Origin of the sequence: Nonomuraea sp. NPDC059007, assembly GCF_042740555.1 — a bacterium.
In the GTDB taxonomy this organism is placed as follows: domain Bacteria; phylum Actinomycetota; class Actinomycetes; order Streptosporangiales; family Streptosporangiaceae; genus Nonomuraea.
Genome location: NZ_JBHYJD010000047.1, coordinates 1 through 55879, shown reverse-complemented (window position 1 = coordinate 55879; position 55879 = coordinate 1). Strand labels below are relative to the sequence as shown.

Sequence of the window (55879 nt, the reverse complement as noted above, 5' to 3'; positions counted from 1 at the left end):
GCGGGCCGGGCTGGACAGCGAGGTGCTCGTGCTGGCGCTGATCGTCATCGTGATCGGCGGTCTCGCCTCCGTCCGCGGGGCGGTGGTGGGGGCGCTGCTGGTCGGGCAGGTGCAGACCGTCGGGGTGGCGCTGGTGCCAGAACTGGCGGCGTACCTGCTGTTCGCGGTCATGGCGGCGGTGCTCCTGTGGAACCCGTCGGGGATGTTCGGGCGGGCCAGGTGAGGGCGATCCTGGCCATCGCCGTGCTGGCCGCCATGCCGTTCGTCCTGGGGGCCTACCAGCTCAGCCTGCTCACCGGCGGGCTGGCCTACGGGCTGATGGCCGCGAGCCTCGCCCTCCTCGTCGGGCACGCGGGGCTGCCGTCGCTGGGTCACGCGGCCTTCCTGGGGGTGGGCGCGTACGCCGCGGGGCTGACGGCCAAGCATCTCAGCGAGTCCGCCGTGGTGCAGTTGGGTGCGGCGGTCCTGGCGGGGGTGGTGTTCGCGCTGGTCACCGGATGGTTCGCGGTGCGTACCCGGGGGTTCTTCTTCCTGATGTTCACGCTGGCGATCGGGGAGATCGCGGTCCAGGCGGCCACGCGGGCCGGCCGGGTCACGGGCGGGGACAACGGTCTGGCCGGCATTCCGGTCAGCACGTTGTTCGGGCTGGAGACGGCCATGCCGTACGTCGTGGTCTTCTACTGGTGGGCGCTGGCGGTGGTCGCGGCCGGGTTCGTGGTGCTGGCGGTGGTGCGGCGCGGGCCGCTCGGCGCGGCCATCGCGGGCACGCGCGAGAACGAGGCGCGGATGGCCGCGTTCGGCTATTCGGTCCCTGGGGTACGGCTGGCCGCCGTCACCGTGGCCGGAGCGGTGTGCGCGGCGGGCGGCGCGCTGGTGGCGCAGAAGGACACCTTCGTGGCCCCGACCCACCTGGGCGTGGGCGTCTCCGTGCTGCTGCTGGTCATGGTGCTGCTCGGCGGGCGCGACTCGCTGGCCGGGCCCGCGCTGGCCGCGGCCGGCCTGATCGCGCTGCGCGAGGCCACGTCCGGCGCGCTGGGCGACAAGTGGCTGCTGGTCGAGGGGGCGTTGTTCGTGTTGTGTGTCTACCTGCTGCCCGAGGGGCTCGCCGGGCTGTGGAGGAAACGTGCTCGTGCTGCGTGAGCTGACCGTGCGTTTCGGCGCGCTGGCCGCCGTGGACCGGGTCTCCCTGTCCGTCGAGGAGGGTGAACGGCGGGCGCTCATCGGGCCCAACGGCGCGGGGAAGTCGACGGTGTTCGCGGCGGTCGCCGGGGCGCTGCGGCCGTCGGCGGGGCGGATCGAGTTCGCCGGGCGGGATGTGACCAAGCTCTCCGAGCCGCGCCGGGCCAGGCTCGGGATCGGGCGGACCTTCCAGCACAGCAGCCTGTTCACCGGGCTGACGTGCCTGGAGAACGTGACGCTCGCCGTACGGGCGAGGCAGGGGTTGAGACTGCGGGCGTGGCTGCCGCGCGGGCGGCGCGCGGAGATCGAGCGGGAGGCGGCCGGGCACCTGGCGGCGATGGGCGTCGAGCCGGGCGGGCCGGCCGGGGCGCTCTCGCACGGTCAGGGGCGGCGGCTGGAACTGGCGATGGCGCTGGCGGCGCGGCCCAGGCTCCTGCTGCTCGACGAGCCGGCGGCGGGCATGTCGGCCGCCGAGAGCGCCGAGCTGGCCTCGCTGGTGCGAACGTTGCCTCCGGAACTGACCGTGATGATCGTGGAGCACGACCTCGACCTGGTCTTCGCCGTCGCCTCACGGGTGACCGCGCTGGCGGCGGGCCAGGTGATCGCCGACGGCACGCCCGCGCAGGTGCGGGCCTCGCGCGAGGTCCAGAAGGCCTATCTGGGGACATGATGCTGACCGTCCAGGACCTCACCGCCGGTTACGGCACCGCCCAGGTGCTGCACGGCGCCGATCTCACCCTCGGCGAGGGCCGGGCCGTGGCCGTGCTCGGGCGCAACGGGGCCGGCAAGACCACGTTCATACACGCGCTGATGGGCCTGGTCAGGCCGTGGGCCGGGTCGATCAGCCTGGCCGGGCGCGAACTGTCCGGCCTGGACACGCGGCGCATCGCCCGCTCGGGCGTGCGGATCGTGCCGCAGGGGCGCCGGGTGTTCCGCTCGCTCACGGTGGAGGAGACGCTGGCGATCTCCCGCGCCCCCGGTGACTGGACGGTCGAGCGCGTTTACCAGATCTTCCCCGCCCTGGCCGCGCGCCGCCGCCACCGCGGCGACCAGCTCTCCGGGGGCGAGCAGGAGATGCTGGCCATCGGGCGCGCACTGCTCGGCAACCCGCGGCTGCTGCTGCTCGACGAGCCGTCGGAGGGCCTGGCGCCCCGGCTGGTCGAGGAGCTCGGCGTCGTGCTGGCGGGGCTGCGCGAGACGGGGATCTCGGTGGTGCTGGTCGAACAGAACCTCCGGCTGGCGCTGGAGGTCGCCGACGAGGTCAGATGCATGGTGAAGGGCCGGTTCGTGTACGCGGCGGCGGCCGGGGAGTTCGCCGGTGACGACGCGGCGATCGCCGAGTACCTGGGGGTGGGATCGTGAGGGCGCGGTTCCTCTTGCGGACGCGTCCGTCGGCGGCCGTTTTGGGGGCCGGGTCGTGAGGATCGATCGCGTCGCCTAAGATTAGGTCCGCCCACAAGGCATATTTGTGTTCACCCGCGTTCTCGTGCGGCCTGCGCACCAGCGGGTTGGCGGGAGCGCGCCCCCAGTGCTCCCGGGAGACCCCCGCCATGCTGCTGACCTTCTCGGTCACCGCCCTGATCATGATCATGATCCCCGGGCCCGACGCCGCGCTCATCATGCGCAACTCGCTCGCGCACGGCCGCACCGCCGGGCTCCTCACCATGACCGGTGGGCTGCTCGGACTCGGAGTGCACGCCGTCGCCGCCGCGATCGGGCTGTCGGCCCTGCTTGCCGCCTCGCCTGCCGCTTTCTCCGTGTTGCGGTGGCTGGGGGTGGCGTACCTGTTCTGGCTGGGCGTGCAGGGGCTCCGGGCCCGTGCCGTCGTCGCGCCGATCGCCGAGCCCGCCACTGGCACGGGGCTGCGGCATGTGCGCACCGGGTTTCTGTCGAACCTGCTCAACCCCAAGGTGCTGCTGTTCTTCGTGACGTTCCTGCCGCAGTTCATGGAGGGGGCGGCGCCAATGCTGCTGTCGGCGATCTTCGCGGCCCTCTATGCGTTGTGGTTCAGCTTCTACAACGTGGTCGTGGACAGGGTGGGTGCGTTGTTGCGGCGGCCGAAGGTGCGTGCGCGGGTGGAGCGGGTGACGGGAGTGCTGCTGGTCGGGTTCGCGCTCCGGCTGGCCGTTCAATAACCATTCGCGCTTCTACGGCTGGCAGTCCCATGGCGTTGCGTGCTGTTACGGCTGGCCGTCTGATTCGTGCTGTGACGGCTGGCTGTCCAAGAGCTTGATGGCCCGTTTCGGGGCGATCGCCCGGTAGCTCTCCTCGACCCAGTCGAGCAGGATCTCGGTTTCGGGCAGCTCGCTCATGAACGGGATCGTGACCCAGCCGGCCTTGCCCAGGCCGTAGCCGCTGGGCTCGGCGCCTTCGATGGTGAGCGCGTGACCGTGGGTCTCCGACAGCAGCTTCACACCGAAGGTCGGGTCCCACTTCTCGGTCGGCTCGTCCATGCCGAGGAAGAGGAAGACCTTCTTGTTGACCTTGATGACCGATTCGCCCCATGGATGGTCTTCATGAGTCTCCGGCAGCCCGAGGGCGAAATTTCGTAGCTCGTCTCTGATGTCGTGCCAGTCGCGCATATGGTAACGCTATCCCGGTGACGCTCGACGAACTCATGGACCTTCTCACCCGCTGCGAAGACGCCTGGGACAGCCCCGACCGTACCGGCGACCCGGTGGCGCTGCTCGACCACGGCCTGCAGGTCGCGGCCGTGGTGCGCGAATGGCATCCCGACGACCTCGAACTGCAGGTCGCCGGGCTCGTCCACGACATCGGCCACCTGCTGTACCCGGGCGACGAGGCGGGACACGCGAGCGCCGGCGCCGACGCGGTCCGGCCGCTGCTGGGCGACCGGGTGGCGGGCCTCGTGGAGCTGCACGTGCCTGCCAAGCGCTACCTGGCGACCGTGGAGCCGTCGCGCCGCCTGTCCCCGGAGTCCGCCCGTACCCTGGAACTGCAGGGCGGGCTGATGTCCGACGCGGAGGTGGCCGCCTTCGAGGCCCACCCGTACGGCATGGCCGCCGTCACCCTCCGCCGAGCCGACGACCTGGGCAAGGTGATCGGCCTGACCCGGCCGCCCCTGGAAGAACTCGGCACGTGGCGCCCCATCATCGAACACCTCACCCGCCCGCTTCCAGCCTGACCCCCGACCGGAGACCGCGCACCGTCGCGTTGCGCTCCCGGTTCGGAGAGCACCTGTTGGCCGTGGCTGTTCAGGTCTCGCGCGTAAGGGCGTACGTCGGGATGCGTAACCCAAGGCCGTTGTGCGGATCTGGGATTCGGGCCGCAGTGCTTGTGGACATGACCGGTGCCGGGCCTGGCGACGCCCCGATCAAGACGAGGTAATGGCGAGTGAATCGTGGGGATGTTTGCGATGATGAAGGGGCTCATTCAGGCGGATGGAGGTGAAGTGGGTGTCCTACAGTCCGAAGCTGGCGGCGGCGTTGTCGGGTGCCACGCTTCGCCAGCTCGCGCACTGGCGTAAGGCCGGCTCCGGCCGTGGGGCCGTGCTGGTGCCGGAGATCTCGCCGGTGCGCCCGGTGCTGTACTCGTTTCGAGACCTGGTCGCGTTGCGCACCTGTGTGAAGCTGCGCAACGACGCGTCCCTGCAGAAGATTCGCCGAGCCTTGGACACACTCCGCGACGACCTGCGACAGCGCGAGCATCTATCGGCTTATCAGCTGGTGACCGACGGTTCGACGATCTACTTGGTCGAGCAGGGTCAGGCCACTGATCTGGTGCACCGCAGGGCCAATGTCGTCATCCATGACATGGTCGAGGTGCTGCGGCCGTTCTACCGCGATGGACGGCATATCCCGGACCTGCTGCGTCCCAGGGAGCACGTCACCGTCGACCCGGCGGTCCGTGGTGGTATGCCGGTGATCGAAGGGACTCGCGTGCCGTACGACGAGATCGCGGCACTGTTGCGGGACGGTGTCCCGGCCGAGCGGATCGCGGACTACTACCCGAGCGTGTCCGCCACCGCGGCGATGGACGCCGCTGACTTCGCCGCCTACGTCGACAGCTACGACCCCCCTCAGGAGCGGCGTGAGGCTGCTGCTGGATGAGAACGTCCCCCGCCCCCTGCATCAGGTCCTGACCAGCTTCGTGCTGAACCACGACATCGTCCATCTACTGGATCTTCCTGGCTGGTCGGGTACGCGCGACGAGACCTTGTATCCGCGGGCCGCGGCCGAGGGGTTCCACGTTGTTCTCACCAACGACGGCCGTCAGATGCAGCGACCGCGGGAAGTGGTTGCGATCGCAGCCTCTGGCCTGCACCGGATCGAATACCCGCACAAGCATCCCGGGCTGGTAGGGATGGGCGTCGCCATCGCTACGGTAGCCGCGGGGTTGCCGAGTGCGCTGGCGTTGCTGGAAGAGGCAGACGGGCCACGCTTGATCACTTTGAAGGGCGTCGATCCCACGGCGGCCAGCCGCTTGCGGGTGACCGATCCTGCGGTGAATCTGCCCAAGTTCTGGCCTACGTCTCCCTAGCGCGGGCTGGATCGCCAGGATTCCGCGATCGCGGGCTGGGCTCTTACCTCGTGAGGCCTCTGAGCGAGTGCTCACGTCCGGACTTCGGCCGTGGAGGGCCTGTGGGCTGTCGCCGCGATCTGCTGGGCCGGGTGGTGGGCACGCGGTGTCGCGGGCTCGGCTTGGCCTGTGGTTCCCGGCTTCGGGTTTGCGGTGTGGTGTCACCTGCCTCGGTCTCGTCCTGTGGCCGCTAGCTCGGTTTGGCTGTGGGGTTCGGGCCTTGACTTGGTGGTGTCGATGCGGCCGGCCTCTGGCGGGGGCGTTTGGTCATGTGGTGGTTCCCGTACGCCGCTGGTCGTGCTTGGGCTTGCCCCCCTGGTGGGCGCGCGAGCGGAGCGAGCTCCTTTGTGCGGGGTGGGTGTCAGCTGGCCAACACTCCAGCTGGGTAACGGGTGGGCCGGAAGGGCGTCTGAGCGGAGCGAAGTCCTTCAGGGGTCGGGCCCCGGCCCGACTGGGGGCACGCGGGAGCGGAGCGACCACCTTGCTTTCAGGGGCGGTATTCGGCCAGTTTGGCGGTTATCTTGTCGCGGATGCGGTCGCGGGCTTCCTTGCGGGGGACGCCGGACATGAGCAGGTGGTCGTAGTCGGTGTCCAGGTGGCGGATTGAGGCGACCACCGCCAACGTGATCGCGGTTTCGTCCAGCGCTCTTGCGGCTGCTGTCCGGCCTACTCTGCCGCTGCCTCGTTGTCCGGCGTGTTCGGCGATTTCGCGGGTTCGTTCAGGTGGGCAGCCGGGGAAGAGGCGGGCTATCTCGGTGGCCATTCGGGTCTGGTAGTCGATGTCCTGCTCTGCTCGTCTTGTCCGGTCGCGGTCGCGGCGGCGTAGCCGTACCTCCTCGTCGGCCAGGCAGGACTCTTCGGCCAGCGCCAGTGCGGACTCCTCCACCAGTACGCCCACGCGCTGGTAGATCTTGCGTCTGCGGTTGTATTCGACCACTACGGCGGACAGGCCGCTCTCCTTCTTGGCTCGGCGGCTCAGTGTGGCGTTGCCGGCTGGTAGCAGGATCAGGTGGTCCAAATCCGTGCAGGTCAGGCAGTGTGGGCGGTCCTCTTCCATGATCAGGAAGTCGCCGGTGTCGCCGCATTCGGCGCAGGTCCAGGCTTCTACCGGCTTCACCGCCACCAGGTCGGGGGCTTTGGACTGGCGGTCGGTGATCTGTTTGACCCGGGCTTCGCTCAGGTCGGGTGAGAGCCAGTGGGTCCTGTAGGGCTCCTGGTCGCCGTCTCTGGTGAAGCGCAGGTCGCGGCGGTCGCGGCTGCTGGACACGTACGGCGCCGCCACCAGCCGCAGCCCCTTGCCCAGCGCCCATTCTCGCAGGTGGGCGGCGGCGTCCAGCAGCCGGTCGTCGTCCACGGCGGCCAGGTCGGCCAGCGTGGCGGCCCGGCCCTGGCGCCAGGTGTCGACGTGCCGCGTGTGCAGCCAGCGCAGGCCGGTGACGACGTCGACGAAGGTCACGTATTTGCGGTGGGTCAGCGCGATCTCGGCCGCTTCCGCCACCCGCCGCGCGAGGTTGGGCCTGCTCACCCACCCAGCATGCCGCATCCTGAGAGGGCATCGGCCGTGTGGTTTTGGGGGTAGATGCCAATCCCTTGGAGTGATCGCGGCAAAGAAGCGAAGTGTGCGACTGATCTGTTTTGCCGCAATCCTGCTCGCCGCCTCGTGCGGGCTCGCCACCTCCTGTGGGTTCGCCGCCTCGTGCGGGCTCGTGACCTCCTGCGGGCTCGCCACCGCCACGCCGAGGGTGTCCGGCGCCTTCGGCACCAAGCCGGTCATCAGCCTGCCCACCGGGCGCCCGGACCGGGAGCCGCGGGTCACCGTGCTCTGGGAGGGCGGCGGGCGGGTGACGCAGAAGGGGGACGTGGTGGTCACCGATGTCGAGGTACGCCGGTGGGAGGGCAACAAGCCGTACATGAACACCTATGACACCCGCCAGCCCGCCACCGTGGTGCTCGGCGGCGGGCAGGTGCCGGACGCCTGGCACGAGGCGCTGGCCGGGCACGCGGCGGGCAGCCGGGTGATGCTGGTCGGCCCGGCGGGCGACGGGGCTCCGGCGGGCGTCGGCCCAGGGGAGACGCTGGTGGCGGTGTTCGACATCCTCGGCGGCTACCCGGCCGACGCCCGCCTGCTCGGGGAGGGGCTGCCCGAGCTCCCCGCGGACCTCCGGGCGCCGGGACCCTCGCGCACGCTCATCGACGGCTCCGGCCCGGTGGTCGAGGCGGGAGCCAAGGTCGTGGTGCAGTACGTCGGCGCCAGGTGGCCCGCGCGCACGGTCTTCGACTCCTCCGTCCGGCGCGGCGGCCCGCGCGGCTTCACGCTCGTACCCGGGGCGGTGCCGCCCGGCTGGGTCGAGGCGCTGACCGGTAAGGCCGTCGGGAGCCGCGTGGCCGTCATCGTCCCGGCCGTCAAGGGCTTCACGACCACCGGCGGCATCGGCGTTCCGGGCGGTGGACCGCTCCTTTACGTCGTGGACATCATCGACACCTTCTGATGGGTCTGGACAACAGGTGGTGCGGGCTGCGCAATCTTGACCGGTGAGCCGCACTTTCAACCTGGCCGACCTGTTCGAGAGCGTGGCGCGGGCGGTGCCCGGCCGGACGGCGCTGGTCGCGGGCGAGCGCCGCCTCACCTACCGCGAGCTGGACGAACGCGCCACCAGGTTCGCCTGCCACCTCAGCGGGATGCGGGTCGGGCGGGGCGACAGGGTCGGCATCCTCGCCCGCAACAGAGCCGAGTGGAAGGAGAGCGAACTCGCCTGCTTCAAGCTGCGAGCGGTGCCGGTGAACCTCGACCACCGCTGCCGCGAGGACGACCTCACCCACGTGCTGCGCGACTCCGGATGCGCCGCTCTGGTGGGCGAGGCGGGTCTGCTGCGGCGGGTGCCGTGGTTCACGAACACGATCGCGTACGGCCCGCCGTACGAGCGAGCGGTGGCCCTTCCCCGGAGCATGCCGGAACCCCGGGAGCGCTCCGGCGACGATCACTACCTGATCTACACCGCCGGTACGACCGGTCGCCCGAAGGGTGTGCTCTGGCGGCACGAGGACGTGTTCTTCGCCGCGATGGGATCGTTCGTGAGCGAGCCGGTCGCCTCGCCGGAGCAGGTCGCCGAGAACGCCGCGGCCGGGGCGGGGCTGCGGATGCTGGTCTGCGCGCCGCTGGCCCAGGCCGCCGGGCAGTGGCTCGGCTGGACCTGTCACACCACGGGCGGCACGCTCATCCTGTGGACCGGGCACGGCTTCGACCCTCGCGCGGTCGTCCGGCTGGCCGACGCGGAGCGGGCCCAGGTCATGGTGCTGACCGGCGACGCGATGGCCAGGCCGCTGCTGGCGGCGGTGCGGCCGGGGGAGCTGGCCGGGCTCATGGCGGTGGTGACGGGCGCGGCGGCCATGTCGGGGCGGACCAAGGCGGGGTTGCGGGCGGCGGTTCCCGGTCTCGCGGCGATCGTGGACGCGCTGGGCGCCGCCGAGTCCGGTCTGGCCTGCCAGGCGATGGGCGCCGGGTTCGGGCTGGCGGACGGCGCGGCCGTACTGGCTGATGGTCTTGAGCCCGCCGCTCCCGGCGAGGAGGGTGTGCTGGGCAGGACCGGGCGGGTCGCGCGCGGCTACTGGAACGGCGCGGACTTCCCGTGCGACGCCCAGGGCCGCAGGTGGGCGGTGCCTGGCGACCTGGCCAGGGTCGAGGAGGACGGGAGCGTCACCTTGCTCGGGCGCGCGGCCAACGTGATCAGTACCGGCGGCGGGAGGGTGCGCGCCGAGGAGGTGGAGGCGGTGGTGCGGGCGCATCCGGCGGTGTACGACGCGGTGGTGGTCGGCGGTCCCGGGCAGCGGGTGACGGCGGTCGTGGCGCCCGTCGCGGCGCTGTCGCTGCAGGAGCTGGCCGCGCACTGCGCGGGGAGGCTGGCCGCGCACGCGGTGCCGGGGGCGTTGCGGCTGGTCAGCGAGATCCACCGGGGTCCGGCCGGACAGCCCGACTACGTGTGGGCCAGGTCAGTGGCCCACACGTAGGGTTTCTAGCCGCAGTGTTCGAACGGGCTCGTGTAGGTGGAGCTGCCTGCGGAACCTCCCCACTTGACGCACTTGTCCGGTGCGGCCGCTCTGACCGGTCCGGCGTAGTAGGAGAAGTTGCCGGAGTCGGTGGTCCTCGGGCTGCCCTGGACTTCAAGGAAGGCGCTGGTCGCGGTGGCCGTGCCCAGCGAGGTGTGCTTGATCGTGACCACGCAGTTGTTGCCGTTGGCCGGGTTGTAGAGCAGGTAGACTGTGCCCGCGCTGCCGAGCGCCTGCGAGTCGATGATCTTGTAGCCGGTGCCGCAGACCGACTCGGGCGTGTGCGGGTTGCCGCTGCCGCCGGTCACGTAGCTCATGAACTTGTTCCAGTCCCAGTTCGGGCCCGGGTCGGTGTGGTCGTTGCCGGGCACCTCGACGTGGCCCACGATGTTCGCGCGGGTCTTCGGGATGCCGTGGCGGTCGGCGATGTTGCGGGTCAGCGCCGCGGACGCGCGGTACATCTGGTCGGTGAACCACGAGGCGTCGCTGATGTAGCCCTCGTGCTCGATGCCGACGCTGTTGGTGTTGGCGCCCTTGACGTGCCAGGCGACGTCCTTCTCGCGCACCATCTGCGTGATCTGCCCGTCGGACGAGCGGACCACGTAGTGGGAGGAGACCTTGGCCGCCGGGTTCTTGAACCAGGAGATCGTCCCGGCGTAGGAGCCCTGCGCGACGTGGATGACGATCTTGTTGATCGCCGCGCTGGACGGGCGGTTGGCGACCGTGTAGTTGGAGGAACTGGCCGCCGACCACAGCGCGCCGGGGTAGTCGACCGCCGCGGCGGCGAACGGCGTGTAGTCCTCGCCGCGCTCCGGCTGCACGGCCTGCGGCTTGACGCGCACGCCCTTGGCCTCGAAGCCGCTGGACAGCGCCTCGTAGACGGCGTCGGCGTAGATGTTGGCGGTGCTCTTCGCGCCGCCGTAGGCGCCGATCGCCGCGTACCACCGCGCCGGGTCCTTGCGCGCGCTCGCGTCCATGCCGAGCGCGTCCGCCTTGGCCCGCAGTACGGCGGCGCCGCCGAGCACGTTCGCCGCGTCGTCGGTCCTGAGCCGGTCGGCCGGGGTGGAGGTGAGCTCGGCCGCCTCCTCAAGAGCCTTCGGAACCAGGTGCATCAGGCCGTATCCGCCGCTGGCGCTCGGCTCGCCCCGGTGGCCGTCGAGGTGGGTTTCTGCGTAGGCCAGCGCGGCAAGGAGGTCGCGCGGGACGTCGTAGCCGCTGGCCGCCTTGTCGAAGGCGTCGGCGAGCGGGCTGGATTCAGCGGAGGCCGTCGCGGCCTGCTGGCCGGACATCACGAGAAGTCCGGCCAGCAAGAGAATTCTCAGTTTCATGATCCACAGTGCTCGAAGGGAGAGTCGTACGTGGCTGTCCCGGCCTTGCCGCCCCACTTGACGCACTTGCCGGGGGCCGCTGCCCTGACCGGGCCCGCGTAGTAGCTGAAGTTGCCCGAATCGGTTATCCGGGCGCTTCCTTGGACTTCCAGGTACGCCGTCACCGGGGAGGCGGTGCCGAGCGAGGTCTTCTTCAGCGTAACCACGCAGTTGTAGCCGTTGGAGTTGTTGTAGAGCAGGTAGACGGTGCCGCTGGAGCCGAGGGCCGCCGAGTCGACGACGCCGTAGCCGGCCCCGCAGACCTGCTCGGGGGTGTACGGGTTGCTGGACCCGCCGCAGTTCCTGGAGGTCAGCGTCTGGACCGGGTAGCCGAAGGTGGTCCCGTTGAAGACGGCCTTGCGGATGTTGCCCGGGTAGCCTTCGCCCTGCCGTACCTCGTAGTGCAGGTGGGCGCTGATGTTGTTGCCCGGCTTGCTGGTCTTGCCCACGGTGCCGATCTGCTGTCCCTGGGAGACGGCCTGGCCCGCGCTGACCGAGCGGACGTTCAGGTGGGCGTAGTAGGTGGTCCAGCCGCTCCCATGGTCGATCTTGACCAGGTTGCCGTAACCGTTGGTGGAGCCCTGGTGCGCCGAGATCACCACGGTGCCCGACGCGGCGGCGACCACCGGGTCGCCGAGGTCGGCGTCGGCACTGCCGCCGCGGTTGAAATCGATCTCCCACGACTGGTGCGCGCTGCTCGCGCTGGAGTTGCCCGTCCAGCTCTGTCCACAGGGGAACGGCAACTGGAAGTTGGTGGCAAGGATCTCCGCTTCCGCGGAGAACGGCTCTGGGTCGGCCGACGCGGCTGACCCCGTGGTCAGCATCGCGCCGAGGCTGAGTAAGAGGGTGACGCCTGCGACCACTGCTCCTCTGAGCTTCATGGTGATCCTCTCGGGGGGTTCTGGGATCTCTGAGACCAGGGTGTGCATAAGCCGCACAAGAAACGTCCAGAACAGATACAAAGGGCTGTCAGGTCTCCATAAAGGAGCGGATGCGGTCATGTCGGTCACTTTTCATGTGCTCGGACCGTTGGAAGTCAGGTCCGCCGGCGACCCCGTGCGGGTCTCCGGCAAGAAACCCCGCATGCTGCTCGCCACCCTCCTGCTGAACGCGGGACACGTGGTGGGCGCCGACCAACTCGTCGAGATCCTCTGGCCGGAGCGGCCGCCGCGCTCGGCCCAGGCCAACATCCGTACCTACGTCAGCTCCTTACGCACCGACCTCGGCGGCGGCCACCTGCGCGGCGACGGCAGCGGCTACGCCATCGACGTGCCCGGCGGCGCGCTCGACCTGCTCGTGTTCGAGGACCTGGTGACCCGCGGCGACTACGCCGGCGCGCTCGCGCTCTGGCGCGGCGCGCCGCTGGCCGACCTGCCCGGCAGCCCGCTCTGGGACCGCCGGCTCGAACCCCTCCTGGAGGTACGGCTGCGCGCCGCCGAGAACCTGATCGCCCACCACCTGGAAGGCGGCGACCAGGCCGGCGCCATCGCCCTGCTGAGAAGCCTGATCGCCGAACACCCCTACCGCGAGGACCTGTGGCAGCAACTCCTACTGACCCTGCACCGCAGCGGCAGGAAGGCCGAGGCGCTCAAGGCCTACGGCCTCATCCGGGCCCAGCTCGTCGACGAACTCGGCGTCGAACCCGGGGCCGACCTGCGCCGGGCCTACGAGACGATCCTCGCCGACGAGGGCGCGCCGGTCGTGCCCAGGCAACTGCCGCCCGACCTGCCGGACTTCACCGGGCGGGCCGAGGCGCTCGCGACGCTGGCGGCGTCGTTCGGGGTGGCGATCGTCTCGGGGCCGCCGGGGGCGGGCAAGACGGCGCTGGCCGTACATGCCGGGCACGCGCTGCGGGAACGCTACCCCGCCGGGCAGCTCTACCTGGACCTGGCCGGAAGGGAACCCGGCGAACTGCTCGCCGAGGCGCTGCGGGCGCTGGGGGTGGACACGCCGCCGCCCACGGTGCACGAGCGGTCGGCGCTGCTGCGTACGGTGCTGGCCGAGCGGCCGATGCTCATCCTGCTCGACGACGCAGACGGCGCGGACCAGATCCGGCCGCTGCTGCCCGGCAACGGCTGCGCGGTGATCGTCACCAGCCGTAGGAAGATCACCGAGCTGCCCGGCGCACTCCAGCTCGACCTGGGCGAGCTGCCGCCCGCCGACGCGCTGCGCCTGCTCGGCCGGATCGCCGGCGGCGACCGGGTGGCCAGGGAACCGCAGTCCGCCCGGGCGATCGTGGCCGCCTGCGGCGGGCTGCCGCTGGCCGTGCGCAGCGCGGGGGCCCGGCTGGCCGCCCGGCCGGGGTGGTCGCTGGCCGTACTGAAGGAAAGGCTCGAAGAGGACCTGCTCGGCGAGCTCAAGGAGGTACGCGCCAGCCTCGACCGCAGCTACGCGGCGCTGCCCGACGAGGCGGCGCGCACGCTCGGCACGCTCGGCCTGCTCGGCGGCCAGGCGCAGCCCGGCTGGGTGGTCGGCGCCGTGCTCGACCGCCCGCGCGCCGACGACGTGACCGACCTGCTCGTCGACGCCAACCTGCTCAGGCTCGTCGGCACCGACCCCGTGGGCCAGCCGCGCTACGTGGTGCCCGGCCTCATCGGCGCCCACGCGCTCGAACGGCACGCCGACCCCGAAGCCCTCGGCCGCGTACTGGCGGCATGGACGGCCACCACCGAGCACGCCATGACCCGCCTGCCCACCGTCGTCTTCAGCCTCACCTCCGACCGGGCGCCGCGCTGGCAGCTGCCCGCCCGCACGCTCGACCGGCTGACCGCCGACCCCACCGGCTGGTTCGAGGCCGAGCACGACACCCTGGTCGGCGCCGTGCGCGTGGCCGCCGAGGCCGGACTCGCGGCGTCGGCGTGGGGGCTGGCCGCCGCGATGGTCCCCTACTTCGACCTGCACTGCCACTTCGACGCCTGGTCCCGCACGCACGCGCTCGCCCTCGCCGCCGCACGCTCCTCAGGCGACAGGTACGGCGAGGCCGCCATGCTCAGAGGCCTGGCCCAGGTCAGCCTCTACCAGGACAGATACGAGGAGTCGGCGGGCCAGTTCAGCCGTGCCCGCCGCATCTTCCGCGAACTCGGCGACACCAGGGCCGAGGCCACCACGCTGTGCGGCCTCGGCGCCGTCCGGCAGTTCCGGGGCGACGTGGCCAAGGCGCTCGGTCACTACCGGCGGGCGCTGGCCATGTTTCTCGCCGCGGGCGACCAGAACGGCGAGGCCTTCGTCCGCCAGGCCATCGGCCGCCTCTGCCTCAGGAACGGCGACCTGGCCCAGGCGGGCAAGTGGCTCAAACAGGCCATGCGGCTGGCCCAGGAACTCGGCGACTCCCACCGGGAAGGCTGCGTGAGCCTGCAGATCGGCCGGCTCCAGCAGGCCGTCTCCTTCCACCGGCACGCCCTCGACATCTTCGAATCGCTCGGCGACCGGCACTGCGGCGCCTACGCCATGCAGAGCCTCGCCGGGCTCCAGGTGGCACGCGGCGAGTGGGCGCCGGCCTCCGCCGGACTCGAACGTTCTCTGGAGGTCTTCCAGGAACTCGGCGACCGCAGCGGCGAGGCGCAGACCACCGAGATGCTCGGCGAACTGCACCGCTCGGCCGGACGCACCCTTCTCGCCAACGACTACCTGGAGCACGCGAGCACGCTGCGCCGCAGCCTCTAGTTGAGGTCGGCGCGCAGAATGCTGTACAGAACCCCGTCCTGCCAATGGCCGGCCCGGAAGCCGATACCCCGCAGGACACCCTCCTTCGTGAACCCGGCCTTCTCCAGCGCCCGCTGCTCGGCCAGGTTGGACAGCTCGGTGGCGGCCTGGATCCTGTTCACCGTCGAGTGGTCGAACAGGTATCTGACCAGCAGCCGCTGGGCGAGCGTCCCGTAACCCCGGCCGCGGAACTCGGGGGCGACGATGAGCCCCATCTCGTAGCAGAAGGAGACCCTGCTGGTCATCTGCTTGTGCCACGACAGGAAGCCGAGCCGGTCGTCGTCTCTCGTGATGATCAGATAACCGCCCTCGTCGGTGAGGAAGCCGTTCTCCTCCCAGCGCCGGCGGTGGTGGTGCGGGTCGTGCCAGCCGTACCACTGGTGGGCCCCCGAGCCCTCTTGGTCGTTGGTCAGGTGATTGAGGAAGGGTAGGTCGTCTTCGCGCACAGGACGCAGTGAAACATCCATGATCAAGACAGTACGCGGCGGAAGAGGCGCCTGAGACGGGATTCCTGACGAATGCCCTCCAGGGACGCCAGGCTGTCCGCGGCGGTGGGCCGCCTGGCAGGGGCGTCGTCGAGCATCCTGGTCACGACCTCGGGAAGGTCCTTGGCGTCCGTGCCCTCCGTGTTTTCCGGCAGGCCGCCGGTCAGGAGCTGGTAGGCGATCACGCCCGCGGCGTACACGTCCGAGGCCGGGGTCATGCGGTCCGGGCCCTCCTGGCACTCCGGGGCCACGTAGTGCATGTCGAGGACGTTGCCGAGTTCGTGGGCGACGGTGAAGTTGCGGGCGCCCGGCTTGGCGTAGTCGAAGCCCGTCAGCACCGCGTGGCCCTCGTCCGTCACCAGCACGCTGGCCGGGGTGAGGGCGCGGTGGATGACGCCGTTGGCATGGGCGTGGGCCAGGCCGCGCAGCATGTCCTGGACGACGGTCAGGCGGGCGCTCTGCCGTACGTGCAGGGCCTGGCCGTGCACGTCGTCCAGGACCAGCACGAAGCGGCTCTCGTCGTCGATGGCGAAGAAGTCGCGGGAACGCACCACGTTCGGGTGGGGCGGGATGCGGGTCAGGGACTGGTAGGCGTTGGCTATGCGCTGGCGTTCGGCGACCCGGCTGGGCTGGTCGGCCAGGGGGTCGGCCTGGTAGACGCGGAGCAGGACGGTCTCGCTGCCCGGCAGGGTGGCGTTGAAGGCCCGGTATTCGGTCACCTTGGCGTCGCCGCCCAGTTGTTCCTCCACCTCCCAGTTGCCGAACCTCGGCGGGGCGGTGCTGCGCCGTACGGACTGGTGGAGGGCGTCCAGGATCGCGGTCACATAGGGGCGTACGTCGGGACTGCCGCCGCGGCGCACCCGCGTCACGTCGGCCAGCGTGGGGATCAGGGCGTCGAGGTCGGCGACGTTCACGGCGTCGCGGCCGGACGGGTCGGACAGCTCGGCGTCGGGGGAGGTCAGGACCACGAGGCTGTCGACGTAGACGCGCTCAAGCCTGCGGTGGGCGTCGACCAGCAGGCCCTTCAGCGCCCTGGCCGTGCCCCTGAGCTTGGTGACCGGCGAGCCGACCGCGCCGCCGCGCTGCGGGAACCACCGTCCGCCCGAGACCTCGATACGGCCCCGCGTGCCCTTGACGTCCACCACCACGAGGGAGTGGGGCGTGAGGACGATCAGGTCCACCTCGAACAGGTCGTCGCCTCGGGGGACCTCGACGTTGTGCAGCAGGAGCCAATCTTGGGGAGCGTGGTCGCGCAGGTGGGCGATCACCCTTCGCTCGGCGTCGTTGACCGGAATGCCTCCGCCGACGATCTCTGCCATAGAGGCCATCCTCGCACGCCCCCCACCCACCCCCTGCCCGTCTCCGGATCCCGCTCTCGCCCCGAGGACCCCGTGCCGCCCGTGTCCGAGCTCCGCTCTCCTGGAGCCTGCGTGGCCCGAGGCGTTCCGTGTCTCCGCGGCGCTCTCCCCGGGGGTTGGAGCACCCTTCAGGTCCAGAGGGTTGTGGAGGTTGCGGGAGATGGAGAGTTGACAGCATGCTGTCGTCATGACAGAATACTGTCATGACGAAAACAGTTCACCACGCCGTGTACAACACCCTCGCCGACTGGGAGACCGGGCACGCCACCGCCCACCTCCGCAACGGTGCCTGGCACCGCGAGCCCGGCGGGTTCGAGATCGTCGTGGTCGGCGAGACCCTCGACCCGGTCGTCACCTCCGGCGGCATGCGGATCGTGCCCGACATCACGCTCGACCAGCTCTCTCCCCAGGACAGCGAGCTGCTGATCCTTCCCGGCGCCGACACCTGGGTGGGCGGGGAGCTCGACGCGTTCGGGCGTAAGGCCAGGGAGTTCGTGGAGGCGGGCGTCCCGGTCGCGGGGATCTGCGGTGCGACCGTGGGGCTGGCCAGGCAGGGGCTGCTCGACGGGCGCGCGCACACCAGCAACGTGCTGGAGTTCCTGACGATGACGGTGCCCGGGTACAAGGGCGCGGAGCTCTACGTCGAGGCGGACGCCGTAACCGCGGACAACGTCATCACGGCGGGTGCGACCGAGCCCGAGGCGTTCGCCCGCGAGATCTTCGCCCGGCTCGGTGTCTACGAGCCGGAGGTGCTGGACGCGTGGTTCCGGCTGTTCAAGAACAGTGACGCCTCGGCCTTCGCGGCGCTTGAGGCCGCCGGGCAGTCGTGAGCGAAGAGGCGGATCTGCTGTCCGGGAGCGCGATCACCTCGTTCCGGCTCAACGGCCAGTTCCTCGCGATCGCCGAGGAACTGGCCCGCCCGGCCGGGCTCACCGCCGCCTGGTGGCAGGTGCTGGGCGCGGTGCTGCGCGAGCCGTTGCCGGTGGCGGGCATCGCGCGCGTCATGGGGATCACCCGGCAGAGCGTGCAGCGGATCGCGGACCTGCTGGTGGAGAAGGGGCTGGCCGAGTACCTGCCGAACCCGGCGCACCGCCGGGCGAAGCTCCTCCGGCCCACCCCTGAGGGCTTCGCCGCCGTGGAGCGGATCGGCCCGGACCACCAGAAGATGGCCGAACGGATCGCCGACGCGGTGGGCGACGACTGGCCCGCCTGCCTGGCAGCCATGGAACGGCTCTCGCAAGCCCTCGACACCCTCACCGACCAGCAACGCTAACCACCCTCAACGCCCGCCATGGCTCCGGCCGAGGCGGGCTTTGCGTAACCACCCCAAGGCTCGACATGGCCGGTCCGAGGCGGGCTTGCGTGACGCCCGAACGCCCGCCATGGCTCCGGCCGAGGCGGGCTTGGGGGGTGTGGTGAGGCCGTCTCCATCAAGTGATTGACTGAGGGAAATGTCCGGAATATGGTGACGGGGTGCATCCCCAGGAGAACATCGTCAAGGTGGCCACGCAGCTGTTCGCGGCGCTCGGCTACGACGGCACCTCCACCCGCCAGATCGCCGACGCGGCCGGGCTCAACATCGCCACCGTCAACTACCACGTGGGCGGCAAGCGCGAGCTCTACCTCACCGTGATGGAACGCGCCCACACCGCCGAGCGCGCCACGCTGGAAGCGTCGCTGGCCCGGATGTCAGGGGCCGATCCGGTCGATGCCATCCACCGTCTCATCGACGACTATCTCGACTTCTGCCTTGAGCACCCCGAGGTGCCCGCGCTGTGGATGCACCGCTGGCTGTCCGACGCGAGTGACCTCACCGACCTGGAACGCCAGTACGTACGCCCGCTCGTCGACGCCGTCACCCGCGCCCTGGAACCCGCCGTCGCCGCCGGTGTGATCGACCCGGTCGTGGACGTCGAGATGGCCATGTGGTCGGTCATCTGGTGCGTGCACGGGTTCGCCAAGGGCGGGATCCTGGACGCCGACGGCAACCGCAGGGGCGCGGGCGACGTGGCCGCGTCCCGCCGCTTCCGCACCCATCTGCACCAGACCGTCCACCGCGCCCTCGCCCTCCCCGGCACCCTGCCGTGACCCCGCCGCCCAACAACGGCACCCAAGAGCCACCAACCGAAGGCCCACAAGAGCCACCAGCTGACAGCCCACAAGAGCCGCCCAACGACGGCACACAGCAGGTGCCCAACGACGGCACGCAGCGCAGACTCGGCCGGGGCAGGTTGTTCGGGTATGGGGTCGGGTCTGTCGGGACCGGGGTGTTCTCGGCGGTGCCCGGTCTCCTGTTGCTCTACTACCTCACCGACGTCCTCGCCGTCCCGGCCGCCATCGCGGGCGCCGTGCTGGTCGCGCCCAAGATCTGGGACGTCCTGCTCAACCCCTTGGTCGGCGCCGCGAGCGACCGCGAGGCCGTACGCACCGGCCGCAGGACCAGGCTGCTGCTGGCCGGCGCGGTGGCGCTGCCGGTGGCCTTCGCCCTGATGTTCGCGGTACCGGCAGGCGGCACGGGGTTCGCCGTGGCCTGGGCCGGAGGAGCGTTCCTGCTGGCCGCCACGGCGTTCGCGTGTTTCCAGGTGCCCTATGTCGCGCTGCCCGCCGAGATGGCCGGGGGCCGGCGCGGACGGACCAGGATCATGTCGTGGCGGGTGGTCTGCCTGACGGCGGGCATCCTGGTGGCTGGCGGGCTGGCCCCGGCGGTGGTGGATCTGGCGGGCGGCGGCAGGGCCGGGTACGCGGTCATGGGGGTCGCGGTCGGTGCGGTCATGGCGGCGGCCCTGGTCGGGGCCACTCTGGGCACCCGCTGGGTCACGTCGCGGCCCGGCCCGCACCAGCTCGGCCCGGTCGCCGCGTTCCGCATGGCTCGGGGGAACCGGCCGTTCTTCGCGCTGCTGGCCGCCTTCGTGACGCAGGCTCTCGGGGTCGCGGTGATGCTGGCCGGCGCCCCGTACGTGGCCGCGCACCGGCTGGGCGACTACAGCCTGACGTCGCTGATGTTCGTCTGCCTGGTCGGGCCGAGCCTGCTGGCGGTGCCCGCCTGGTCCCGGCTGGCCCGCGCGTACGGGCACGTGCGATGCTACCTCGCCGCCACGCTGGGTTTCGGGCTGGCCGCGCTCGGGCTGGTCCCGGCGATCGCCGCACGCTCGCTGGCCGCCACCCTGGCGCTGACCGCCGTGGCCGGGGTCTGCTACGCCGCGTTGCAACTGCTGCCGCTCTCGCTCCTGCCCGACACCGTCCACGCCGACACCGCCCGCACCGGCCAGGCGCAGGCGGGCGCGTTCACCGGCCTGTGGACGGCGGGGGAGACGGCGGGGCTGGCGCTCGGGCCGGGCCTGTTCGCCGCCGTGCTCGCCCTGTCGGGCTTCACGTCGGCCACTGCCACACAAGCCGGGCAGACAGCGCAGGCGCTCACCGGCATGCTGCTCGGCTTCACCGCGCTCCCGGCCGCGCTCATGCTGCTCAGCCTTCCCCTCATCACCTGGTACGGCCGGCTGGCCGTACCCCATGCAGAAGCCCAGAAGGAGACCGTGTGAGCACCGCCGAGGAGTTGCTGGCCGAGATCGCCGCGCTGAAGCGGCACGACCTGCCGGTACGCGGCGGCCAGGTGACCGCCTATGTGTACGACACGGGCCGGCCGGAGGTGCACGACGCCGCGGCCCGTGCCTACTTCGAGATGCTGGAGGTCAACACCCTCGACCCGACCGCCTTCCCCAGCGTGGTGGAGATGGAGAAGCAGGTCGTCGGCGAGGTGGCGGCGGTGCTCGGCGGCGGGCACGGGATCTTCACCAGCGGCGGCACCGAGTCGATCATGCTGGCGGTCAAGGCGGCGCGGGACGCGGCGGGACGGGCCGGGCCGAACATGGTGGTGCCGGTGACGGCGCATCCGGCCTTCCACAAGGCGGCGCACTACCTGGGCCTGGAGGTCAGGGCGGTGCCGGTGGACCTGGAGACGTTCAAGGTGGCGGCGGCGGCCGTACGGGAGAGGATCGACGGGGACACGGTGCTGGTGGTGGCGTCGGCGCCGTCGTATCCGCAGGGTGTGGTCGATCCGGTGGCGGAGGTCGCCGCGGTCGCGGCCGCGGCGGGGGTGCCGTGTCATGTGGACGCGTGCGTGGGCGGGTGGCTGCTGCCGTGGTTGCGGGAGGCGGGGGCGGAGGTGCCGCCGTTCGACCTGTCGGTGCCGGGGGTGACGTCGATCTCCTGCGACCTGCACAAGTTCGGCTACGCGCCCAAGGGCGCCTCGGTGGTGCTGTTCGCCGATCCGGCGATGCGCAGGAAGGCGTACTTCGCGTCGGCGGCCTGGCCGGGATACACGGTGATCAACGCGACCGTGCAGAGCTCGAAGTCGGCGGGGCCGCTGGGCGGCGCGTGGGCGACGTTGCGGATGCTGGGTCACGAGGGGTACCGGGAGCTGGGGCGGGACACGCTGGAGGCGGCGCGGCGGCTGCGTGAGGGGCTGGCGGCGATTCCGGGGCTGCGGGTGCTCGGGGACCCGGCCGGGTCGCTGATCGCGTTCACCTCATGCGAGATCGACGTCTTCGTGCTGGCCGACGAGGCGCGGGCGCGCGGGTGGTTCATCCAGCCGCAGCTGTCGTACGCCGGAATCCCCGCCAACCTGCACATCACGGTCACCGGCGCCACGCTCAAGGGCGTCGACGCGATGCTGCGGGTGATCGCCGATTCGGCGGAGGCGGCCAGGGAACGCGGACCGGCGCAGGTGCCGGACGGGCTGGTCGAGATGGTGGCGGAGCTGGATCTCGACGCGCTCGGCGACCGGGAGTTCGGCGACCTGGCGGCGGCGGTGGGGGTGGATCTCGGGGGCGGCGGCCAGCCGGGGATGGCCGTGGTCAACTCGATCCTGGACGCGCTGCCCGCGGCCAAGCGGGAGGAGATCCTGGTCAGGTTCCTGGCGGTCATCTACACCTGACACGATGGGCCCATGGCCAAGCGTCCCTGTCCCTGCGGGCTGCCCGCCCTCTACGCCGAGTGTTGCGGGAAGCTGCACCGCGGCCAGGCGCGGGCGGTGAGCGCCGAGCAGCTCATGCGCTCGCGCTACAGCGCCTTCGCCGTGGGCGACTCCGCGTACCTGCTGCGCACCTGGCACCCGCGCACCCGGCCCGGCCGGGTGGAGATCGAGCGCGGGCTGCGCTGGGACCGCCTGGAGATCGTCGCGGCCACGGCGGGCAGCGCGATCCACACCGAGGGGACCGTGGAGTTCCGCGCCCACTTCACCCAGGCGGGCACGGCGGGCTATACGCACGAGGTGAGCAGGTTCGTCAGAGAGGGCGGCGCCTGGGTCTACCTGGACGCCGCCCCCTCCTAGCCACCTAGGCGAACGCCCAGGTGAACAGGTGCATGGCGCCTTCGGGAACGGGCCCGAAGGTCAGGCTGCGCACCTGCTTCGACGGGTCCAGCGCGATCGGCTGGGCGGCGAACAGGTACGACGGGATCGGCTGGAACGCCCACGAACCGCCGAACAACCGGTTGGGGAGCTTGGCCACGATCTCGTTGCCGTGCTGCGGCTGGGCGCTGCTGAAGTTCAGGATCCAGTCGCTGAGGCCCAGCTTGCCGGTGCCGGTGGTGCCGTCGGTGTAGGTGATCGTGACGTCCACCTCGGGGTAGCCGAACGTGGCCGAGCCCAGGAACGCCACCTTCGAGGCCCCGGGCGGCGCCTTCACCTCGACCGGCCCGCTGCCCACCCGCAGGTGGTCCCACTCGCCGGGCTTGCGGTCGGGCCAGGTGAACTCGAACTCCTTCCACTTGTACGGCCTGCCGGGCACGAACCCGTTGGCCGCCAGCCCCTCGTTGGAGTAGCTGAAGTTGAAGCCGTCGAGGTTGGCGATGCCCGGATGGTCCGGGTCACCGACGCCGGCGCCGTTCTGCGCCCAGGCGACGGTGCCGCGCTGGGCGACGTTGAGCCGCACGCCCGTACTCACCTCCCCGGCCACGAAGTCGACCTCCTGGAACCCGGTGGCCATGCCGGGGCTCACCGAGACGACCACCTTCTGCGTGGCCTTGCCGCCCGCCGGGACGCGCAGGATCCCGGCGGCGGGGGTCACGGTGACCCCGGCCGGCGCCTTGGCCGTCCAGGCGACGGACTGCGCCCGCCCGGACGACTGCACGGCCAGCTCGCTGCTGAAGCTGCCGCCCGGCTCGACCGGCCCGCTGCCCGGACTCAGCCCGGCCAGGTACGGCTTGACGCCCTCGCCGAAGCTCGGGGGCGCGTTCCAGGTCTCGCTGCCGAACTGGGTGTTGGGTTTGGCGCCGAGCGTGAAGTCCAGCCGCCCGCCCTGCTGCGCGAACGACTCGGGCAGCCATGCCTTGCCGGTGGCGGCGCCGTTCACCCGCAAGGTCTGCACGTAGGGGTTGGCGGCGGCGCCGGGCGCGCTGATCGTGATCGTGCCCTGCGGCCTGGTGACGGTGACGCTGTCGAACAGCGGCGTGTTGACCATCAGCTCCGCCCGGCCGGGGATCGCGGGGAAGAGCCCCATCGCCGACCACACGTACCAGGAGCCCATGGCGCCCAGGTCGTCGTTGCCGACCAGCCCGTCGGGCCCCGACTTGAACAGGTCCTGCTGCACCCGGCGCACGAGCTCCTGCGTCCGGTACGGCCGGCCCGCCCACGCGTAGAGCCACGGCGTGGCCAGCGAGGGCTCGTTGCCCAGGTAGGCGTACGGCTCGTGCGGACCGGCGTTGAGCTTCTTGAAGAAGGCGTCCAGGCGCGGCAGCACCTGCGCGTTGCCGCCCATCACGTTGAACAGCCCGCGCACGTTGTGCGGCACCATCCAGTGGTACTGCGCCCCGTTGCCCTCCACGTACAGCTGCATGCTGGCCGGGTCGAACGGCGAGACGAACGAGCCGTCCTTGGCCCTGGGCTGGATCCAGGCGTTGGCCGGGTTGTAGAGGTTCTGCCAGTTCTGCGACCTGGCGGTGAACTCCTGCGCGATCTGCGTCTGCCCGAGCCGGGCGGCCAGTTGCGCGATGCCGAAGTCGGCGACCGTGTACTCCAGGGTGGTGGCGGGGTCGATCGGCACGTAGCCCTGGCTCATGTAGGCGGCGTTGCCCGGGCGCTCGTCGTAGCCGAGCAGCGGGCTGCCGATGTCCTGCGGGCCGACCCTCCTGGCCGCCTCGGCCATCGCCTGGACCGCCTTCTGGGCGTCGAAGTCGCGGGCGCCGAAGGCGTACATGCTGGCCAGGATGGAGTGGTAGGGGTCGCCGACCATGACGCCGGTGATCGCGATCTGGTGGGACCAGCGGTCCCAGACGTTGCCGACGGCCTGGGCGTTGTCGTACATCGACTGGGCGATGTCGGCGCCGACGGCCGGGTCGAGCAGGGCGATCAGCTGGACCTCGCTGCGGTAGATGTCCCAGCCGGAGAAGAGCGCGTAGTGGTGGCGGCCGGGCCGTACCTGCTTGGGCTTGTGGTCGAAGCCGGGGTACTGGCCGTCCACGTCGTCGGAGACGTGGGGCTGCAGGAGCGCGTGGTAGAGGTTGCTGTAGAAGGTGCGCTGGCGGTCCTCGCCGCCGCCGGTGACCCGGATCTGGCCGAGCCGCTTGTTCCAGGCGGCGTAGCCCTGGTCGCTGATCTGGCCGAGGTTCTGCGTGCCGACCTCGGCGGCGAGGTTCTTCTTGGCGCCGTCGATGCTCACGTAGGACAGGCCGACGCGCATCTGGACCGGCTGGCCGGAGTCGAACTGCAGGTAGGCGCCGGATCCCGGACCGCTCGTGACGACGTCGCCGTCGCCGACGGTCTCGGCGTTCGCGACGCGGGCGGGGCCGTTGTTCTTGACGCGGGCGGCGCCGGGGGTGACCGTGTCGTCCTTCCACGTGCCGTACGCGGTGACGGGCCGGTCGAAGGTGGCGTGGAAGTAGACCTTGTAGCGCATGGGCGGGCCGCAGAAGCCGCCGGTCTGGATCCAGCCTTCGACGGTGTTGCCGCTGACCCTGGTCTCGCCGTCGTCGACGCCGTTGATGGAGCCGCTGGTGTTGAGCAGCACGGTGCCGGGCTTGCCGGCCGGGAAGCTGAAGCGGCCGACGCCGGCGCGGGTGGTGGCGGCCAGTTCGACCCCTACGCCACTGTCGAGCGTGGCCGAATAGGAGCCGGGCCGGCCTTTCTCATTCTCGTGCTTGAACGTCTGGACGTAATCCCAGCCATTGGTGGCGGGAGAGCGGCCGATGACACCGGAGAACGGCATGATCGGGAAATCCTGGGCGCCGTTGCAACCGGGCCCGGATATGTGCGTCATGGAGAATCCGCGCAGGCGGTTGTCCTCCCACGCGTATCCGCCGCCGGCCTCTCTGACGGTGTCAGGGCTCCACTGCATCATGCCGAACGGCAGTACGGCGCCGGGAAAGGTCATCCCTCCGCCGCCGCCGTGCCCGAAGTCGGGAGCCGCTTCCTTGGTGCCGTGGAAGACGTTGACCAGGGCGGCAGGGTCGGTCTGCGGGGAATGGACGGTGGCCCCCGGCGGAACCGCCAGCGAGACCAGAAGCGCGGAAACGATAGGTAAGGACCATTGGGACACGTCAGTCCTCCAAAAGTGAAGATCCCGATATGGAAGCGCCTATGACGAAGCCGGGTCAACGCGCAGAAAGGGCGGCAACAAGCTGTCATCGGCAACCGGACAATAAGGGTTGGCAGGGCGTTGTGATCTTGGCACTTTTGCCATTAACCACTGCCGAGCGTCAGGAAATATCCAGCGATGACAGTTCTGTCAGAACGAATCACTGATACGAGAGCGCCGTCGGTCCGCCTTTCCCGCCTGCTCGACCCCGACACCGCAGTCGCGCTTCACGAGGAGGACGGCAGCGGCGTCACCGCTGTTCGCGGCCTGGTGGACGGGGCGCCCGTGGTGGCCTTCTGCACCGACGCCACCCTCAAGGGCGGCGCGCTCGGCGCGGCCGGAGCCCAGCACATCGTCGAGGCGATCGACATCGCGGTGCTCCAGGGGTCCCCTGTGATCGGGCTGTGGCACTCGGGGGGCGCCCGGCTGGCCGACGGGGTGGAGTCGATGGACGGCGTCGGCCGCATGTTCGCCGCCATGACCAAGGCCTCCGGTGTGGTGCCGCAGATCTCCGTCGTGCTCGGCCCGGCCGCCGGCGCCGCCGCGTACGGCCCGGCGCTGACCGACGTGATCGTCATGACGGATGACGCCCGCCTGTTCGTGACCGGCCCCGACATCGTCAAGACCGTCACCGGCGAGCAGATCGACATGGCCGGCCTCGGCGGTCCCGCAGCCCACGGACCCAAGTCGGGCGTCGCCCACGTCACGGTCGCCGACGAGGAGGAGGCCTACCGCAGGACCCGCCGCCTGGCCGGGTTCTTCACCCGGCACGGCGGTTTCGACTTCACCGAGCTGAGCGAGCCCAGGGATCTCGGCTCCCTGCTGCCCGACTCGCCGCGCCGCGCGTACGACGCCCGAAAGCTCGTCCGCGCCATCGTGGACGACGGCTTCGAGGAACTGCAGCCGAAGTGGGCGGGGAACATGTGCACGGGCCTCGGCCGCCTCGGGGGGCGCACGGTCGGCGTGCTGGCCAACAACCCGCTGCGCAAGGGCGGCTGTCTCGACTCCCTGTCGGCGGAGAAGGCCTCCCGGTTCGTGCGCATGTGCGACGCGCTCGGCGTCCCGCTGCTCGTCCTGGTGGACGTGCCCGGTTACCTGCCGGGTGTGGACCAGGAGTGGGGCGGGGTCGTACGGCGCGGCGCCAAGCTCCTGCACGCCTTCGCCGAGTCCGTCGTCCCGCGCATCACGCTCATCACCCGCAAGTCCTACGGCGGCGCCTACATCGCCATGAACTCCCGGTCGCTCGGCGCCACGCGGGTCTTCGCCTGGCCGGGCTCCGAGGTGGCCGTCATGGGCGCCGAGGCCGCGGTCGGCATCCTGCACCGCAAGGTCCTGGCCGCCGCGCCGGAGGAGGCGCGGCCGGAGCTGCTGGCCCGCCTGACCGAGGAGCACCAGCGGGTGTCCGGCGGCGTGCAGCGGGCGCTGGCGATGGGCGCCGTGGACGAGGTCATCGCCCCCGAGACCACCCGGCTGCGTCTGGCCGAGGCTCTCGCCGAGGCGCCGTCGTCGAGAGGGCGCCATTCCAACATCCCCCTCTGAAAGGAGGCAGTCATGTCCCAGTTCAAGGTCATCCTGCTCGGCGGCCCGCCGCACCTGCCCGCCGACCGCCGCATCCAGCGGGTCGTCGCCGTCGAGGAGACGTTCAAGCTGCCGCTGGGCGCCGGGTACGAGCACTTCCGGCACCAGGGCGAGAACACCTCCGTCGACGGCGAGGATCTGCCGGTGCTGCGCTGGGTCATGCACACCGCCATCGCGGAGTGAGACCCGATCAGGTGTGCTCACGGGCCAGGCTCGTCGGCAGGTCGGTGCGGCGGGTGACGTTGAGCTTGCGGAAGATCCTCGTGAGGTGCTGCTCCACGGTGCTGACCGTGATGAACAGCTTCCCGGAGATCTCGCGGTTGGTGAATCCCTCCGCGGCCAGCGTCGCCACCCGCAGCTCGGCGTCGCTGAGCACCGGGCTCTCGCCGTGGTGCTCGGGCTCGGGCGCCGGGTCGGTCCTGCGCCCGCGCGACAGGGCCCGGCTCAGCGGGGCGGCGTGACAGGCCTCGGCCAGGACGCGGGCCCGCCGCCCGAGCATCCCGGCCCGGCGCGCCTCGCCCTTGGCGTGGTAGGCCTCGGTGAGGTCGAACAGCGCTCTGGCCAGCTCGTACCGGTCGCCGCACGACTGCAGCAGGTCGCTCGACTGGCGCAGCAGCATCGGCCGGGTACGCGGCTCGCTCACCGAGGCCAGCACCCGCAGCGCGATGCCGTGGACCCGGTTCGACCGGCCGCGGCAGCGGGTCAGCTGGTCGTCGATGAGGCGGCGGGCCTCCTCGGTCTGGCCGAGCTGGATCAGCGCCTCGGCCGCGTCCACCCGCCAGGGCAGGAACCCGGGCACGTCCATCTCCCACGCGCGGATCAGCTCGCCGCAGTGCATGAAGTCGCGCAGCGCCTGCCTGGGCTGGTCGGCGGCGAGGTTGAAGCGGCCCCTGCCGTAGAGGTACTGCAGGCCGTAGCGCGTCTCCAGCATCGCGTCGGGGACGGGCTCGTCGAAGCGCGACAGGCACTCGTCCAGGCGGCCCATGGCGGAGCCGGCCAGCAGCAGGGTTCCGAGCGGGCTGCCGACGGCCACGCCCCAGCTGCCGGCCGGGATGATCTCCAGCGCACGGGTGGCGTCCTCGGCGGCCGCGGCCAGGTCGCCCCTGCGCAGCGCGATCTCGGCGCGGATGGCCGACAGCCGGGCCTGCCTGCTCGGGGCGCGGCGGGCCGCCGCCTCCTCGATGAAGGCGTCGCACCAGGGCGCGGCCTTGCCTGAGCGGTCGGTGTAGGTGAGCGTCAGCAGCGCGCTCTCGACCGTGTCCATGGACATCTCGTCCAGGTGCGAGCCGCGCAGGATCTGCTCGGCCGTGGCGATCGTCTCCTCCTTCGGCCCTTCGGCCAGCACGCCGGCCAGCGCCTCCGCCGACTCCATCCGGCGCCCCACCCGCAGCGACGAGGCGGCGCTGCCCGCCTGCTCGCGGGTCAGGCCGGGCAGATGCCGCAGGAACGAGGGGTAGGTGCCGCGGAACCACGGACGGGCCGCGGCCACCTCCGCCACCGCCTCCTGGTCGAGCCGGTCGGGCTCGGCGAGGTGGCCGAGCACCTCCTTGGCGTCGCCGGCGTGGCCGTGCCACAGCAGCGCCTTGGCCAGCACCACCGCGTCGGAGCCGCCCAGATTGCCCTTGTGCAGGGCGTCGGTGAGCTCGGCGAGCTGGCCGGTCGGCGTGCCGGGGTCGATGCGCCACTTGGCGCGTACCAGCATGGTCGCGATCCTGGCCCGCCGCCGCTGGTCGTCGCAGGCGCGCGAGGCGAGCTTCAGGTACTCGATCGCGATCTCCACGCCGTCGTCGCGCAGCGCGTGCGAGGCCGCCTCCTCCAGCACCGACAGCGCCCACGGCTCCTCGGCGTGCCCGGCCTTCAGCAGGTGCTGTGCCACGACGGCGACCGGAGCGCCCTCGTCGTAGGTGAGCTCGGCCGCCTGGCGGTGCAGGCCGACGCGCTCGGCGGGGTCGAGCTCGCCCAGCACGGCCGACCTGGCCGTCTCGTGGCGGAAGCGGCCCTCGTCGAGCAGGCCGACGCCGTCCAGGGCCATCAGCGCCTTGGCGGTGGCCGGCTCGCTCTCACCGAGCAGCCTGCCCAGGCGCTCCGGCTCGCCCAGCACCGCCAGGCCCCTGGCCGTCACCAGCATGCGCAGGTCGGCCCGGTGCAGGCAGGCCAGGACGGCGTCGCCGTAGCGGGTGGCGGGGGCGCCGCTGTCCTGAAGGTCCTCCAGCAGCGCGTCGGCCAGCAGCCGGTTGCCGCCGCTGAGCTCGTGGCAGGTGGCCGCGTGCCGTTCGGCCGCCTCGGCGCCGGCGCGCTCGGCCACCCGCTCCGCCACGCCCTCCGCCGACAGGTGCGACAGGCGCACCCGACGGCAGTGGGGCTGGCGCAGAACCTCGGTGTGGAAGAGGCTCTGCAGGTGCGGGCTGTGGTCGGCGGCGCTGAAGACCAGCATGATCTTGGCGAACCTGACCCGGCGCGCCAGGTACGACAGGCACAGCTGGGAGCCGCGGTCGGCGTAGTGGACGTCGTCCACCATGATCACCAGCGGGCAGCGCTCGGACAGGTCCAGCAGAACCCTGGCCAGCGCGTCCACGACCTGGACGTCCATGTGCTCGATGGCCTCCGAGCGCGGGTCCAGGCCGAGCTTCGCGCGGGCGTCCTCGCGCATCAGGCCGAGCGTGGTCTCCTGCTGCTCCTCCGTCAGCGGGGCGCTGTGGATGAGCTGGGAGAGCACGCCCAGCGGGACCTCGGACTCGGCGCGGGAGCCGGTCGCGGTCAGCGGTAGCGCGCCCTGCTCGAAGACGCCTTCGGCGAAGCCGTACAGGAGCTTGCTCTTGCCGGTGGCGACGGCCCCGGTGACCATCGCGATGCGGCCCTTGCCGGACACCGTTTCGTCCAGCAGCGCGCGCAGAGTGGCCAGTGACATCGCTTCTCCCCGTTCCTAGTGCCCCACCGCGGCGACGCTCACAGCACGGCTGGTGTGGGTCTCGCGGACCAGGCGCGTCCCGGCGGCCCGCACGGCCAGGAAGGCGGCGGTGGCGATGTCGGCGTCGATGCCGACGCCCCAGGCCACCTCGTCGCCGAGCGCGCACTCCGCGTAGATCACGGTCTCTTCTCGCGAGCAGCCGCCGAGCAGCCGCTGGTGGGGCTCGAGCTCCTCGTGGTCGAGGGATCGGCCCGTACGGTGGACGACGCGTACCTGGATGCCCCAGGGACCGAGCAGCGCGCCGAGCGTGCGGAAGGTGTCGGCCCGCGGGCCGCAGTGGTCGAAGGCCCCGTCCACGTACAGCAAGGCGGTGATGGGCGTGTGCCAGCCGGCCGCCTCGGCGGCGTCCCCGTGGTACAGGTACTCCTGCGCGAACAACGCGCCGATCAGGCTCGGCGACAGCTCGCCGCCCATCGTGTCCGCGTGCGCCTGCACCTTCGCCGCCAGGTCGCTCTGAAGGCCGCGCGGCAGGTTCATGCCGTGCCACGCGCTCATCACGTAGGCGACGCCGCCCTTGCCCGACTGACTGTTCACGCGCACGACCGCCTCGTAGGTGCGGCCCACGTCCTTGGGATCCACCGGCAGGTACGGCACCCGCCACGGCAGTTCACCGGCGGGCAGGTCACGCGCGAGCGCCTGCCGTTCCAGCTCGTCGAAGCCCTTCTTGATGGCGTCCTGGTGTGAGCCGGAGAAGGCGGTGTAGACCAGGTCGCCGCCGTAGGGGTGGCGGGGGTGGACGGGCAGCTCGTTGCAGATCTCGACGGTGCGCCGGATCGCGCTGATGTCGGAGAAGTCGAGCCCGGGGTCGACGCCGTGGGAGTACATGTTCATGCCGAGCGTCACGAGGCAGACGTTGCCGGCCCGCTCGCCGTTGCCGAACAGGCAGCCTTCGACCCGCTCAGCCCCCGCGAGCAGGGCGAGTTCCGCCGAGGCCACGCCGGTGCCGCGGTCGTTGTGCGGGTGGACGGACAGGCACACGTGCTCGCGCCTGGACAGGTTGCGGCCGAGCCACTCGATCTGGTCGGCGAAGACGTTGGGCAGCGAGCGTTCGACCGTGGTCGGGAAGTTCAGGATGATCCCGCGTCCCTCGCCGGGCTGCCAGACGTCCATGACCGCCTCGCAGACCTCCAGGGAGAAGTCCGGCTCGGTCTCGTTGAACAGCTCGGGGGAGTACTGGAAGGCCACGTCGGTGCCGCGCAGCCGGCGCTCGGCGCCGTCCATCATCACGCGGGTGGCCCGCACGGCCATCTCCTTGCAGCCGTCGCGGTCCATGCCGAAGACGACCTCGCGGAAGACCGGGGAGGTGGCGTTGTAGATGTGGATCATCGCGCGGTTCGCGCCCTTGAGGCAGTCGATCGTCTGCTCGATGAGCTCCTCGCGCGCCTGGGTGAGCACGGTGATGCGGACGTCGTCGGGAATGCGGTCCTGCTCGATGAGCATGCGCACGAAGTCGTGGTCGCTCCGGCTGGCCACGGGAAAACCGACCTCGATCTCCGTGAATCCCATATCCACCAGAAGCTCGAACATCATGAGCTTGCGCTCGGGGGTCATCGGATTGGCGAGGGACTGGTTGCCGTCGCGCAGATCCGTCGACAGCCAGCGCGGCGCGGTGCGAATTCGATTGCCGGGCCATGTGCGGTCGACCAGGTCGATGGGCGTGAATCCGGCGTAACGCTCGACACCCTTCATCGGTTTTCCTTTCGCAGGCCTTTTCAATGCAGAGCGGGGAGGTCGAACGTGGGCTTCACGCCCAGCTCGGCGTCCAGGAGAATGCGCAGCCCCTCGTAGGCCCGCCGGGCGTCGGTGCGTCGGCCGGCGCGCGTGAGCGCGGTGATGAGCTGGGAGTGGAAGGTCTCGTTCAGCGGATGCGCGGCGACCAGCGCGCGCACCTCCTCGATCAGCTCCGTGTGCCTGCCGAGCTTGATCCGCAGGTCGATGGAGGTCTCCTGGGCGCGCAGCCGCTGCTGGTCGAGCAGGGTCGCGGGCGGGCCGAGAACGAAGCCGAGCGGCACGTCGGCCAGGGCGGTGTAGCCGCTCCAGAGGCCGAGCGCCCGCTCCAGCAGCCGTTCGGCGGCGGCGGTCCTGCCCTCGCGGGCCTGCTCCCCCGCCCGCGCGACCAGGCGGGGGAAGACAAGGGCGTCGACGCGGTCCGCGTCGGTGTGCAGCACGTATCCGGCGGGCCTGGTGACGACCAAAGGACCCGCCGCCGGCCCGAGCATTCTGCGCAGGTAATAGATGTGGGTCTGCAGGGTCTTCAACGCGTCTTTCGGCGTCCTGGCCGGCCACAATTCATCGATGAATTGATCGAACCCGACCGTACGACCGGCATTGAGCGCCAGCAGGGAAATCGCCTGGCGAATCTTCGCGCCACGCAGTGCCAGTATTCCAGCGTATTCGTCGCGCACCTCTACAGGCCCGAGCAGCTTGAAATCCAGCATGACATTCCCTATCGTCGCGTTGGGTCGACTTGAGGCGAAGCTAGCCGGGGTTTCGCGGGCCGGGCAAGATGGATTCCCGGGAGGTTGTAGTCCGGGTATCCGAGGAATCATCCGGGACTACAACTTTCGTATCACCCCCTTATCTTCGCGGGTGCCGGGGGCAAGAATCCGGCCATGGCTGGAGTAACCGCGTCAAGGAACGCGACAGGTTCGATCCCTTCGATGCTGGCGATGTGCGTGGCCGAGGCCAGGCCGGCCGTCCTGACCGTGTCCGCGATGCGCTTCCTCACCGGCGTGGTGCTGGCCCTTCCGGTCACGGCGGTGGCTCCAGAGCCGATCAAGGTGCTGCAGGGCGTCGCCGCGTGGGTCCTGTCGATCTTCGCCATCTACCTGTTCAACGGGGTCACCGACGTGGCGGGAGACCGCGTCAACGGATCGGCCAGGCCGATCGCCCGAGGGGCGCTGGATCCGGGGTCGGCGCTGTTCGTGGCAGGTGTGGCGGCGGTGCTGTCGCTGGCCGCCACGCTCGACCTGCCGGGCCCGATGACGCTGATCGTGGGGGCCAACCTGGTGCTGGGCTACCTCTACTCCGGTCCGCCGGTGCCGCTCAAGGGCAGCTCCGGCGGCACCGTGGCGGTGCTGGTGCTGTCCGGGCTGCTGTCGTACCTGGGGGGTTTCACGCTCGCCGCAGGGGGGCAGGCCACCGGCACCCCTGTCGGGCTGCTGGTGTTCGCCGCCGCCTCCGTCTACTGGATGACGCTCGTCGGCGTGCCGGCCAAGGATCTGTCCGACTGTGAGGGGGATGCCGCGGCGGGGCGGCGCACGGTCGTGGTGACCAGGGGTGAGCGGGCGTGCAGGTGGTTCATGTCGGTGGCGGCGTCCGTGCTGGCCGTGGCGTTGTTCGCGGTGGTCGTGCTGCTGGGGGTGGAGCTGGTCTGGGTGGTCGTGGCGCTGGCCGCGGGGGCGGTCGCGGTGGTCGTGGCCGGTGCGGGGCGGGTGCGCTTAGGCGGGGGAAGCCGGTACGAACAACGCCGGCCGTACCGCGCGTTCATGGCCACACAACACCTGGTTCACATTACCGCGCTGATATCTGGCATTTGACGTTATATGTTGCCAGGATGGCCGGGCTGCGAGATAGTTGAGTGCTCGGTCCCATGGGCGGAAGGGACATCCTTGGATGCGGCATACGGGGTTGGGGGCGACCCGGCGCGAATCGTGGACGCATGCCGGGAAGAAATCCTCGTCGAATTCGAGGCCGCCCTGCTCGCCGCCGGCAACGTTCTGTACACGGATCCGCAGGCCAAGCGACAGGCCCTAATGACCGCGCGTTACGTCCTGGACGATGTGGCGGCTACTCTCCGTGCCGGAAAGGTGCAGATTAACAACCTGTATAAATTCCACGCGTGGGAAGTGGGCAGCCGCCGTGCCGCCACCGGCGTACACCCGAAAGCTTCTCTTGAGGCAGGCTCACTTTTCTTTCGTGTCGCGATGACACGACTCGCCCTTCAGGTGGCCGTGGAATCGGAATCGCCGGCCGAGGCATTCACGCTGGTGGCCACCGGCATGGAGGAGAGCCTGTCCCTGCGCATCCGCGAGGCGTCGGAGAGCTATCACGGCTTCCTGCTCAACCAGGTCCACGAGGCGCAGGAGGACGAGCGCAGACGGATCGCCAGGGAATTACACGACCGGATCGGCCACGGCATCAGCGTCGCGCACCAGCAGCTCGCGCTGGCCGAGGTCTACCGGGTCACCAACGCCGCCCGCGCCTCCACCAAGATGGGCGTCGCCCAGCAGGCCATCCAGGAGACGATGGAGAACCTGCGCCAGATGACCTCGGAGCTCCACCCCCAGGTGCCGCTGAAGAGCCTGGAGAAGGCGCTGCTCGGCTTCCTGGAGTCGGTCGAGGACGACACGGTCTCCGTCGGGCTCCACGTCAACGGCGACGAGGGCTGGGCCGACGCCCGGGTCCTCGACGAGGCCTTCCTGGTCGTCAGGGAGGCCGCGCGCAACGCCGTCAACCACGCCGCGCCCACGATGATCCTCATGCGCGTGGACATCGCCCCTCACGAGCTCGTCGCCACCGTCCAGGACAACGGCAGGGGCTTCGACCCGGCCGTGGTGCGCGGCAAGGGCGGCGTCGGGCTGAGCTCCATGCGCGAGCGCACCGAACTGCTCGGAGGGCGGGTCACGATCTCCAGCGCCCCCGGCAGCGGCTGCCTCGTCGAGGTGTTCATCCCCCTGAAGAAGCGGCACGATGACCACGACCCCGGGTAACGCGCTGATCTCCGTCGGCATCGTGGACGACCACGCCCTCTTCAGGGAGGGGCTGCGCGAGATCCTGGAGGCCGGCGGCGACATCGGCATCGTCGGCGAGGCCGGCGACTCGGCGGGCGCCGTCGCCATGGTCGGCGCCACGAAACCGGACGTGCTCCTGCTCGACGTCGAGATCCCCGGCGACGAGGTCACCGAGACCGTCGGCAAGGTACGCAGGATCTCGCCCGAGACCCAGATCATCATCCTCAGCATGTACGACGGGCCGCAGCTGCTCACCCGGCTGCTGGCCGCCGGCATCCGCGGCTACCTCCTCAAGAGCGTGCACCGGCACGAGCTGATCGCGGCGGTCAAGAGCGTGCACGAGGACCCGTCCAGGGTGGTGCTCGCGGTCTCCCGGCACAGCCTGGCGCACGTGGAGTCGGCGCCGCCCTCCGGCGGGCTGAGCGAGAAGGAGCTGGAGGTCCTGCAACTGGCCGCCCAGGCGCTCAGCAACGCCCAGATCGCCCGGCGGCTCGGCCTGGCCGAGGCCACCGTGAAGCGGCACATGCGCAACATCTTCGTCAAGCTCAACGCGGTCTCGCGGATCGACGCCGTCAACAAGGCCGTGGCGGCCTCGCTGCTCGCGCCTCAGAGCAGGAGCGAGGGCGAGTAGTCGGGAAAGATCCCGGTCAGCTCGTCGCGGGTCTCGCGGCCCAGCGCGACCGTGGTGGCGGCCAGGTTCATCTCCAGGTGCACCTGGTCGCGGGTGCTGGGTACCGGCACCACCCGTTCGTCCTGGGCCAGCAGCCAGCCCAGCGCCAGCCGTCCCGCGCCCAGGTCGAGCTCGGCCGCGGCGGCCTCCAGGCGGCGCAGCGCCGGCACGTCGCGTTCGGGCAGGAAGCGGGTGTCGCCGTGGCGCCAGTCGTGGGGTCCGAGCACGGCGGCGGATCCGATCCGGCCGGTGAGGAAGCCCCGGCCCAGCGGGCGGGCGGCGAGCACGCCCACGCCCAGCCGTTCCGCCTCGGCCAGGAGGGCGGTGTTGGCCCGCCGTACCCACAGGGAGAACTCCACCGCCAGCGCGGTCACGGGATGGGCGGCGTGCGCCCGGCGCAGTTGCGCGGCCGTGGCGCCCGACAGGCCGATGTGGCGGATCTTCCCCGCGGCCACGAGCGCGGACAGCGCGCCCATGCTCTCCTCGATCGGCACGCGGGGGTCCTGGCAGTGCAGGAAGTAGACGCCGACGCTCTCGACGTCCAGGCGTTTCAGCGAGGACTCGCAGGCGCGCTCCAGGTATTCGGGCCGGCCGTCGAAGTCGATCGTCCTGCCGAGGACGCGGGCGCCGCCCCTCGTGCAGACGACGACCTCGTGCGCGCGTCCGGCCACGGCCCGGCCGACCACGCGTTCGACCTGGCCGGCGGCGTAGAAGTCGGCGGTGTCGACGAGGGTCACGCCGGCGTCGAGCGCGCGGCGGATCAGGCCGGCCGCCTCGTGCCGGTCGGCGTGGCCGTAGGCGCCGGCCAGGGCCAGGGAGCCGAGCCCCATCCGGGACACGGCCGGTCCCGCCCGCCCCAACCGTGTATAGCGCATCCTCCTTGATAGCGAATACCGCTCAAAAAGCGGTCAAATTCCGGGTTAACTCGCACTCCGCCGCCCCTATAGGACGCACCCCTAATTTTGCGGACCGGCCCCGGAATCATGTTTCCCGCCCTATTGGCGAATTGCCTCCTATGGGTAAGTTGGCTGGGTGATCGAGGACATCCTCCCCCCGGAGGTCGAGGCCTTCGAGACCTTCGACGATCCTCCCGGCACCGTGCTCTTCCCCGAGGAGGAGGCGCTGATCGGGCGGGCGGTGGAAAAACGCCGCAGGGAGTTCGCGACCGCGCGCTATTGCGTCCGGCGGGCCATGGGGAAGCTGGGGATGGCGCCGGTGGCCGTGCTGCGCGGCCCGCGGGGCGAGCCGACCTGGCCGCCCGGCATCGCGGGGAGCATCACTCACTGCACCGGATACCGGGCCGCGGCGCTCACCAGGAAGCCCGCCATGCTCGGCATCGACGCCGAGCCCGACGCCCCGGTGGGCGACGACGTGATCGAGGCGGTCTCGCTGCCGCACGAGCGCGACATGCTGCGCCGGCTGGCCGCCACCAGCCCCGGGCCCTGCTGGGACCGGCTGCTGTTCAGCGCCAAGGAGTCCGTCTACAAGGCCTGGTTCCCGATGACGAACCGGTGGCTGGGCTTCTACGACGCCGAGATCGACGTGGACCCGTTCGGCGGCACGTTCTCGGCCCACATCATGGCGGAAGGCCTGCGGTGGCAGGGGCGGTGGCTGATCCGCAACGGCCTGATCGTCACCGCGATCGCGAGGATCGGGATGACATGATCAGATTCGGCGTGGTGCTCATCACCGAAGGCTGCTCCAGGACCGAGTGGATGGACAAGTGCCGCCGGGCCGAGGCGCTCGGCTACGACGTCGTCGCCGTCCCCGACCACCTGAACCTGCTGGCGCCCTTCCCCTGCGCCGTGCTGGCCGCCGAGGCCACCACGCGCCCGAGGATCGGCACGTACGTGCTCAACTCCAGCTTCTACCTGCCCGCGCTGCTGGCCAGGGACGTGGCCACCACCGCCCAGCTCCTCGGCGACCGGCTGGAACTCGGCCTCGGCACCGGCTACGTGAAGGCCGAGTTCGAGAAGGCCGGCATCCCGTTCGGCACCGCGTCCTCCCGCGCCGACCGGCTGGAGAGCCTGGTCAAGGAGCTCGACGCGGCGCTGGGGGAGTCGGCGCCGCCCTTGATGATCGGGGGGCACGGCGACCGCATCCTGCGCCTGGCCGCCCAGCGCGCCCGGACGGTCAGCTTCACCGGCGCGCCGTACCGGGCGGAATACGGCAGGACCGCCCTCGTGGACGCGGACGCCCTCGCCGAGCGCGTGGCCTTCGTCAGGGCCGAGGCGGGCGGCCGCGAGCCCGAGCTGAACCTGCTGCCCAAGGCCACCGTGCTCACGCGCGAGCGCCGCGCGGGCCTGGAGAGCCTGCGCCGCTACGCTCCCGACCTCACGGCCGAGCAGCTCGCGGAGGTCCCGACGCTGCTGGTGGGCACGCCCGCGCAGCTCGCCGAGCAGGTCCTGCGCGACAGCGAGAGGTACGGCTTCGCCTACTTCACCGTGACCGAGGCGGCCATGGAGGACTTCGGCAAGGTCATCGAGCGGCTGCGCTGAGACTGTCGAGGCAGGCGCTCAGCGTGCGGGCCTGGACGTTGAGGTAGTAGCTGTGGCGCAGCAGTTCCACGACCTGGTGCATGGCCAGCCAGCGGAAGTCGGGGTGGCCGGGGGCCAGGTCCTCGCCGGTCTCCACGATCAGGTAGCGGTTCCTGGCGTGGTAGAAGCGCCCGCCCTCCTCCGAGAGCACCGTGTCGAAGCGGATGCGTCCGGGGTCGGCGTCCAGCACCTCGTCCAGGAACAGCGGGCGGGCCGCGCGCGGCAGGTGGTCGTAGTTCTCCGGCACGCACTGCACGGTCGGCGCCAGCTCGACCACGTCGGTGTAGCCGGGCTCCACGCGCGCGTGGACCAGCGCGTGCAGGACGCCGCCGATCCGGCGCACGAGGAAGGCGATGACGCCGGTGCCCACCGGCTCGATCATCGGCTGCGTCCAGCCGCTCACCTCGCGCCCGCTGGAGGCGACGCGTACGCCGATGATGTCGAAGAAGCGGCCGCTGTCGTGCGAGATCCGCCCGTCGTCGCGGCGCCATTGCCGCAGCCGGTTGAGCGGGATGGGTTCGGTGCTGATGTCGACGGTCGAGCGGATGCCGCTGAGCCAGCTCAGCACCTCGTCGATCCCGTGCACGGCGCTCTGGCGCGGGTCGCGGGAGCGGATCAGCGCCGCGCGGAAGCCGTCCTCGCCCGGGAGCGGCGTCTCAAGCGCCGGCATGCAGGCCAGCACGGTGCGCGCGTCCATGTTCACCAGGTCGGGCACGGCCAGCATCTCGTGGACCCGCCCCAGCGGCAGCCAGCGGAACCCGTCGAGCACCTCGACGTCCGCGGCGGTCTCCACGACCATGTTCCTGTTGCGCTTGCGGTAGAACCAGGCGCCCTGCTCCGACTGGCGCACGTCCGCCAGCACCCGCCCGCTCGGCTCCCGGAAGTGTTCCAGGTACGGCACCGGCCGCCCCTGGTGCACGCGGGTGTAGTTGCTCCTGGTGGCCTGCACGGTGGGCGAGACCTGGGGGCCGTCGTGGTTGCCTGGCTCGTTCTTGGCCTGCATCAGCAGATGCGGCACGCCGTTCACGCGCTTGACGAGGATGCCGAGGATGCCCACCTCGGGCTGGTTGATGATCGGCTGGGTCCAGGCGTCCACGGGGCTGCCGGGAAAGCGCACGTCGAGCCCCTGGACGGTGAAGAACTTGCCGCTGTCGTGGCTGATGTTCCCGGTGCTCGCGCACCGGCGCCATCCGCCCAGCTCTTCCAGAGGAAGCCGCTCCACCGTCATTGCGGTGTGCTCGGCGACTTCCTCGAACCAGCTCCTGACGTCAAGAATGGCGGTCTCCTAACAACAGGCCTTTACCGCCGAAGTTCGCATGTGCCCTCATAACACCTCAACCCCTGCTTTTCGGTGATGGAAAATAGGGGTTATCTCTGGGACCTGCCATTCATACGCTCTTAGGGTGGACGCCATGACCGATCGTCCGGAAATCCGAGCCAGTGACCAGGATCGCGACAGAATTGCGGAAATGCTGAGGGTCGCGGTCAGCGAGGGACGCATCGACCTCGAAGAGCTGAACGAGCGCCTGGACCGCACCTACGGCGCGCGAACGCTCCGTGAGCTGGACGAGGTCGTCGAGGACTTACCCCAGGGCGGACCGCCGCCTACGGCGCTGCTGCCCGCCACCGTGGCGGCCGCTCCGTTGCCCGCCGCCCACCCGGGTGACGTGCTGGAGCTGCACACGCGCAGCGGCAAGATCCGCCAGGACGGGCGCTGGGTGGTGCCGCCGCTCATCACGACCAAGGCACACAGGTTCGGCACCGTGCGCGTCGACTTCACCAGGGCCGAGTGCGCCTACCGTGAGGTGACCGTCGACGTGCAGATCACCTCGTGGTTCGGCGACGTCGTCATCGTCGCCCCCTACGACTGGTGGGTGCAGGACGACGCGGTGACCCGCCGGCTCCTCGGCGCCGTCCACAACAGGCCCATCGTCTCGCCCACCCAGGCCGCGGTCGTCGTGCGGCTCACCGGCTACGTGCAGACCGGTGACGTGTGGGTGAGGTACCGCCGCTGACGGCAAATCTCAGGAGGATCGTATGGCGTGCCGCATCTGTTCCGGCCGGCTCCGCGAGTTCGCGGACTTCGGCCGGCAGCCGATCTCCGACGCCTTCGTCGAACCCGGTGACCCACGCGAGGAGTTCTTCTTCCGGCTCGCGGTCGGCGTCTGCGAGAGCTGCACGATGGTGCAGCTGCTCGAAGAGGTGCCGAGGGAGCGCATGTTCCACGAGGGCTACCCCTACGTCTCCTCCGGCTCCTCGGTCATGCGCGAGCACTTCCACACGCTGGCCAAGCGGCTGCTGACCACCGAGCTGAGCGGCGACGACCCGTTCGTCGTCGAGCTCGGCTGCAACGACGGCACCATGCTGGAGGTCGTCGCCGACGCCGGGGTCAGGCACCTCGGCGTCGAACCGTCCGGCGGCGTGGCCGACCTGGCCGCCGCCAAGGGCGTGCGCGTGACCAAGGACTTCTTCGAGGCCGCGACCGCCGCCCGCGTACGCGCGGAGGACGGCCCCGCCGACGTGATCTACGCGGCCAACACCCTGTGCCACATCCCCTACATGGACTCCATCCTCAGCGGCGTCGACACGCTGCTGAAGGTGGACGGCGTCTTCGTCTTCGAGGACCCCTACCTGGCCGACATCGTGGCCCGCTCCTCCTTCGACCAGATCTACGACGAGCACTTCTACTTCTTCTGCGCCGGCTCGGTGAGCCGGATGGCCGCCCGCCACGGCTTCGAGCTCGTCGACGTCGAGCGCCTGCCCGTGCACGGCGGCGAGGTGCGCTACACCCTCGCCAGGATCGGAGCCAGGACGCCCGCTCCCGCGGTCGCCGCGATGCTGGCCGAGGAGGACGCGGCCGGCATCACCCGGCTGTCCGCGCTCGACCGCTTCGCCGCCACCGTCGAGGGCAACCGCGACCGGCTCACGGCGCTGCTGAAGGGGCTGCGCGCCCAGGGCGCCACCATCTACGGCTACGGCGCCACCGCCAAGAGCGCCACCGTGCTCAACTACTGCGGCATCGGCCCGGACCTGCTCACCTTCGTCAGCGACACCACCCCGGCCAAGCAGGGACGGCTCACGCCCGGCTCGCACATCCCCGTACTCGGGCCCGAGGCCTTCCGCGACCCCTACCCCGACTACGCGCTGCTGCTCGCCTGGAACCACGCCGAGGAGATCATGGCCAAGGAGACGGGCTTCCGCGAGTCCGGCGGCCGGTGGATCCTGTACGTCCCCGACGTCCACGTCGTGTGATGCGCCATCGCGAACTCGCCGTCGCCGGCGCCTTCGAGTTCACCCCTGCGGTCTTCCCCGACGAGCGCGGGTCGTTCGCCTCGCCGTACCAGGAGGGGGCCTTCATCGCCGCGACCGGGAAGGGGCTCTTCCCGGTCGCGCAGGCCAGCAGGAACGTCTCCCGGCGCGGCGTGGTGCGCGGCATCCACTACACGCTCATCCCGCCGGGCACGGCCAAGTACGTGTACTGCGCGGCGGGGCGGGTGCTCGACTACGCGGTGGACCTCAGGGTGGGCTCGCCGACGTTCGGGCGGTGGGAGGCGGCGGAGCTGAGTCTCGCCAACGGGCGCGCGGTCTACTTCCCGCCCGGCGTGGGGCACGCCTTCGCCGCGCTGGAGGACGACTCGGTGGTGTGCTACCTGCTGTCGGCGGAGTATCGCAAGGAGAACGAGCTCACGCTGTCGGTCTTCGACACCGACCTCGCGCTCGGCCTGCCCGCCGAGCCGGCGCCGATCCTGTCGGAACGCGACGCGGCCGCCCCCACGCTGGGTGAGGCGGCCGCGCTCGGGCTGCTTCCCGAGTGGTGACCTACAGCACCTCGCGCAGGGCGGCGATGACCTTCTCCTGCACCTCGACCGGGAGCGAGGGGTACATGGGCAGCGAGAAGATCTGCCCGGCCAGTTCCTCTGTCACCGGCAGGCTGCCGGGACGGTAGCCGAGGTGGGCGAAGCCGGTCATCGTGTGGACCGGCCACGGGTAGGAGATGTTGAGGTGGATGTCGTAGGCGCGCAGCGCCTCGATGATCTCGTCGCGCCGGGGGTGGCGCACCACGTACAGGTAGTAGACGTGCTCGTTGCCCTCGGCGGTCGCGGGCAGCACCAGCTCGGTGTCGCCCAGGGCGCGCTCGTAGCGTTCGGCGACCGCGCGGCGGCCGGCGATGTAGGCGTCGAGGCGGGTGAGCTTGCGGCGCAGGATCTCCGCCTGCACCTCGTCCAGGCGGGAGTTGTGGCCCGGCGTCCGCACCACGTAGTAGGTCTGCTCCATGCCGTAGTAGCGCAGCCTGCGCAGGTTGGCGTCCACGACGTCGTCGGAGGTGATCGTCGCGCCGCCGTCGCCGTAGGCGCCGAGCACCTTGGTCGGGTAGAAGGAGAACGCCGCGGCCCGGCCCATCGAGCCGGCCACGCGGCCGTGGTGCCTGGCGCCGTGCGCCTGGGCGCAGTCCTCCAGGATCATCAGGTCGTACGCCTCGGCCAGGCGCTCCAGCGCAGCCATGTCGACGCACTGGCCGTACAGGTGGACGGGCAGCAGGCAGCGGGTGCGCGGCGTGATCGCCGCCTCGACCTGCTCGACGTCCATGAGGTAGGTGTCGCGGTGTACGTCGGTGAAGATCGGGGTGGCGCCCACGCCGTCGATGGCGACGACGGTCGGCGCCGCCGTGTTGGACACGGTGATCACCTCGTCGCCCCTGCCGACCCCCAGAGCCTGGAGGCCGAGCTTGAGCGCGTTGGTGCCGTTGTCGACTCCGGTGCAGTGGCGGGCGCCGTGGTAGGCGGCGAACTCGGCCTCGAAGGCGCGCACGCTCTCGCCGAGCACGAGCTGGCCGGATTGGAACACGGTCTCGACGGCGTCGATCAGATCGTCCCGTTCGACGTCGTATTCCGGCAGGTAGTCCCAGACACGAGTGGCCATGACTCAACGTAATCACCGGGCCCCGTACCGGCGGTACCCCTATCACGGGGTTAGGGGTGACACGTTATGCCCCGTCCTCACTAGCTTTGTGCGTATGGCACGGCATTACCTCTTCATGTGTCAGCCCGATCATGGCCACGTGATTCCGAACCTGGCCGTGGTCTCCGAATTGGTGCGCCGGGGAAACCGGGTCACCTACGTCACCGGTGAAAGCATGGCCGACGTCGTCCGCGCCGCGGGCGCCACCGTCATCGGCTACGACTCCATTTATCACAAGGCCGATCTGCGCCGGCTCGAAGACGATCCGCTCGGGCTCATCTCGCTGTTTCTCGACGAGAGCCGGGTCATGCTGGAAAACGTCGGACCTGAAAAGGCCGATGTGGTGGTGTATGACATCTCCGTTCTGCACGCCGGGCGGATTCTGGCGCGTAAGTGGGGGCGGTCGGCCGTACAACTCATTCCGGTGTTCGCGTCGAACGAGCATTTCTCCTACCTTTCCTCCATCTACGGCGACGGCGGCGACGGCGGCGCGCTGCCCGGCTGGGTGGACGACATGCTGGCCAGGACCGCCGCGCTCGCGCACGCCCACGGCGTGGACGTGCCGCCGGCCGACCTGTGGTGGCAGGTGCAGGACTTCAGCCTGGTCAACCTGCCGCGCTCCTTCCAGTTCGCCGGGGAGACCTTCGACGAGCGCTTCGCCTTCGTCGGGCCGTGCCTGGGCGAGCGGAGCTTCCTGTCGGACTGGACGCCGCCCGGCGACGGCCGCCCGATCGCGCTGCTCACCTTCGGCACCGTGGCCAGCAGCCGTCCCGACCTGTTCCGCACCTGCGTGCGGGCCTTCGGCGAGCTGCCCTGGCACACCGTGGTGACCGTGCCGGACGCCGTCGACCTGGGGCCGTTGCCCGCCAACGTCGAGGTTCGCCGCTGGGTCTCGCACATGAGCGTGCTGCGGCACGCCGACGTGGCCGTCACCCACGGCGGCATGGGCACCGCCATGGAGGCCCTGTACTGGGGCCGCCCCACGGTCATCGTCCCGGCCACCGCCATCGACGGCCCGCCCGCCCGCCGCGTCGCCGAACTCGGCCTCGGCCGCGTCGTCGACCCCGCGGAGCTGACGCCTGAGCGCCTGGTCGCCGACGTGCTCGCGGTCGTCTCCGATGACCGGGTACGGCAGGCCACCGCCGCCATGGCAAGGGAGATCCGCGAAGCCGGCGGCACGGCCAGAGCGGCCGACGAGTTAGAGCGGTACCCGGCATGAGCAGGCCCTTCGAGTTCGGCGTCCTCGGCCCCCTCAAGGTCGCCAAGGACGGCGCCGAGCTGCACATGAGCGCGAACAGGGAGCTGGCGATCCTGGCCAGCCTCCTGCTCAACGCCAACCGGGTGGTCAGCGTGGACCGCCTGGTGGAGACGGTGTGGGCGGGTTCGGCCCCGGCCAGCGCGTGGCGGCAGATCGCCATCTGCGTCTCTCGGCTGCGCCGTACGCTGGGGGCGGGTGTGATCGAGACGTCCAGCCCCGGCTACATGCTGCGCGCCGAGCCGGACAGCATCGACTGGCTGCGCTTCGGCGCGCTGGTGGCGCGGGCGCGCGCGACGGCGGCCGACGGCGAGCGCGAGGCGGCGGTCAAGCTGCTGCGCGAGGCGCTGTCGCTGTGGCGGGGCAACCCGTTCGAGGACATCAGGGGCCTGCGCTACGACGTCGCCAGGATGGAGGAGTCGCGGCTGGAGGCCATGGAGGCCTGCCTGGAGCTGGAGATCGAGCTCGGCCGCCACCACCAGGTGATCCCCGACCTGCTGGCCCTGGTGAACGAGTCGCCCTTCCGCGAGCGGGTACGCGCCCAGCTCATGCTGGCCCAGTACCGCGCGGGACGGCGGGCCGACGCGCTGCGCACCTACCAGGAGACGCGCCGCTACCTGCTGGAGCAGATCGGCCTGGAGCCCGGACCCGCGCTACGGCGCCTGCACGACCAGATCCTCAGGGACGAGGTCGCGCTCATGCGTCCGGTGCCGCGTGCCTTGGTGCCCGCGCAGGTGGTTCCGTCGCAACTGCCGCCGCAGATCCTGCCGTTCGTCGGCAGGGAGCGGGAGCTGGCGGCCCTGGACGCGGCCCTGAGCCAGGACCAGGCGGCGGCCCCGGCCACGACCGTGGTCAGCGGGCCGGCGGGCATGGGCAAGACCGCCCTGGTGCTGCGGTGGGCGCACGAGCGGATCGGCTGGTTCCCCGACGGGCAGCTGTTCGCCGACATGGCGGGGGCCAAGCCGGAGACCGTGGTCGAGCGGTTCCTGCGCGCCCTCGGCGTACCCGCCGCCGACCTGCCCCTCGACGCCGACGAGAAGCTGGCGCTGTACCGGTCCTGGACCGCGCGGCGCCGCTTGCTGGTGGTGCTGGACAACGTCGCCGACGCCGAACAGGTCGTGCCGCTGCTGCCCGGCGGCGCGCACTGCCGGGTCGTCGTGATCAGCACGGACCCGCTGGACGACCTGGTGGCCAGGCAGGGGGCGCACCGCGAGTTCGTCCGGCCGCTGCCCGCGGCCGACGCCCGGCGGCTGGCCGACCTGCTGGTGGGCACGGCCCGCGGCCGCGTCCTGGCCGCGACCTCGGGCAGCCCGCTGTCGCTGCGCCTCGCCGCGGCCAAGATGCGCACCCGCTCACGCCCCCACCACGACCCCGCGCGCCACGATCCGGCGGCCCGCCACGACCCATCCCGCCACGATCCCGTGCGTCACGATCCGGCGGCCCGCCACGACCCGTCCCGCCACGATCCCGTGCGTCACGATGCGGCCCGTCACGATGCGGCTCAGCCGCATCGTGACCTGGCCTATCACGACCGTGCCAGGATCGTGTCCAGTGCCTCCAGCAGTTCCGCCTGCGAGGGCTGTCCGGCGCACGAACGCCACCCCACGTGACCGTCGGGCCGGACCAGCACCGCCCCGCTCTCCTCAAGTCCGTACTCCCCGGCCCAGGCCGGCGAGGTCAGCCCGCCGGACCCGTCGGCGGAGATCTCGACCGCCGCGATCGCCACACCGCTCGACTCGGCCGCCTCCTTCGCCGCCTGCAGCCAGCCGCTCCCGGCCGGCGTCAGCAGCGTGAACCGGGGGCCGAGCAGGTCGAGCGTGGAGATCCTGCCGTTCTCGCCGGTCAGCCAGGCGTGCGGGGCGCGGTGGCCGGGGCGGGCGGCGGGGACGTAGGTGCGGTAGGGGTCCTCGGGCAGAGGGGCGGGCGTGCCGTCGGCGACCACGGCCGCCGACTCGTAGTGGAAGCCCAGCACCAGGCCCTCCGAGCTGCGCCGGCCCGCCTGCTGCTCGATCGCCTCGGTCATCGACAGATGCCCCTCCATCATGTGGAAGGTGATCAGCGCGTTGTTCAGGCTCTCGTCCACGGTCCTGGCCGCGATCGGGTGCCGCTCCGCGGTGTAGGTGTCCAGCAGGTACGGCCCCGCCGTACCGTGGAGCACTGCGGCGAGCTTCCAGGCCAGGTTGTGCGCGTCCTGGATGCCGCAGTTCATGCCGAACCCGCCCTGCGGCGTGGCCACGTGCGCGGCGTCCCCGGCGAGGAAGACGCGGCCCTTCTGGAAGGTGGTCGCCACCTTGGCCTGCTGCAGCCAGGGCATGACGCCCAGGATGTCCACCGGGAGATCGGGCACGCCGACGGCGCCGCGTACCGCGTCGAGGCAGACCTGCGGGGTGAAGTCGTCGGGGCTGCCGCCCTCCTCGGGCTCGTAGCCGGTCTGCACCATCCAGCGTCTGCCGCCGTCCACGGCCTCGACCGCGCACGGCGGGTTACGCAGGAACGACAGCGCGGCCCGGCGCTCGGAGGGCAGGAAGCTCAGGTCGGCCTCGAACATGATGCTGATCATGTGGCCGAGCGTGGGCGGCCCCTCGACCTCGATGCCGAGCCGTTCCCTGACGCCGCTCCTGGCCCCGTCGGCGGCCACGGCGTAGCGGGCGCGCACCAGCGTACGGCCCCGCCCGTCCTCGACGACCGCCTCGACGCCGTCGCCGGCGTCGCGCAGCCCGGTCATCGTCGCGCCATAACTGACCCGGGCGGACGGCATCGACTCCGCCAGCCGGCGCAGGATCACCTCCAGGTGGTCCTGCGAGCACAGGTAGGCGTAGGTGGGGCTCTGCGGCGCGTCGCGCTCGATCGCGGCCGCGGAGCGGATGAAGTCGTCGGAGGACAGCGAGCTGCCGACTCCCACGGCGAGGAATTCCTCGCGCGGCATTCCGGCGCGCTCGACGTCCGCCACGATTCCCCAGGCGCGGAAGATCTCCATCGTCCTGGTGGTGATGAGCCTGGCCTTCGGAAATATCGAGGTGCCCGCGTGCTTCTCGACGAGCAGCGTCGATATTCCGTGGCGCGAGAGCTCAATTGAGGCGGACAGGCCGACCGGGCCGCCGCCGACGACCAAAACTTCTACGTCGAGCTCGTCCATGTTGCAAGGGTGATATATCCAATTTCCCCAGTCAATGCACTAATAACTGAATGATACAGGCGTGATATCGCCCTTTAGTAACTTGTTCAGTGAAGATCCAGATAATGTGCTGTCGAATTCCTGGAGAACGAAGATGCTCTTTGCCGAAGGCTCAGTGGCCCTGGTGACGGGCGCCTCACGCGGAATCGGCCGGGCGGTCGCGCTCGATCTGGCCAGAGAAGGCGCCCATGTCATCGTCAACTACGCCAGGTCGGAGCGGGACGCCAAAGAGGTCGTGGCGCTCATCCAGGAGGAGGGCGGCAGCGCCGAGGCCGTACAGGCGGACGTCGCCGACGAGGACGCCGTGCGGGAGATGTTCCGCGGCATCCGTGCCGACCACGGCCGCCTCGACGTGCTCGTGACCAGCGCCGGCCTCACCCTCGACCGATACCTCATCACGATGAGCCAGGAGCAGTTCCGCACCCCGCTCGACGTCAACGTCGTCGGAACCTTCCTGGCCTGCCGCGAGGCGCTGCGCCTGATGCGCAACCACAAACGCGGCTCCATCGTGACCATCTCCTCCACGAGCGGGCTCGACGGAGGCTTCCCCGGCCAGACCAACTACGTGGCATCGAAGGGCGCGATCATCGCCTTCACCTCGGCCCTGTCGAACGAGGCCGCGCCCCACGGGATCAGGGCCAACGTGGTCGCCCCCGGCTTCGTGTCCACCGACATGACCCGCAAGGTGCCCACGGACATCAGGAAGCAGTACGAGTCGCGCATCCGCCTGGGCCGCATGGGCCGCCCGGAGGAGATCGCGTCGATCGTCAGCTTCCTCGCCTCGGACAAGGCGTCGTACATCTCCGGCTCCGTGATCGTCGCCCACGGCGGCGGCCTCGGCTGACCCCGGTCACTACTAGGAGGACAGATGACCATCGACGAGCTTCGCGCGAAGGCCGCCGAGCGCCAGCAGACCTGCACCCAGATCAAGAAGATGATCGTCTCCCGGCTCGACCTGGAGATCGAGCCCGACTGGATCACCGACGACCAGCCGCTGTTCGGCCGCGGCCTGGAGCTCGACAGCCTGGATGTGCTGGAGCTCTACGTGGCCATCGAGGCCGAGTTCGGCGTTGCGCTCTACGACAGCGAGATGGCCGTCTTCGGGTCGGTCTCCCGCCTGGCCGACGAGGTCAACCCCGCGCTGCGGGCGTCATGACCGCGACGACGGCGCCGCCGGTCCTGACCGGCCTCGGCCACGACCAGATCCGGGCGGTGCTCCCGCACCGCTGGCCCATGCTCCTGCTCGACCGGGTCACCCGGGTCGAGCCGGGCGTCAAGGGCAGCGCCACCAAGAACGTCGCCGGCACCGAGCTGTGGTTCCAGGGCCACTTCCCGAACGAGGCCGTCCTGCCCGGCATCGTGATCATCGAGTCGCTGGCGCAGCTCGCCGGCGTGGTCTTCGCGCTGGCCGGCGCGAGCGAGATCAGCTACCTGGCCGGAGTCAGGTCGATGCGCTTCCGCCGTCCCGTGGTGCCCGGCGACCAGCTCGTGCTGAGCGCCGAGCGGACCGCGGGCGGCAGGGGCTTCGCCGAGTACAAGGTCTCGGCCCGGGTCGACGGCCAGATCGCCGCCGAAGGAAACCTCACGATCGCTGACCCGAAAGGTGTGAAGAATGGCTAGCGTCCTCGCGAACCTTCATCCGGAGGACACCGTCTACGGCGACGTGGGCGACGCCTCCCTGCCGCGGCGCTTCTCCGCCGCGCCCGACGCGCTGTCGGCCGAGTACAAGGTGCTGAGGGAGCGCGCCGCGATCCTCGACCTGAGCGCCCACCTGCTGATCGAGGTCACCGGGGCCGAGGCGATCGACTTCGCGCAGCGGGTGCTCGCCCGCGACGTGGAGTACCTCACCTCCGAGCGCTGCATGATGAGCCTGGTCCTGGACGAGTCCGGGCAGGTCGTCGACCAGGTCCTGGCCTTCGGCCGGGAGGACGGCATCCTGCTGGAGAGCTCGGCGGGCGCCGGCGCGCGGCTGCTTGAGCACCTGCGCACCCACAACGACGAAGGCGTCGAGATCACCGAGCGCGACGACCTGACCGTCCTCGGCCTGGAGGGCCCGTACGCCTGGGGCGTCGTCGGCCGCCTGATCGACGGCGAGCTGGCGGCGCTGCCGTTCGAGTCGGTCGTCGACACCACCTGGAACGACTCCGAGATCATCTTCGCCCGCACCGGCTTCACCGGCGAGTACGGCTACCAGATGCTCGTGCCCAAGGCCGCCGTGGGCGAGCTGTGGACCCAGTCGCTGGAGCACGCCCAGGCCGCCGGCCAGGACGCCCTGGAGCTGGCCATGCTGGAGGTACGCCAGCCGATCCCCCGCCACGAGGTCACCGGCGGCGCGAACGTGATCGAGATCGGCGCCAACTGGCTGGTCGACGTCACCAAGGACGCGTTCGTCGGCAAGGACGCCGTCCTCGAGGCGTTCGAGTCCGGCACCGGCCGCCGCACCGTCGGCTTCGTCGGCGGCGAGGGCGTGCCGACCCCCGGCACCCGCGTGTACGCGGGCGGCGAGGACGTCGGCGAGGTCGTGCACGCCGTGCACAGCGTCGGTCTGGGCACGACGCTCGGCCTGGTCAGGGTGGACGCCGACCTGGCCGCCGCCGGTCTGGAGTTCACCGTCGCCGGTTCCGAGGTCACCACGCTCACCAGCCCGTACATCGTGCCCAAGAGCTGGAGCATCCCGATCATCTGAAGGAGAAGGCAATGGCGCTGCGGCCCATCGTCGTCACCGGTCTGGGGATCATCTGCGCCGCCGGGCGCGACCCGGCCGAGTTCTGGCAGCGGCTCCTCGCCGGCCAGGGCGGTCTCGCCCCGGTCGAGGACGAGGCTTACGCGGTGTTCGAGGCCAGGTACGCCGGCCAGGTCCCGGACGCGTGGATCACCAGTCAGCTCACCGGCTCCGACGCCGACCTGGACCGCACCGCCCAGCTGGCGCTCATCGCCGCCAGGCAGGCGGTCGAGCAGGCGGGTCTGAGCGGGTTCGACCAGGACCGGTTCGGGATCATCCTCGGCAAGTGCCAGGCCACCCCCGACGCGGCCGGGCTCTACCAGCCCATGCACCGCACCCAGGACGTGGTCGCCGAGCGCCTCGGCCTGGGCGGCCCCCGCATCCTCGTCTCGACGGCGTGCGCGGCCGGCGGCAACGCCGTCGGCCTCGCCAAGGACAAGATCCTCACCGGCGAGGCCGACGTCGTGCTCGCGGGCGGCGTCGACCCGCTGCTCTTCGGCACGTACGCGGGCTTCGCCGGCCTCCAGGCCCTCAGCACGGGACCCTGCCGCCCCTACAGCCACTCCGACGGCCTCAACCTGGGCGAGGGCGCCGCCTTCCTCCTGCTGGAGCCGCTCGACCTGGCCCTGGCCAGGGGCGCGACGCCGCTGGCCGAGGTCGCCGGCTACGGGCTGTCGGCCGACGCCTACCACGCGACCGCCCCCGACCCCACCGGCCGGGGCGGCGCCAGCGCCGTCCGGCGGGCCCTGGCCGACGCCGGCCTCACCACCGCCGACGTGGGTTACGTCAGCGGCCACGGCACCGGCACTCCCGCCAACGACGCCATGGAGACCAAGGTCATGCGGGTCGTGTTCGGCGAGCGCGCCGGACAGGTCCCGACCAGCAGCATCAAGTCCTACGTCGGCCACACCCTCGGCGCCGCCGGAGCCGTCGAGGCGGTGGCGAGCGTGCTGGCGCTGCGCCACGGCGTCGCGCCGCCCACGATCGGCTTCGACGACGACGCCGAGCCGCGCGACCTGGACTTCGTGCCCAACAAGGCCAGGCCGATGCCCATCGACACCGTCGTCTCCAACAACTACGCCTTCGGCGGCAACAACGTCTCGCTGGTGCTGACCACCCCCCAGCCGCCACGCGAGTACGAGGAGTTCCCGCACCGCGAGGCCGTCATCACCGGCCTCGGCCCCGCCGTCGGCGCCGCCACCGGCATCGCCGAGCTCAGCGCCGCCGTCCTGGCCGGTCGCGAGGCCACGGGCGAGGCGCCGACGCTCGAAGGCCGCACGTTCGCGCCGCGCTCGCTGTGGCGGCACATGAACCAGCTCTCCCGCATGGCCATCGCCGCCTCCCGGCTGGCCTGGGAGGACTCAGGACTCAAACTGCCCAGGAAGGAGCTCGACGACGTCGGCCTGGTCTTCGCGACCGGCGCCGGATCGGCGGAGAGCACCGGCGGCTTCGACGAGAGCATCGCGCTCAACCCCAACAAGCCGGCCGTGCTGAGCTTCTCCAACGTGGTGCTCAACGCCACCGGAGGCGCGGTCTGCCAGACGCTCGGGCTGCGCGGGCCGACCACCACGATCTGCAACGGCGCCGCCTCCGCCTCGATCGCGCTGGACTGCGCGGTAGAGATGATCAGGGCGGGCAAGGCGGAGGTCGTGCTCGTGGTCGCCGCCGACGAGGCCGTCCACGGTACGGCCCAGCCGCCCGGCGAGCCGGTCAAGGGGTCGGGGGCGGTGGCCTTCGTGGTCGAGTCCGCCGACCACTGCGCCGGGCGGGACGGCACGCCGTACGCCAAGATCCTCGGCACCAGCCACCTACCGGACGGCCACGAGCTCACCCGGGGCATCGACCGGTTGCACGGCGCCGAGCCCGCGCTCACCCGCGGTCTGGAGCGGCTGCGTGGCACGGAACCCGCGCTCGTGCTGGGCACCGGTGGCGCCGGTGAGGCGGCGGCGGTGCGTGCGGCGCTGCCGCACGCGGCGCTGACCACGAGCATCGGGCTGGCGGGCGACTGCCAGGCGGCCTCGGGCGCGCTCAACCTCGCGCTCGGCGCCCTGGCGGTCCGCGACGGGATCGCCCCGGCGCACGCGGGCACCCCGGAGGAGCAGGGCGGGTTCGTGACCGAGCCGGAGCTCGGTGCGCCGGTCGCGCAGGCGCTGGTGTTGTCGGAGTCGCCGGGATCGGTACGCGGCGCGGTGCTCCTGGGGGCGATATGACCGCCCCGGTGGAGATCATGGCCGGCCTGCCGTTCGACGTGACCGAGACCGACCGCCTGCTGACCACGACCCGGTCGGTACGCCGCCGCCTGGACCTCGACCGGCCGGTGCCGCGCGAGGTGGTCGAGGAGGCGCTGGAGATCGCCATCCAGGCCCCCAGCGCCAACAACCACCAGAACTGGCGGTGGATGGTCGTCACCGACGACGGCGTCAAGGCCCGCATCGCCGAGCTGACCTCGCTGTCGTGGCAGTTCCACCGCATGGACATGTGGACCAACGCCGGCCGGCGGCGTACCGACCGGCAGGCGCGCAAGAACTACGAATCGGCGCAGGCGCTGGCCGAGGCGATCGCCCGGGTACCGGTCCTGGTCATCCCCTGCGTGCTGGGGCGGCCGCCGGACATCTCGGCCATCGACGAGGCGTGGCGCAGGCGGATGGCGACCAAAGAGGACGACGACCCCGGCCACCGCTCCACCCACGGATCCATGCGGGCCAGCATCTTCTACGGGTCGATCTTCCCCGCCATCTGGTCCTTCCAGCTCGCGCTGCGCAGCAGAGGGCTCGGCAGCACGATCACCTGCCTGCACGTGGCCCACGAAGGGCCGGTCGGCGAGCTGCTCGGCATCCCGTCCGGCGTCACGCAGGTGTGCATGATCCCGGTCGCCTACACGGTGGGCACCGACTTCCGCCCGGCCGATCGCGTCAGCGCCAAGGAACGCACGTTTTGGGAGAGGTGGGAGTCATGACCGACGTCGTCATCGTCGGCGGTGGCATCGCGGGAGCGTCGGCGGCGTGCAAGCTGGCCGCCGGAGGGCTCTCCGTCGTGCTGCTGGAGAAGCAGGAGAGCTACAACGACCTGGTCCGCGGCGAGTGGCTGGCCCCGTGGGGCATCAGGGAGGCCCAGCGCCTGGGCGTCTACGACTGCTTCGGGGCGGGCGGCGCCTGGGAGATCCGCGAGTGGATGACCTGGGACGAGGCGGTCGACCCGCATGAGGTCGAGGCCGTGGACATGACCAGGTTCATCCCGGGGATCGGCGGGCCGTACTCGTTCCCGCACCACCAGGTCTGCGAGCTCATGGCGGCCCAGGCCGCCGACAGCGGCGCCACGCTGATCATGGACGCGGCCAAGATCGAGGTGACCGCCGGCCCCCGCCCGTCGGTCACCTACACGAACTCCGAGGGCCGCCGCGAGGAGATCCGGCCCAGGATCGTGCTCGGCGCCACCGGCCGCGGTTGTACCGTCGGCCGCCAGGTCGGCATCACCATGAGCAACCACATGCACCACTGGGGCGGCGGGGTGATGGTCGAGGGCCTCGACGACTGGCCCGCCGACGTCCAGGCGATGGGCACCGAGGGCGACGTCATGTTCATGGTCTTCCCCCAGGGGTACGGCCGCGCCCGCCTCTACCTCAACTTCGGCACCAAGGACAGCCGCAAGTACCGGGGCCCCGGCGCCATGGAACGTTTCCTCAAGGCCTTCGAGCTGGAGTGCCTGCCCGACCGTGGCCGTGCCGTCGTGGAGTCGCGTCAGGCGGGCCCGCTGTCGGTGTGGCCGTCGGTCTCCAGCGTGCCGGAGGGCCCGCCGCTGACCGAGGGCGTCGTGCTGATCGGCGACGAGGCGGGCAACGCCGACACCGTGCTCGGCACCGGCCTGTCGTGTGCCATGCGGGACTCCAGGACCGTGTGCGAGATCCTCCTGGACTCCGACGACTGGTCGCCGCCGGTCTTCGAGCCGTACGTGAAGGAACGCGAGTTCCGGCTGTCGCGCCTGGACTTCGGCGCCCAGATCATCAGCCGGCTGCACGTGGAGTTCGGCCCGGCCGCCGTCGAGCGGCGGCGCAGGGTCCGCAAGCTGATGGCGAAGAACTTCGCCGCGCAGGTGACCGGGTTGCTCAACATGGTCGCCCCCGAGGAAGTGCCCGAGTTCGGTTTCAGCGAGTTCTTCGCCGAGCGGTTGTTCAGGGAGTCGGCATGACCGAGAAGAAGATCATCCACGTCAACGACGTGGACCTCGCCTACGTGGACGAGGGGGAGGGCGAGACCGTCATCCTGCTGCACGGCTTCCCCGACTCCTCCTACCTGTGGCGGCACCAGATCCCCGCGCTCGTCGAGGGCGGCTTCCGGGTGATCGCGCCGGACCTGCGGGGCTTCGGTGACTCCAGCAAACCGCAGGAGATCGAGGCCTACACGATGCAGACGATCGTCAACGACATCGTCGCCATGACCATCCAGCTCGGCATCAAGCGTCCGCACGTGGTCGGCCACGACTGGGGCGCGGCGATCGCCTGGATGTACGCGTTCCTGATGCCGCGCCGCATCGACCACCTGGCGGTGCTGTCGGTCGGGCACCCGGGCGTCTTCTCCTACCCGACGCTGGAGCAGCGCGCGGCCTCCTGGTACATGCTCTTCTACCAGTCGCCGGCCGCCGAGGAACTGCTCAAGCGCAACGGCTGGCGGCTGTGGAAAGAGATCATGGGCCGCGAGGGCGACTACGACCGGCACCTGCGCGACATGTCCAGGCCGGGCGCGCTGACCGCGGGCCTGAACTGGTACCGCGCCAACCGCTCGCCCGAGGCGGAACTGCGTCACCAGCGGCCCTTCCCGCCCATCTACGCCCCCACGCTCGGCATCTGGTCCACCGAGGACAAGGCGCTGCTGGAGGAGGGCATGGCCAACTCCGGCAAGTTCGTCAAGGGCCCCTGGCGCTACGAGCGCGTCGAGGACGCCGGCCACTACATCCCGCTCGACGCCCCAGAAACGGTCAGCAAACTCCTGCTGGGCTTCCTCGGCACGGAGCAGCCCGCAGAGCCGGAGCGGCGGCCCCGGCGCCGCCTCTAAGGAGCAGATCATGGTCGGCTACCTCTTCCCCGGGCAGGGCACGGTCCGCGTCGGCATGGGCGCGTGGCTGCGGCGCAACCCGGTGGCCAGGAGAGTGCTCGACGAGTTCGACGAGCGGCTGTCCCGGCCGATCTCGCCCATCTGCACGCGCGGGCCGCTGGACCGGCTGGTCTCCACCGAGCACGCCCAGATCGCCGTCACCGCCTGCAACCTGGCCACGCACGCCGTACTGGAGGACGAGGGATTCCAGCCGCACGTGGTCGCCGGGCACAGCGTCGGCGAGCTGAGCGCGCTCTACGCCGCCGGCGTCCTGGACCTGGCCGAGACCGCCCGGCTCGTGGAGCTGCGGGCCCGGCTGATGTCGCGGGTGAACGTCATCGGCGGCATGCACGCGGTGATGGGCCTTGAGGTCGAGCAGGTCGAGGAGATGGTCGGCTGGGCGGCGGGCCCGGACGAGCCGCTCGTCGTCGGGCTGGAGAACGCGCCCGGCCACGTGGTGGTCTCCGGCGCGATGGGCGCGCTCGACCGCCTGGCCAAGCTGGCCACCTCGGCCAGCAAGATCGTGGAGCTGTCGGTGGGCAACGCCTTCCACTCGCCGCTCATGGACCCCGCCGTGCCCGAGTGGAGCGCCGCGGTCGAGGCGGCCGCGATGCGCCCGCCGTTCGTGCCGGTAGTGCCCAACGTCACCGCCGAACCCACCATCGACCTGGACGTCATCAGGCGGGCGCTGGTCGGCCAGCTCACCGGGCGGGTCCTGTGGACGCGCACCGTGGCCGTGGTCGACGCGCTCGGCCCGAGCGTCGAGGTCGGCGACAGCAAGGTGCTGGCCGGGCTCTCGCGCCGCTCCGGCGCCCGCTGCCTCAGCATGGCCGAGCCCAGCACACTGCGCCGGCTGGCCAGGGAGGTGGCTGCCTAATGCTTCTGTCAAGCTGCGGTGCGGATCTGGTGCCCGGGGTCGTAGGGCTTGCGGGTGCGCAAGATGGCGTGCAG

The 55879-nt window shown here is 71.0% G+C and carries 52 protein-coding genes (1 of these 52 cut by a window edge); 38 read left to right on the top strand and 14 right to left on the bottom strand.

Annotation, left to right across the window (positions count from 1 at the left end; all coding sequences use genetic code 11):
* From ACFWY5_RS46240 to ACFWY5_RS46220, 5 genes are all read left to right on the top strand, one after another.
* A protein-coding gene (locus ACFWY5_RS46240) for a branched-chain amino acid ABC transporter permease (RefSeq protein ID WP_379611902.1) crosses the window boundary here: on the top strand, window positions 1-223 show its final stretch. It extends 635 nt beyond the left edge of the window; the window shows 223 of its 858 coding nt (coding positions 636-858); its start codon lies beyond the left edge, outside the window; the stop codon is at window positions 221-223.
* A complete protein-coding gene (locus ACFWY5_RS46235; protein WP_379638686.1) occupies window positions 220-1140 on the top strand; it encodes a branched-chain amino acid ABC transporter permease in 921 nt (306 codons plus the stop codon). Before ACFWY5_RS46240 ends, ACFWY5_RS46235 begins: the two co-directional genes overlap by 4 nt.
* Window positions 1124-1849, top strand: coding sequence for an ABC transporter ATP-binding protein (locus ACFWY5_RS46230; RefSeq protein WP_379611900.1), 726 nt, complete (start codon window positions 1124-1126; stop codon window positions 1847-1849). Before ACFWY5_RS46235 ends, ACFWY5_RS46230 begins: the two co-directional genes overlap by 17 nt.
* A complete protein-coding gene (locus ACFWY5_RS46225) occupies window positions 1846-2541 on the top strand; it encodes an ABC transporter ATP-binding protein (RefSeq protein WP_379611899.1) in 696 nt (231 codons plus the stop codon). Before ACFWY5_RS46230 ends, ACFWY5_RS46225 begins: the two co-directional genes overlap by 4 nt.
* Before the next feature lie 188 nt (window positions 2542-2729).
* A complete protein-coding gene (locus tag ACFWY5_RS46220) occupies window positions 2730-3314 on the top strand; it encodes a LysE family translocator (RefSeq protein WP_379638685.1) in 585 nt (194 codons plus the stop codon).
* A gap of 45 nt (window positions 3315-3359) precedes the next feature.
* Here the strand turns inward: ACFWY5_RS46220 and ACFWY5_RS46215 are convergent, their stop codons facing one another.
* Window positions 3360-3761, bottom strand: coding sequence for an MmcQ/YjbR family DNA-binding protein (locus tag ACFWY5_RS46215; RefSeq protein WP_379638684.1), 402 nt, complete (start codon window positions 3759-3761; stop codon window positions 3360-3362).
* Between the two features lie 17 nt (window positions 3762-3778).
* On the opposite strand from ACFWY5_RS46215, the gene ACFWY5_RS46210 reads away from it, so the two are divergent.
* From ACFWY5_RS46210 to ACFWY5_RS46200, 3 genes are all read left to right on the top strand, one after another.
* Entirely contained in the window at window positions 3779-4324 is a 546-nt protein-coding gene (locus ACFWY5_RS46210; RefSeq protein WP_379611895.1) for an HD domain-containing protein, read from the top strand.
* A 271-nt stretch (window positions 4325-4595) separates the two neighbouring features.
* Window positions 4596-5249 (top strand): DUF433 domain-containing protein, encoded by a 654-nt coding sequence (locus ACFWY5_RS46205; RefSeq protein ID WP_379638683.1) that lies wholly within the window; start codon window positions 4596-4598, stop codon window positions 5247-5249.
* The gene (locus tag ACFWY5_RS46200) at window positions 5230-5679 is read left to right on the top strand and encodes a hypothetical protein (protein WP_379638682.1); all 450 of its coding nucleotides are present in this window, start codon (window positions 5230-5232) and stop codon (window positions 5677-5679) included. The genes ACFWY5_RS46205 and ACFWY5_RS46200 overlap by 20 nt, the downstream gene beginning before the upstream one ends.
* 526 nt (window positions 5680-6205) lie before the next feature.
* On the opposite strand, the gene ACFWY5_RS46195 is transcribed toward ACFWY5_RS46200, so the two are convergent.
* Window positions 6206-7243 (bottom strand): DUF2293 domain-containing protein, encoded by a 1038-nt coding sequence (locus ACFWY5_RS46195; RefSeq protein WP_379638681.1) that lies wholly within the window; start codon window positions 7241-7243, stop codon window positions 6206-6208.
* Window positions 7244-7337: 94 nt separating this feature from the next.
* Here ACFWY5_RS46195 and ACFWY5_RS46190 point away from each other — a divergent pair, with 94 nt between their 5' ends.
* Together ACFWY5_RS46190 and ACFWY5_RS46185 are read left to right on the top strand one after the other, a co-directional pair.
* Window positions 7338-8207, top strand: a complete 870-nt coding sequence (locus ACFWY5_RS46190; protein WP_379638680.1) for an FKBP-type peptidyl-prolyl cis-trans isomerase — start codon at window positions 7338-7340, stop codon at window positions 8205-8207.
* A gap of 43 nt (window positions 8208-8250) precedes the next feature.
* A complete protein-coding gene (locus ACFWY5_RS46185) occupies window positions 8251-9723 on the top strand; it encodes an AMP-binding protein (protein WP_379638679.1) in 1473 nt (490 codons plus the stop codon).
* 5 nt (window positions 9724-9728) lie between these two features.
* On the opposite strand, the gene ACFWY5_RS46180 is transcribed toward ACFWY5_RS46185, so the two are convergent.
* Window positions 9729-11090 (bottom strand): N-acetylmuramoyl-L-alanine amidase, encoded by a 1362-nt coding sequence (locus tag ACFWY5_RS46180; RefSeq protein WP_379611887.1) that lies wholly within the window; start codon window positions 11088-11090, stop codon window positions 9729-9731.
* Window positions 11087-12010: a M23 family metallopeptidase gene (locus tag ACFWY5_RS46175; protein WP_379611886.1), complete on the bottom strand. Its 924-nt coding sequence runs from the start codon at window positions 12008-12010 to the stop codon at window positions 11087-11089. Before ACFWY5_RS46175 ends, ACFWY5_RS46180 begins: the two co-directional genes overlap by 4 nt.
* A 148-nt stretch (window positions 12011-12158) precedes the next feature.
* Between ACFWY5_RS46175 and ACFWY5_RS46170 the strand changes: the two genes are divergently transcribed.
* Window positions 12159-14792: a BTAD domain-containing putative transcriptional regulator gene (locus tag ACFWY5_RS46170; RefSeq protein WP_379638678.1), complete on the top strand. Its 2634-nt coding sequence runs from the start codon at window positions 12159-12161 to the stop codon at window positions 14790-14792.
* Here the strand turns inward: ACFWY5_RS46170 and ACFWY5_RS46165 are convergent.
* Window positions 14789-15298 (bottom strand): GNAT family N-acetyltransferase, encoded by a 510-nt coding sequence (locus tag ACFWY5_RS46165; protein WP_379611884.1) that lies wholly within the window; start codon window positions 15296-15298, stop codon window positions 14789-14791. The genes ACFWY5_RS46170 and ACFWY5_RS46165 overlap by 4 nt on opposite strands.
* Before the next feature lie 2 nt (window positions 15299-15300).
* Window positions 15301-16635 (bottom strand): NERD domain-containing protein kinase family protein, encoded by a 1335-nt coding sequence (locus ACFWY5_RS46160; protein WP_379638677.1) that lies wholly within the window; start codon window positions 16633-16635, stop codon window positions 15301-15303.
* Between the two features lie 242 nt (window positions 16636-16877).
* Between ACFWY5_RS46160 and ACFWY5_RS46155 the strand changes: the two genes are divergently transcribed.
* From ACFWY5_RS46155 to ACFWY5_RS46130, 6 genes are all read left to right on the top strand, one after another.
* Complete coding sequence (locus ACFWY5_RS46155) at window positions 16878-17504, top strand: type 1 glutamine amidotransferase family protein (RefSeq protein ID WP_379638676.1); 627 nt, start codon at window positions 16878-16880, stop codon at window positions 17502-17504.
* The gene (locus tag ACFWY5_RS46150; protein ID WP_379611881.1) at window positions 17501-17947 is read left to right on the top strand and encodes a MarR family winged helix-turn-helix transcriptional regulator; all 447 of its coding nucleotides are present in this window, start codon (window positions 17501-17503) and stop codon (window positions 17945-17947) included. The genes ACFWY5_RS46155 and ACFWY5_RS46150 overlap by 4 nt, the downstream gene beginning before the upstream one ends.
* Before the next feature lie 200 nt (window positions 17948-18147).
* On the top strand, window positions 18148-18762 hold the full coding sequence (locus ACFWY5_RS46145) for a TetR/AcrR family transcriptional regulator (protein WP_379611879.1): 615 nt from the start codon (window positions 18148-18150) through the stop codon (window positions 18760-18762).
* Window positions 18763-18953: 191 nt separating this feature from the next.
* Window positions 18954-20213, top strand: a complete 1260-nt coding sequence (locus tag ACFWY5_RS46140; protein ID WP_379611878.1) for an MFS transporter — start codon at window positions 18954-18956, stop codon at window positions 20211-20213.
* On the top strand, window positions 20210-21607 hold the full coding sequence (locus tag ACFWY5_RS46135) for a pyridoxal phosphate-dependent decarboxylase family protein (RefSeq protein ID WP_379611877.1): 1398 nt from the start codon (window positions 20210-20212) through the stop codon (window positions 21605-21607). The genes ACFWY5_RS46140 and ACFWY5_RS46135 overlap by 4 nt, the downstream gene beginning before the upstream one ends.
* A gap of 12 nt (window positions 21608-21619) precedes the next feature.
* On the top strand, window positions 21620-22003 hold the full coding sequence (locus ACFWY5_RS46130) for a YchJ family protein (RefSeq protein WP_379611876.1): 384 nt from the start codon (window positions 21620-21622) through the stop codon (window positions 22001-22003).
* Window positions 22004-22007: 4 nt separating this feature from the next.
* On the opposite strand, the gene ACFWY5_RS46125 is transcribed toward ACFWY5_RS46130, so the two are convergent.
* A complete protein-coding gene (locus ACFWY5_RS46125) occupies window positions 22008-25205 on the bottom strand; it encodes a GH92 family glycosyl hydrolase (RefSeq protein ID WP_379611875.1) in 3198 nt (1065 codons plus the stop codon).
* Window positions 25206-25382: 177 nt separating this feature from the next.
* On the opposite strand from ACFWY5_RS46125, the gene ACFWY5_RS46120 reads away from it, so the two are divergent.
* Together ACFWY5_RS46120 and ACFWY5_RS46115 are read left to right on the top strand one after the other, a co-directional pair.
* Window positions 25383-26783: an acyl-CoA carboxylase subunit beta gene (locus tag ACFWY5_RS46120; RefSeq protein ID WP_379638675.1), complete on the top strand. Its 1401-nt coding sequence runs from the start codon at window positions 25383-25385 to the stop codon at window positions 26781-26783.
* 12 nt (window positions 26784-26795) lie between these two features.
* Complete coding sequence (locus ACFWY5_RS46115; protein ID WP_379611873.1) at window positions 26796-27005, top strand: DUF5988 family protein; 210 nt, start codon at window positions 26796-26798, stop codon at window positions 27003-27005.
* 7 nt (window positions 27006-27012) lie between these two features.
* Here the strand turns inward: ACFWY5_RS46115 and ACFWY5_RS46110 are convergent, their stop codons facing one another.
* The 3 genes from ACFWY5_RS46110 to ACFWY5_RS46100 are packed head-to-tail and all read right to left on the bottom strand — an operon-like array spanning window position 27013 to window position 32228.
* On the bottom strand, window positions 27013-29730 hold the full coding sequence (locus tag ACFWY5_RS46110) for an AAA family ATPase (RefSeq protein WP_379638674.1): 2718 nt from the start codon (window positions 29728-29730) through the stop codon (window positions 27013-27015).
* 15 nt (window positions 29731-29745) lie between these two features.
* The gene (locus ACFWY5_RS46105) at window positions 29746-31479 is read right to left on the bottom strand and encodes a 2-isopropylmalate synthase (protein ID WP_379638673.1); all 1734 of its coding nucleotides are present in this window, start codon (window positions 31477-31479) and stop codon (window positions 29746-29748) included.
* Window positions 31480-31502: 23 nt separating this feature from the next.
* Window positions 31503-32228 (bottom strand): BTAD domain-containing putative transcriptional regulator, encoded by a 726-nt coding sequence (locus ACFWY5_RS46100; protein WP_379638672.1) that lies wholly within the window; start codon window positions 32226-32228, stop codon window positions 31503-31505.
* Window positions 32229-32450: 222 nt separating this feature from the next.
* On the opposite strand from ACFWY5_RS46100, the gene ACFWY5_RS46095 reads away from it, so the two are divergent.
* The 3 genes from ACFWY5_RS46095 (at window position 32451) to ACFWY5_RS46085 (ending at window position 35154) form a co-directional block, all read left to right on the top strand.
* Window positions 32451-33329, top strand: coding sequence for a UbiA family prenyltransferase (locus tag ACFWY5_RS46095; RefSeq protein ID WP_379638671.1), 879 nt, complete (start codon window positions 32451-32453; stop codon window positions 33327-33329).
* Window positions 33330-33716: 387 nt separating this feature from the next.
* Window positions 33717-34502 (top strand): sensor histidine kinase, encoded by a 786-nt coding sequence (locus tag ACFWY5_RS46090; RefSeq protein WP_379611868.1) that lies wholly within the window; start codon window positions 33717-33719, stop codon window positions 34500-34502.
* Window positions 34483-35154: a response regulator gene (locus tag ACFWY5_RS46085; protein ID WP_379611867.1), complete on the top strand. Its 672-nt coding sequence runs from the start codon at window positions 34483-34485 to the stop codon at window positions 35152-35154. The genes ACFWY5_RS46090 and ACFWY5_RS46085 overlap by 20 nt, the downstream gene beginning before the upstream one ends.
* Here the strand turns inward: ACFWY5_RS46085 and ACFWY5_RS46080 are convergent.
* A complete protein-coding gene (locus ACFWY5_RS46080) occupies window positions 35130-36068 on the bottom strand; it encodes an aldo/keto reductase (RefSeq protein WP_379638670.1) in 939 nt (312 codons plus the stop codon). The two genes, ACFWY5_RS46085 and ACFWY5_RS46080, sit on opposite strands and share 25 nt — an antisense overlap.
* A 157-nt stretch (window positions 36069-36225) precedes the next feature.
* Between ACFWY5_RS46080 and ACFWY5_RS46075 the strand changes: the two genes are divergently transcribed.
* Both ACFWY5_RS46075 and ACFWY5_RS46070 read left to right on the top strand, forming a co-directional pair.
* On the top strand, window positions 36226-36858 hold the full coding sequence (locus ACFWY5_RS46075) for a 4'-phosphopantetheinyl transferase (RefSeq protein ID WP_379611865.1): 633 nt from the start codon (window positions 36226-36228) through the stop codon (window positions 36856-36858).
* Window positions 36855-37691 carry a TIGR03621 family F420-dependent LLM class oxidoreductase gene (locus ACFWY5_RS46070; protein WP_379611864.1) on the top strand — a complete coding sequence of 279 codons (837 nt, stop codon included), beginning with the start codon at window positions 36855-36857 and terminating at the stop codon, window positions 37689-37691. Before ACFWY5_RS46075 ends, ACFWY5_RS46070 begins: the two co-directional genes overlap by 4 nt.
* Here the strand turns inward: ACFWY5_RS46070 and ACFWY5_RS46065 are convergent.
* On the bottom strand, window positions 37672-39006 hold the full coding sequence (locus tag ACFWY5_RS46065; protein ID WP_379638698.1) for an NDP-hexose 2,3-dehydratase family protein: 1335 nt from the start codon (window positions 39004-39006) through the stop codon (window positions 37672-37674). The two genes, ACFWY5_RS46070 and ACFWY5_RS46065, sit on opposite strands and share 20 nt — an antisense overlap.
* Window positions 39007-39142: 136 nt before the next feature.
* Between ACFWY5_RS46065 and ACFWY5_RS46060 the strand changes: the two genes are divergently transcribed.
* The 3 genes from ACFWY5_RS46060 to ACFWY5_RS46050 are packed head-to-tail and all read left to right on the top strand — an operon-like array spanning window position 39143 to window position 41548.
* Window positions 39143-39745, top strand: a complete 603-nt coding sequence (locus ACFWY5_RS46060) for a DUF1707 domain-containing protein (protein ID WP_379638669.1) — start codon at window positions 39143-39145, stop codon at window positions 39743-39745.
* A gap of 22 nt (window positions 39746-39767) precedes the next feature.
* Window positions 39768-40982, top strand: a complete 1215-nt coding sequence (locus ACFWY5_RS46055) for a methyltransferase domain-containing protein (protein ID WP_379638668.1) — start codon at window positions 39768-39770, stop codon at window positions 40980-40982.
* Window positions 40982-41548 carry a dTDP-4-dehydrorhamnose 3,5-epimerase family protein gene (locus tag ACFWY5_RS46050; RefSeq protein WP_379611861.1) on the top strand — a complete coding sequence of 189 codons (567 nt, stop codon included), beginning with the start codon at window positions 40982-40984 and terminating at the stop codon, window positions 41546-41548. The genes ACFWY5_RS46055 and ACFWY5_RS46050 overlap by 1 nt, the downstream gene beginning before the upstream one ends.
* Window position 41549: 1 nt before the next feature.
* On the opposite strand, the gene ACFWY5_RS46045 is transcribed toward ACFWY5_RS46050, so the two are convergent.
* Window positions 41550-42650 (bottom strand): DegT/DnrJ/EryC1/StrS family aminotransferase, encoded by a 1101-nt coding sequence (locus ACFWY5_RS46045; protein WP_379638667.1) that lies wholly within the window; start codon window positions 42648-42650, stop codon window positions 41550-41552.
* Here ACFWY5_RS46045 and ACFWY5_RS46040 point away from each other — a divergent pair.
* Window positions 42649-43908, top strand: coding sequence for a macrolide family glycosyltransferase (locus ACFWY5_RS46040; RefSeq protein WP_379638666.1), 1260 nt, complete (start codon window positions 42649-42651; stop codon window positions 43906-43908). The genes ACFWY5_RS46045 and ACFWY5_RS46040 overlap by 2 nt on opposite strands.
* On the top strand, window positions 43905-45554 hold the full coding sequence (locus ACFWY5_RS46035) for a BTAD domain-containing putative transcriptional regulator (protein ID WP_379638665.1): 1650 nt from the start codon (window positions 43905-43907) through the stop codon (window positions 45552-45554). Before ACFWY5_RS46040 ends, ACFWY5_RS46035 begins: the two co-directional genes overlap by 4 nt.
* Here the strand turns inward: ACFWY5_RS46035 and ACFWY5_RS46030 are convergent.
* The gene (locus ACFWY5_RS46030; protein WP_379638664.1) at window positions 45470-47080 is read right to left on the bottom strand and encodes an FAD-dependent monooxygenase; all 1611 of its coding nucleotides are present in this window, start codon (window positions 47078-47080) and stop codon (window positions 45470-45472) included. The two genes, ACFWY5_RS46035 and ACFWY5_RS46030, sit on opposite strands and share 85 nt — an antisense overlap.
* A gap of 133 nt (window positions 47081-47213) precedes the next feature.
* Here ACFWY5_RS46030 and fabG point away from each other — a divergent pair, with 133 nt between their 5' ends.
* Genes fabG through ACFWY5_RS45985 form a run of 9 tightly spaced genes read left to right on the top strand, consistent with a single transcriptional unit; the run spans window position 47214 to window position 55805 of the window.
* Window positions 47214-47963: a 3-oxoacyl-ACP reductase FabG gene (gene fabG / locus ACFWY5_RS46025; RefSeq protein WP_379611855.1), complete on the top strand. Its 750-nt coding sequence runs from the start codon at window positions 47214-47216 to the stop codon at window positions 47961-47963.
* Between the two features lie 24 nt (window positions 47964-47987).
* Window positions 47988-48275, top strand: a complete 288-nt coding sequence (locus ACFWY5_RS46020) for an acyl carrier protein (RefSeq protein WP_157251764.1) — start codon at window positions 47988-47990, stop codon at window positions 48273-48275.
* On the top strand, window positions 48272-48739 hold the full coding sequence (gene fabZ / locus ACFWY5_RS46015) for a 3-hydroxyacyl-ACP dehydratase FabZ (RefSeq protein WP_184971230.1): 468 nt from the start codon (window positions 48272-48274) through the stop codon (window positions 48737-48739). Before ACFWY5_RS46020 ends, fabZ begins: the two co-directional genes overlap by 4 nt.
* A complete protein-coding gene (locus ACFWY5_RS46010; RefSeq protein WP_379638663.1) occupies window positions 48732-49805 on the top strand; it encodes an aminomethyltransferase family protein in 1074 nt (357 codons plus the stop codon). Before fabZ ends, ACFWY5_RS46010 begins: the two co-directional genes overlap by 8 nt.
* An 11-nt stretch (window positions 49806-49816) precedes the next feature.
* Entirely contained in the window at window positions 49817-52051 is a 2235-nt protein-coding gene (locus ACFWY5_RS46005; RefSeq protein ID WP_379638662.1) for a beta-ketoacyl synthase N-terminal-like domain-containing protein, read from the top strand.
* Window positions 52048-52797 (top strand): nitroreductase family protein, encoded by a 750-nt coding sequence (locus ACFWY5_RS46000; protein ID WP_379611852.1) that lies wholly within the window; start codon window positions 52048-52050, stop codon window positions 52795-52797. Before ACFWY5_RS46005 ends, ACFWY5_RS46000 begins: the two co-directional genes overlap by 4 nt.
* Complete coding sequence (locus ACFWY5_RS45995) at window positions 52794-54026, top strand: NAD(P)/FAD-dependent oxidoreductase (protein ID WP_379611851.1); 1233 nt, start codon at window positions 52794-52796, stop codon at window positions 54024-54026. Before ACFWY5_RS46000 ends, ACFWY5_RS45995 begins: the two co-directional genes overlap by 4 nt.
* Window positions 54023-54889 (top strand): alpha/beta fold hydrolase, encoded by an 867-nt coding sequence (locus tag ACFWY5_RS45990; RefSeq protein ID WP_379611850.1) that lies wholly within the window; start codon window positions 54023-54025, stop codon window positions 54887-54889. The genes ACFWY5_RS45995 and ACFWY5_RS45990 overlap by 4 nt, the downstream gene beginning before the upstream one ends.
* A gap of 10 nt (window positions 54890-54899) precedes the next feature.
* A complete protein-coding gene (locus tag ACFWY5_RS45985) occupies window positions 54900-55805 on the top strand; it encodes an ACP S-malonyltransferase (protein ID WP_379611849.1) in 906 nt (301 codons plus the stop codon).
* Window positions 55806-55879: the final 74 nt, after the last annotated feature.

Bases quoted from the DNA above. Each gene is read 5' to 3' on its own strand.
- ACFWY5_RS46120 (WP_379638675.1), top strand. From the start codon at position 25,383: ATGACAGTTCTGTCAGAACGAATCACTGATACGAGAGCGCCGTCGGTC.
- ACFWY5_RS46080 (WP_379638670.1), bottom strand. From the start codon at position 36,068: ATGCGCTATACACGGTTGGGGCGGGCGGGACCGGCCGTGTCCCGGATG.
- ACFWY5_RS46055 (WP_379638668.1), top strand. From the start codon at position 39,768: ATGGCGTGCCGCATCTGTTCCGGCCGGCTCCGCGAGTTCGCGGACTTC.
- ACFWY5_RS46005 (WP_379638662.1), top strand. From the start codon at position 49,817: ATGGCGCTGCGGCCCATCGTCGTCACCGGTCTGGGGATCATCTGCGCC.
- ACFWY5_RS46010 (WP_379638663.1), top strand. From the start codon at position 48,732: ATGGCTAGCGTCCTCGCGAACCTTCATCCGGAGGACACCGTCTACGGC.
- ACFWY5_RS46100 (WP_379638672.1), bottom strand. From the start codon at position 32,228: ATGCTGGATTTCAAGCTGCTCGGGCCTGTAGAGGTGCGCGACGAATAC.
- fabG (WP_379611855.1), top strand. From the start codon at position 47,214: ATGCTCTTTGCCGAAGGCTCAGTGGCCCTGGTGACGGGCGCCTCACGC.
- ACFWY5_RS45985 (WP_379611849.1), top strand. From the start codon at position 54,900: ATGGTCGGCTACCTCTTCCCCGGGCAGGGCACGGTCCGCGTCGGCATG.
- ACFWY5_RS46045 (WP_379638667.1), bottom strand. From the start codon at position 42,650: ATGGCCACTCGTGTCTGGGACTACCTGCCGGAATACGACGTCGAACGG.
- ACFWY5_RS46225 (WP_379611899.1), top strand. From the start codon at position 1,846: ATGATGCTGACCGTCCAGGACCTCACCGCCGGTTACGGCACCGCCCAG.
- ACFWY5_RS46175 (WP_379611886.1), bottom strand. From the start codon at position 12,010: ATGAAGCTCAGAGGAGCAGTGGTCGCAGGCGTCACCCTCTTACTCAGC.
- ACFWY5_RS46095 (WP_379638671.1), top strand. From the start codon at position 32,451: ATGCTGGCGATGTGCGTGGCCGAGGCCAGGCCGGCCGTCCTGACCGTG.
- fabZ (WP_184971230.1), top strand. From the start codon at position 48,272: ATGACCGCGACGACGGCGCCGCCGGTCCTGACCGGCCTCGGCCACGAC.
- ACFWY5_RS46020 (WP_157251764.1), top strand. From the start codon at position 47,988: ATGACCATCGACGAGCTTCGCGCGAAGGCCGCCGAGCGCCAGCAGACC.
- ACFWY5_RS46085 (WP_379611867.1), top strand. From the start codon at position 34,483: ATGACCACGACCCCGGGTAACGCGCTGATCTCCGTCGGCATCGTGGAC.
- ACFWY5_RS46130 (WP_379611876.1), top strand. From the start codon at position 21,620: ATGGCCAAGCGTCCCTGTCCCTGCGGGCTGCCCGCCCTCTACGCCGAG.
- ACFWY5_RS46105 (WP_379638673.1), bottom strand. From the start codon at position 31,479: ATGAAGGGTGTCGAGCGTTACGCCGGATTCACGCCCATCGACCTGGTC.
- ACFWY5_RS46070 (WP_379611864.1), top strand. From the start codon at position 36,855: ATGATCAGATTCGGCGTGGTGCTCATCACCGAAGGCTGCTCCAGGACC.
- ACFWY5_RS46180 (WP_379611887.1), bottom strand. From the start codon at position 11,090: ATGAAACTGAGAATTCTCTTGCTGGCCGGACTTCTCGTGATGTCCGGC.
- ACFWY5_RS46030 (WP_379638664.1), bottom strand. From the start codon at position 47,080: ATGGACGAGCTCGACGTAGAAGTTTTGGTCGTCGGCGGCGGCCCGGTC.
- ACFWY5_RS46215 (WP_379638684.1), bottom strand. From the start codon at position 3,761: ATGCGCGACTGGCACGACATCAGAGACGAGCTACGAAATTTCGCCCTC.
- ACFWY5_RS46040 (WP_379638666.1), top strand. From the start codon at position 42,649: ATGACTCAACGTAATCACCGGGCCCCGTACCGGCGGTACCCCTATCAC.
- ACFWY5_RS46160 (WP_379638677.1), bottom strand. From the start codon at position 16,635: ATGGCAGAGATCGTCGGCGGAGGCATTCCGGTCAACGACGCCGAGCGA.
- ACFWY5_RS45995 (WP_379611851.1), top strand. From the start codon at position 52,794: ATGACCGACGTCGTCATCGTCGGCGGTGGCATCGCGGGAGCGTCGGCG.
- ACFWY5_RS46090 (WP_379611868.1), top strand. From the start codon at position 33,717: ATGACACGACTCGCCCTTCAGGTGGCCGTGGAATCGGAATCGCCGGCC.
- ACFWY5_RS46165 (WP_379611884.1), bottom strand. From the start codon at position 15,298: ATGGATGTTTCACTGCGTCCTGTGCGCGAAGACGACCTACCCTTCCTC.
- ACFWY5_RS46050 (WP_379611861.1), top strand. From the start codon at position 40,982: ATGCGCCATCGCGAACTCGCCGTCGCCGGCGCCTTCGAGTTCACCCCT.
- ACFWY5_RS45990 (WP_379611850.1), top strand. From the start codon at position 54,023: ATGACCGAGAAGAAGATCATCCACGTCAACGACGTGGACCTCGCCTAC.
- ACFWY5_RS46220 (WP_379638685.1), top strand. From the start codon at position 2,730: ATGCTGCTGACCTTCTCGGTCACCGCCCTGATCATGATCATGATCCCC.
- ACFWY5_RS46035 (WP_379638665.1), top strand. From the start codon at position 43,905: ATGAGCAGGCCCTTCGAGTTCGGCGTCCTCGGCCCCCTCAAGGTCGCC.
- ACFWY5_RS46115 (WP_379611873.1), top strand. From the start codon at position 26,796: ATGTCCCAGTTCAAGGTCATCCTGCTCGGCGGCCCGCCGCACCTGCCC.
- ACFWY5_RS46060 (WP_379638669.1), top strand. From the start codon at position 39,143: ATGACCGATCGTCCGGAAATCCGAGCCAGTGACCAGGATCGCGACAGA.
- ACFWY5_RS46110 (WP_379638674.1), bottom strand. From the start codon at position 29,730: ATGTCACTGGCCACTCTGCGCGCGCTGCTGGACGAAACGGTGTCCGGC.
- ACFWY5_RS46000 (WP_379611852.1), top strand. From the start codon at position 52,048: ATGACCGCCCCGGTGGAGATCATGGCCGGCCTGCCGTTCGACGTGACC.
- ACFWY5_RS46155 (WP_379638676.1), top strand. From the start codon at position 16,878: ATGACGAAAACAGTTCACCACGCCGTGTACAACACCCTCGCCGACTGG.